The sequence below is a fragment of the Stenotrophomonas sp. YJH_SMC_101-4 genome (genome assembly GCF_059370395.1).
Genome location: NZ_JCAFTP010000003.1, coordinates 228243 through 283845, shown reverse-complemented (window position 1 = coordinate 283845; position 55603 = coordinate 228243). Strand labels below are relative to the sequence as shown.

Sequence of the window (55603 nt, the reverse complement as noted above, 5' to 3'; positions counted from 1 at the left end):
AGGCAAACAAGCGGCGCTATCGCTCACTCCCGCGCTCGCTTCTTGTAGTACAGCTCGCTTATGACTTCATGCTCAAGCACCAGGATATCGAGCTGACGCTGGAGGACATCAATCACCTGGTGGTGACGCTTGAGAATCTTGGCGTCAACTGTGATGACGAGGCCCGCCTGCTTGACTTCATCATCGACCTCATCGACCAGATGGATGTTACTGGCATCGATCTTTACCGACGCAACATCCAAATCGTCACCGAAGACATTGAGATCGAGTCCGCGTTCATCCAGTCCAATGTTTCCGGCACCGGATTCAATGCGCTCTACTATCTGTCCGACCAGCACAGCAGGATCATGGCGCTGATCAGCGACGATGAGCTGTGCAATTCAGATGCCGCGCGTGAGAAAATCATCTCCCGCATCTTTGGTGACGAGTTCGACGGCTTGGCAACGACGTACACGTTGCGTGACCTGGTCGCGGAGATCGTGGGTGGGGGCCTGCTGGCCATCGCCATTTACCGCGACATCAATGGGCTTGACGTCCAGGCCGACGTATTTCCGCCCCCTGATGAGCAGCAAGAGCAGATCTCGCTGGTTTCCCGGCTACCGGACATCAAGCAGCACAGCTTCCTTGATGCAGCCGAGGACGCAGACCAGCGGCGCACCTACATCGAGTTGCTGTCGCTCTGCCTGCCGGATGCTTCGGAGTGCGGACCACTCGGCCGCGACTTCATCAACCACCTGGCCGCCAAGGCTGATACGCCTACGGCAGTGTCGCGCTTCCTCTCGAGGGACACCCGCGGCCACATGCAGGCTGAACAGCTGGAAGAGCTGCGCGTGCTGCTGACCGATGACAATCGCGTGTACTGCTGGCTGCTGGATGCATTCTTCCTGCTCTCCATTGAAGGACGAAAAATTGAGAGTCCGCAGGTAATGCGCATCCTCGGAGTGCTCAGGCCAGCACAGTTCAAGGAGCAGCTTGCAGCCATCCAGTCGGTACTCGCGGATGAGGATCACGAACGTGTGCTGCAGGCAGGCGCGCGCCTGTCGCGGCTGACTGCTGGCTGGTCCAACGTTCTGCGCTATCGTGAATTCAGCCTCGTTGACACCTTCACTGATGCTAGGCGAGAGCTCCACGCAGCAAGCCTGGCGGCCATCAACCTCTCCGGTGACCTGAGCAAGGCCGGCATGAAGGCCATCGATTACAGCTACTTCCTTGGCGCCTCTCCCTTTGATGAGGGGATTTTCAGCAAATTCACCAAGGCGGTGGGATCTACGGCCTTCTCAGTGGGTCGAAAGTCCTGTGCCAGTACGCTGAACCAGATGCGCGGCAAGGTGGTTGATCTGCTCGCCAACCACGCCGGTGCCTTGTCTTCAGCCAATGCGCTGGTAAGTCGGTTCGGACTACCCAGATTCGACTTCGAGAACGATTCCGGATACGCGGACTTTGATCTCGACAACTCTGCAGAAAATGAGCAGTGGAGCGATCAATTCGAGCACTATCAGCGGCGTTTGGAGAAAACACTGGATAGTTTCTCGAGCGCCTGCGACGATGCCGACTGCCAGCTAGGACTGTTCGCAGAAGGAGACTTCTCCACACCTGTACTCGAACGGCGCTTGCGTGAACGGGAGCTTGCACTCCAGAAGCAGCGCGAGAAGAACCTGGCCAGCCGTTCGGCTGCGGTGGAGAAGGACGGTCAGGTGCTGCTTGTCAGCATCGATTGGGAAGATATCACCTCCCCACCCTGCGACCCGGAGCAGATCCGGGATATGAAGACCAACGGTGACCGCTGGCTGGTTGCCACGCAAGAAGGCCGCTACTACCTCAGTTGTGACCGCGTGCAGTGGGAGGAGGTGCACCCCTTTGGCGTGGAAACCACTTCGACCAAGAACATCCTCGTGGTCAGCGGCACTTGGATTCTCACCGGTTACAGCGAAGGCTTTGCATACTCGTCCGACGGCCGTCACTGGAATCGAACGTCGTATCCCGTCAACGAAGGGGATTATTCCTGTTCGCCTACAGATGACATCGTACAGTTCGAAGGCATCTGGATCTGGCGATTCCTCCGCGACTGTAGTTACAAGTACACCAAAAAGGGATTGGTGTTCGATTCAGAGGAGACCGGCAGCTATCGCGAGACGGTGCTGTTTGCCACTCAGTCGTTGGACAGCCCTTGGTCCCACTGGGAAGGCACACCCAACTTGCCGGAGGGTATGGAGGTTGACGCCCTGCGTGCACTTCCAGGCCATCATTCATTGCTGATCTTCTGCACCTACAATTGGATCTACGGCAATGACAAGAAGAAGACTGAACTCGAGCCCGCTGTAAAGTACTTCGTGCCCGGCAAAGGATGGCGCAATTGCACGTGGGAGGGACGGATGAACCAGGGTTCCGGTGTATTGGTCACGCGGATGGCCGATCATCTGCTGTGCTTTGGATCCAACGAGTTGTTCCGTGCTACCAAAGCCTACGAATGGAGCCGGGACAAGGACAGTATTTCCGTACGAGACGCCTTCCACCTGGAGAACATGAGCGTCTTCTGGCACACAAGCCACAGCAAGCTCCTGCTCAGCCAGGATGGCCGGACGTTCGCGGATCTGACCCTTGAAGACGGCTGTTGGAACTACCTGTGCGCCAACGACCAGGGACTTCTGAGCGTGTACTCACCCAATTCGCATGAGACCTGGCTGCGTACTGGACGCTGGCGCGTCCAGCCGCAGCACTGACCGACCATAAGACAAGACGCTGGCCTTCCGGCCAGCGTCAACGTCCGGACCACGTATGGGTTCCGAACGAGCGACAGGATGTGTCGCAGCGCCCCAGCAAGCTTGGTTTGTCGCTGCAATCCCGCAGCTTGGTAAGGAAACTACGTGGAAGTCCTCTCGCCGCTGTTGATCGCCTTCAATCTGCTCATCCTGCTGCCGTTGGAAGTGTATGCCCTTATCCGGGGCATCAATGTCCAGCGCTACAATCTCGGTATAGCAAAGGGCCGCCGCTACGCCGATGGATTCTGGTGGCGTCAGGCCACCGCTCTGGCCAGATCGCGCGCAGCCAAGGGTGGCAACTTCCTTGCCACGGTCATTCTCGCGTCGATGGGCTTGGCGATCTCACTGTTTTCGGGAGCCTGGCTGGACACTGCCATCTGCAGCTACGTGCTCATCAATGCGCTTGTAGCAGCGAACTTCTTTGCGGCTCAACTGCCAATCATCGAGGCTGAACGTAGGGAGGCCGGTGGCTGAAAAGGCTTGGGCCGGATATCCCTTTTCCGCCGACCAAGATTGGCATCTTCCAACGCACGCCATCCGGCCGGTAGGTGTCGACCTTGGTCGACACGCTTTGCGCTTCGCGCCGACCAAGGTCGGCGCCCACCATAGCCGGCGTCAATCCAGCCAGCCATCGCGCTCGCTGTGCAGGATGCGGCCGTCATAACCGCTCAGGCGCACGTCCACCTTCTGGTTGCGTGCATTGCGGGCCTCCAGCGACCAGGTCGCACCATCGCGTTCCAGCGAATGGATCTCGCGCAGGCCATGCGCCTGTGCCCGTGCCAGCACCTGCTCGGTGGTCAGCAGCGCGCGGCCGCTGTGCTCGTCGAAGATCTCGCCGGTCTTCGGGTCCACGTAGACCTCGCTGAAGCGGCCATCGGCGCGGCTCACGTCGGCCTCCCACAGGCCATCATCGCGTTCGATCTCGTGGATCTGGGTGTAGCCGGCCTTGCGCAGGGTCTGTTCAACCTGGGCCATGCCCAGCGGCGCGGCCTGTACGGCCGGCGCGACGGTCAGCAGGGCAACAGTGGCGAGGGTGAGCGACTTCAACATGGGGGTTCTCCTGTTCGTGTTCGTGGCCGGACCATCCCGGCAACGCCACAATGCACCCCGTGGTTAACAGCGCCTTAGCCGGCACTGTTAGCCAGCTGTTAGTCACCCCCGGCACACTCACGCCTGTTCCTACAGCCCTCCCTGCGCCCCGATGCTCTCCACCCTGCCCCTGCTGCTGGCCCTGGCCAACGCTCCTACCGCCGCCGCGCCCGTCCAGGACCCGGCGCAGCAGGTCGCGCGCCGTGCCGTGCAGCAGGGCCGCTACGTGCCATTGGAAAGCGTGGTGCGCGATGCACTCAAGCGCTTTCCGGGGCAGCTGCTGGAAGTGGAGCTGGATGACGGCGTCTACGAAGTGGAGATCCTGCGCGGCGACGGCGTGGTGGTGGAGCTGGACTATGATGCGCGCAGCGGAAAGCTGCTGAAGACGGAGCTCGACGACTGATGCGCATCCTGTTGGCCGAAGATGATGCCGCACTGGCACAGCGCCTGGTGCCCCTGCTGGAACAGGCCGGCTACGTGGTGCACGTGGTCGCCGATGGCCGTCAGGCCGAGGAGATCGGCCAGATCGAGGACCTGCAGGCGGCCATCGTTGACCTCGGCCTGCCCGGCCTGGACGGATTGAGCGTGATCGAGCGCTGGCGCGGCAATGGCCGCAGCTTTCCGGTGCTGGTGCTGACCGCACGCGGGCGCTGGCACGACAAGCTGGCCGGCTTTGATGCCGGTGCCGACGACTACCTGACCAAACCGTTCCAGGCCGACGAACTGGTGCTGCGCATGCGCGCCCTGATCCGCCGCAGCCATGGCCATGCCAGCCCGCGCCTGCACTGCGGGCCGCTGCAGCTGGACGTCAACGCCGGCCGCTTCGAACTGGACGGACAGCCGCTGGCGCTAAGCCCGCAGGAGTTCCGCCTGCTCAGTTACTTCATCCACCACAGCGGCCAGGTGATCGGCCGCGACCGCTTGGGCGAACAGGTGTTCGAGGGCGGGTTGGATCCCGACTCCAACGCGCTGGATGTGCTGCTGGGGCGCGTGCGCCGCAAGCTCGGCATCGATCTGATCCAGACCGTGCGCGGCCAGGGTTGGCGGCTGGCGGCACCGTGACGCGCCAGCCCTCGCTGCGGCGGCGGCTGCTGCTGGCCGGCGGCGTTGGCCTGCTGCTGGTCTCGCTGCTGGCCAGTGCATTGCTGGGCGAACTGTTCAAGCGCAGCGCGCGTGATCGGCTGGACCACGAACTGCAGCAGGACATGCTGACCCTGGTCGCGCAGATGGAAGTCACCCCCGACCACCAGCTGCAGCTGCGCCAGGAACCGAACGATGCGCGCTTCCAGCGCGTGTTCTCCGGTGCGTACTGGCAGATCGCCGGTGCCGATGGCCGCGTGCTGCTGCAGTCGCGTTCGCTGTGGGATGAAACGCTTCCCGCTGCGGTCACCGGTCCGGCCACGCGCAACCTGACCGGTCCGTTGCAGCAATCGCTGCGCGCACGCGTGCAGCAGGTGCGCCTGCCGCGCGCCAGTGAACCGTTCGTGGCGGTGGTTGCCACCGACCGCAGCGCGCTGGATGCCGATGTTGCCGCGTTCCGAAAGCGCACCGCCATCGCCCTGGGCGTGCTGGTCGCAGCGTGGCTGGCGGTGCTGGCCAGCCAGGTTCACTTCGGCCTGCGTCCGCTGCACCGCCTCGGTGCACAGCTGGAACGGGTGCGGCGCGGCGACGCGCAACGCATCGACACGCAGGGACTGGGGGCAGAGGTCGCGCCACTGGGCGAAGAACTCAACGCGCTGCTGGAGCACCAGCAACGCATGGTCGCGCGCGCGCGCACCAGTGCACAGGACCTGGCGCATGCATTGAAAACCCCATTGAGCGTGCTGGCCACCGAGGCTGACGGCGACGGCGCGGACTGGCGGACCACCGTGCGCGAGCAGAGCGCACGCATGCAGGCCAGTGTTGACCGTTACCTGGCGGCAGGGTTGGCCGCAGACCATCGCCAGCGCAGCGACGTTGCGACTGTCGCGCAGGCGCTATGCCGGTTGATGGCACGCGTGCATGGCGAACGCGGCATTGCGTTCACGGCCGCAGGTATCGATCCAGCGTTGCAGTTCGCCGGTGCCAGTGCAGATCTGGAAGAGATGCTGGGCAACCTGCTGGACAACGCCGGGCGGTGGGCGCGACAGCAGGTAGACATCACCGCAGACATCAGCGACGGACAGCTACGCATCGAAGTACGCGACGACGGCCCGGGCTTGGCCGCGGAGTCACTGTCACAGGTCACCCAGCGCGGTGTGCGGCTGGATGAGCGCGAGGGCAGCAGCGGGCTGGGCCTGGCAATCGTGGGCGATATCGCCGCCAGTTATGGCGGGCGCGTGGCGCTGGAGAATGCGCAGCCGGGCCTGCGCGCGACGTTGTGGTTGCCGCTGGGGTGACTCGTTAACGCGGGAACGCCATGCGGGTAGAGTCGACTGTTAGTCGACTTTCGCACGCAGCGCGAGATTTCCCAGCACCGCAGCCAAGAGCAGTCGACTAACAGTCGACTCTACCGCCTTCGCCGGGCATTTCAGTTCCCCATCAATGGTGATGCATCCACCAGCAATCAATCGCGTCCAGCACGATGTGGATGATCAAACCGATGCCGAACAACCTGGTCTTCTTCGGCACGCACAGCCCCGCGTAGACGGCGATGGCCGGGGCCGTATGCAGCGGGTGGAAACCGATGCTGCAGCGGTTGGGTGCGTAGATCGGATCGGCCAGCAGGTGGTCCAGATCGATGATCCAGCCCAGCAGCATCAGCAACCACGCCGAGGCGAAGCGCTTGCGCCAGAACAGCCATGCCAGCAGGGCTGGCACGGCGGCATGCAGGAACAGGTGGAAGATCGCGCGCGCGCTCATCGCAACGGTAGCGCCGGGCAAGCCCGGCGCTGTCCATCAGACCAGAGGTTCGTCGGACAGGTAGGTGTAACCGGTCAGGCCGGCTTCCAGTGCCTCCGACAGCTCCTGCGCGCGTTCCGGCGACAGCTGGGCCTCCGCCACGCGCTGCGCGTAGGTCGCGCGCAGCTCATCCAGGCGGTAGCCCACGTAGTCCAGCATCACGTCGGTGGTGTCGCCGCGGCGCTGCTGGGTGATGGCGTAGCCATCGGCGTCGGCCAGCACTTCCACCGCGTCGGTATCGCCGAACAGGTTGTGGATGTCGCCCAGGATTTCCTGGTAGGCGCCGACCATGAAGAAGCCGATGCGGTAGCTCTCACCCGGCTTCATCTTGTGCAGCGGCAGCGAGCTGTCCAGGCTCTCGTTCTCGACATAGGTTTCCACCATGCCGTCCGAGTCGCAGGTCATGTCAGCGATGATGCCGCGGCGGTCCGGGGTTTCGTCCAGGCGCTCGATCGGCACGATCGGGAACACCTGGTCGATCGCCCACACGTCCGGGATCGATTCGAACACGCTGAAGTTGACGAAGTACTTGTCGACCAGGCGCTCGTTCAGTTCGTCCAGCACCGGGCGATGGCTCTTCTCGTCATAGCTCAGGCGCGCACGCACGCCGTGGGCAATGGCGTAGAACAGATCGTCGATGCGCGCACGCTGCGGCAGGTCGATCTGGCCCAGCGCGTAGCTGGCCAGGCCTTCGGCATGGAAATGCTGCGCTTCCTGGAACAGCTCCACCGCCGGGCGCACGTCCAGTTCGTCGTGGATCTCGCGCAGGTGGCGGATCGCCGCCGGCTCGTCATCGTGCTGGTCCGGCACGCGGCCTTCCTGCGCCTCTTCCACTTCCGACACGTTGGCGATCAGCACAGCGTGGTGCGCGGTCATCGCGCGGCCGCACTCGGTCACGATGCGCGGCGGGGTCAGGCCGAACTCTTCGCAGGCATTGGCCAGCGGCTGCACGATGTTGCTGGCGTAGGAATGCAGGCCGTAGTTGATCGAGCAGAAGCTGCGCGAGCGGGTGCCTTCATAGTCCACGCCCAGGCCACCACCCACGTCGACGTGGGTGATCTTCGCGCCCAGGCGCGACAGCTCCACGAAGTAGCGGGTGGCTTCGCGCATGCCGTTGGCGATGTCGCGCACGTTGGAGATCTGCGAGCCCATATGGAAGTGCAGCAGGTTCAGGCAGTCGGCGTACTCGGTGTCACGCAGCGACTTCCACAGGTCCAGCAGCTGGCGCGGCGACAGGCCGAACTTGGCCTTGTCGCCACCGCTGTTCTGCCACTTGCCGGCGCCCAGCGAGGCCAGGCGCATGCGCACGCCCAGGCCCGGCTTCACGTCCAGCGCCTTGGACTCTTCCAGCACCAGCTTCAGCTCGGACGGCTTCTCGATGACGATGAAGGTCTGCAGGCCCAGCTTGCGGCCGATCAGGGCCAGGCGGATGTACTCGCGGTCCTTGTAGCCGTTGCAGACGATCAGCCCGCCCGGGCGCGACAGCGCCAGCACGGCCATCAGCTCGGGCTTGCTGCCCGCTTCCAGGCCGAAGCCCTCGCCGTGGTGGCTGGCCAGGGTGCCGGCCACGCCGCGGGTCTGGTTGACCTTGATCGGGTACACGGCGGTGTAGCCGCCGCTGTACTCCCAGTCCTGCTGGGCCTGGCCGAAGGCCGCCTGCAGCTTGCCCAGGCGCTGGCCGAGGATGTCCGGGAAGCGCACCAGCAGCGGCAGCTTGGCGCCCGCCGCGCGCGCAGCATCGACCACCTTGGGCAGCGACACCACCGGGCCGTCCGCCCCGGTCGGTCTCACCACCATGTGCCCGGCCTGATCCACGTCGAAGTAACCGTCCGCCCAATGCGGGATCGAGTAGGTCTTGCGGGCTTGGTCGAGGGACCAATCGGTCATTTCAGTCGGCCTTGTTGGCAATAAAAGGGGGGGCATGATAACGCCTATATGCCCACAGGTTCGTTATCATGCGCGCCCGCGCCCGTGACAGGTTTCAACCTGAACGGGCCGATCCGTCCGGATGTGGCATCTGTGCCACGCGGCCCCGCCCGCCAGCCCGGCTCCACCCCTCCGAACAGGACTGTTTTCCAATGACTGACAGCAACAACTGGTACATCGAACACTTCGAGCGCACCGGCTCGGCCATCGGCTACCGCATCACCGGCAAGCTGGACGAGGTGCAGTCGCCGTTCCAGAAGATCGAGATCTTCCAGACCACCGACTGGGGCAACCTGATGACCATCGACGGGGCCATCATGCTGACCAGCAAGGACAACTTCTTCTACCACGAGATGATCAGCCACCCGGTGCTGTTCACCCACGCCGCGCCCAAGCGCGTGGTGATCATCGGTGGCGGCGACTGCGGCACCCTGCGCGAAGTGCTCAAGCACACCGGCGTGGAGAGCGTGACCCAGTGCGATATCGACGAGCAGGTCACCGTGATGGCGCGCAAGCACTTCCCGGAACTGTGCGACTCCAACGACGACGCCCGCGCCGAGCTGCTGTTCGACGACGGCGTGGCCTACATGGCCAACTGCCCGGCCGGCAGCGTGGACGTGGTGATCGTGGACTCGACCGACCCGGTCGGCCCCGGCGAAGGCCTGTTCAACAAGGCCTTCTACGAGAGCTGCTTCAAGGCCCTGAAGGACGACGGCATCCTGGTGCAGCAGTCCGAGTCGCCGCTGATGCAGCTGGAGCTGATCAACGAAATGCGCACCGAGATGGGCAAGGCTGGTTTCGGCTCGTTCAAGACCCTGCCGTTCCCGCAGCCGTGCTACCCCACCGGCTGGTGGAGCGTGACCATGGCGCGCAAGGGCGACAGCAGCTTCGACTTCCGCCAGGCCGACTCGGCCGCCAAGACCTTCAACACCCTGTACTACACCGCCGCGCTGCATACCGGCGTGCTGGTGACCCCGCCGTTCGTGCAGGCGGCACTGAAGGGTTGATCCAAACAAAAACCCGCGCTGGCGACAGCGCGCGTTTTTGCTTTCTGTAGAGCCGAGCCATGCTCGGCTGCATTTCGCGCAGAAGCAGCCGAGCATGGGCTCGGCTCTACAACATCCCGCGCGCGCGACCCGGCCGCGGTTCGCTCACAGCGCCCAGATACCCGCAATCACCGCCACCACCAGGCCCCACTTGATCACCTGGTAGGCCACCACACTGCGCTCGCGCAGTGCCTTGGCCTTCAGGCGCACCTTGTAGACGCTGCCGAACGCCTTGTTGACGCCACCGGTCGGGTCACCCGGCAGGTTCGGCGAGGCACCGCCGGCCAGCAGCGTGGCCGCCACCGCACGATTGAACAGGCTCGGCAGGCCGAAGCGCAGCGGGCGGGCGATATCGCAGAACAGGATCACGCGGTCATCGGGCGTCTCGTTGTGCGCGTGGTGGATGTAGGTCTCGTCGAACATCATCCACTCGCCATCGCGCCAGCTCTTCTTGATGCCGTCCACTTCGATGTAGCAGCCGTCGTTGTTCGGCGTGGCCAGGCCCAGGTGCAGGCGCAGCGAACCGGCGAACGGATCGCGGTGCGGACGCAGTTCGCTGCCCGACGGCAGCTGCGCGAACATCGCCGCGCGCACGTCCGGCAGCGACTCCAGCAACGCCGTGGTCTTCGGGCACATCGCCTTCGCCGACGGGTGCGACGGGCCATACCACTTCAGGTAGAAGCGCTTCCAGCCACGGCGGAAGAACGAATTGAAGCCCGCATCGTTGAACGTGCTGGAGGCCGCGATCTTCTGTGCATCGCGCAGCGCCAGCGCCTCGTCGCGGATCATCTGCCAGTTCTGGCGCAGCGGCTCCAGCTGCGGGAACTCCTTGGCCGGGTCCAGGAACGGCGTGGTCGGCACCTTCGAGAACATGTACATGACCACGTTGATCGGGGCCATGAAACTGGAGTGGTCCAGCAGCTGGCGCGACCAGCGCGCGCGAACCTTGCCACGGAAGTGGATGTACAGCACGCAGGCGACGAACAGCGCTGCAATGACGATTTTGATGATCAAAACACTTTCCTCCAGCCGCAGCCGGAACGGGAAACAGGGCGATGCACGGCCAAGCGGCCAGCACCGGTGGGGACCGCGGCAGGGAACGGGGACGTGCCAGGAAGGGGCGGCCGCCGATGTCGCGAATCAACAGCTTATGGTCGGCAGGCCGTGCGTCGGGGTCAAGCCGGACGTGCGTGACGTTCAGCGGGCCGCGGATGAACGAAGCGACGCGACGCCCAACCTATTGATTCTGAAAGAACCAAAGACGAAGTGAGACGGAATTGTCCGATCGGGTGCGACGAACTGTTCCAGCCACGACCCCGACATTTCTCCGACAAATCGTGGAATAGCGAACTGGCGAGTACTAAAATTAACGAAAACTTAGTAACTCCCTGTAACACCGGTTCGCTTGACGCTTTGCGCCACCCACCGGGTCGACCGAGACCCCGACATGCATCTCCCTGCCCTGCCCCCCTCCTCCTGCGGCGAAGACGCCGCCACCCCGCTGCTGCTCAAGCGCGGCGAACGCTTCCTGGCCCCCGACGTCTATCGCACCTGCCTGGACGGGCGCGAGGCGGTCATCAAGGACTACTCCCGCTACCGCGGCACCCCCGTTTCACTGATCGCGCGGCTGATGGTGCGCCGTGAGGCCCGCATGCTGCAGCGCCTGGGCGGCTGGAAGCATGCCCCCGCGCTGCTTGGCACCCTGGGTGGCCTGGCACTGGGCATGGAGTTCATTCCCGGCCAGACCCTGAGCACCGCGCAGGCCGTGGGCAATGAAGTGTTCGAGCAGCTGCAGCACGCGCTCAGCCGTTTGCATGCCGCCGGCATCACCCACAACGACCTGCATGGCACCAACGTGGTGGTCAGCGGCGGCGTGCCGGTGCTGCTGGACTTCACCTCCGCCTGGCGCGCCCCGCGCTGGCTGCGCCGCAACCCGCTCAGCCGGCAGATGCGCCGCAGCGACATGAAGAACCTGCTGAAGATCCGCCAGCGCATGACCGGCCAGGCCCCGAGTGCCGCGCAGGCCGCACTGGTGGCCGACCCCGGCTGGGTCGCTGCCGTGCGCCAGGGCTGGAAGCGGTTCTACAAGTGGGCCAAGCGCCGGTAGGGGTCGAGCTCGCTCGACCGCTTTACCGCTCTTTGTAGAGCCGAGCCCGCGCTCGGCTGCTGTTCCTGCATCGCGCGAAATGCAGCCGAGCATAGGCTCGGCTCTACAACATCCCGCCGAACGGGTTACAACGCGTCCGCGTCCAACTCACCGGTACGAATACGCACCACACTGCCCAGGTCGTACACGAACACCTTGCCGTCGCCAATCTTGCCGGTGCCCGCCGCCTTCACGATGGCCTCAACCACGGCCTCAACCTGGTCATCGGTCACCGCCACTTCCAGCTTCACCTTCGGCAGGAAATCGACCACATACTCCGCACCACGGTACAGCTCGGTATGGCCCTTCTGGCGACCAAAGCCCTTCACTTCCGTCACCGTGATGCCGGTGACCCCACGCTCGGCCAGCGCTTCGCGCACGTCGTCGAGCTTGAACGGCTTGATCACCGCCATGACCATCTTCATCGTCTATCTCCTGTCTTCCGGCGTGGAGGATAGCGCCTGAACGCGCCCGGTGCGAAACAGCCCACGCCTGTGCGGGCGACCGGCCCAGCAGTATCCTTGTGGCCTGCACGGCCCGCCCGCACCACGGAGTACCCCCATGATCGACCTGAACCAACTGGATGACATTGCCCGTCGCTTGAGCGACCTGGTGCCGCCGGGCCTGCGCGAATCGCGCGAGGAACTGCAGGCTACCTTCAAGAGCGCGTTGCAGGCGGGTCTGGCCAAGCTGGACCTGGTCACCCGCGAGGAGTTCGAAGTGCAGCGCGCCGTGCTGCTGAAGACCCGCGAAAAGCTGGATGCGCTGGAAACGGCCGTGCGTGAGCTGGAAGGGCGCGGCACCGCAGAATGAAAAAAGAGGCGCAGTGCGCCTCCCACTACAGAGTATTTCCCGGATGGGGCCTTGCAGCAAGGCCCACCGGGCGCCCTAGACTCGCCGGCCTGTCGATCCGGCAGGACACGCAGGGGCAGTGCCGATGGCGCAGGACACCGAATGGACACCCGTTTCGCATGACACCTGCGACCAGGTCGCCGGGCCGTTCTATCACGGCACCCGCGCTGATCTGGCGGTGGGCGAGCTGCTGAGTGCGGGCTTCCGCTCCAACTATCGCGACAGCGTGGTGATGAACCACATCTACTTCACCACGATTGCCAAGGGCGCCGGGCTGGCTGCGGAGATGGCCAAGGGTGAGGGGCGGCCGCGTGTGTATGTGGTGGAGCCGACCGGGCCGTTTGAAGACGACCCGAATGTGACCAACAAGAAGTTTCCGGGGAACCCGACGCGGTCGTATCGCAGTGCGCAGCCGTTGCGGGTGGTTGGGGAGATTGTGGAGTGGGAGCTGTATGACGCGGAGTTCGTCCGGCAGTTGAAGGCGTTTGTTGCTTCGGGAAGTGGGGAGATCATCAATTGAGGGAAGGAGAGACACGTGCTTTGGCCGACGGAGGATCAACGCAGCAGATCGTCGAACGATGTCCGCTCCCGGCCAAGAGCGGACTCTCGCAGTGCCTCGAACAGACCCAACCACAAATTTTCCTGGCCTGGAACGAAGTATCGGGCCGGCACTACTTGAACATCTCCAACAGATCCTTGTCTTCATGCCGCTTCTCCCACGTGGAGAGAAAACAGAAGCTCACACCACTTCGCATGGCAGCCTTCTGGAACCCGGCCAGTTCTTCCTTCGTGACCGGGTACTCAACCGGATCAAAGTGCAGAATCCCCCACGGCTTGACGAGAGAGAACCCAGGCAGGAGTTCCGAGAAGATCGCCTTGAGCAGGGGCCGGATACTCGAAAAGTCCTTGATCGGGCCCGCGCGATTGCCAAGGGCATGACACTGACGACGGATGGTCCTGTCTCCACCCACCACGCGCGCAATGAAGTGGTCCTGGTGCACTCGAACGTAGATCAGCTGACGGCGAAAGATCCTCATCCCCTTCTCAGCCCCACACACTCAATGGTCGTCCATGTGCCTGCACGCCCGCCCATCAATACGTCGGCTCCGCCTTCAGCACGCTTGAACCCCTTCGCAGCAGATACAGCGCAACCAGGAATGGCCACAGCGAGTTGATCGACGAGAACAGGCGCTGTGTCAGCCCCCTGAACCCATCCGGATCCGCTCCCACCACGTTCAACCAGAGATAGACGATGCTCGCGATGCTCACCATAGCGGTCACGGCGTACGCCCTTCGGTTGGCAGACCACGCACTCAGTTCAATGTGCGACATCGCCGGTGCAATGATGTTTGCGATGCCAATGGTGTAGAAGCCGTGCATCGGATGGCCCATGGGCCAGAGCCCGTTGGTCAGCATGGAGATGCCAAAGATCATCCAGCAGATCGCGCCTACGGCAATCCGGCGGCCGGACTCCCGCCATACCCCGATGGAGAACGCCACGAAGCCCAGACCGGAGCCGATAGCCGCGATCCTGCCGCAGATGCTTGCAAGCGTTGGTGCCTGCAGCAGCTCGCTGGCGTGCTGTGCAAGCGGGTTGTAGCCCGGCGCGAACAGGGCGGCAACGCTGGTCCAGAACAGGAACCACGGAAGCGGGACCAGACCCGCAGACAGAAGAAGTCGATTGCGGCGTAACACGTACAGTGATCCTTGTATTGGCCTGCGCCAGTGGGTGAAATCCGTTCAAACGCTACAAGACCGTCCTGCTGCGGGCAGAGCAGCCCCGCGTGACTACAGCGGTAGTCAGATTGCGCGCGGCACTCGGTAGGTTCAATAGGCAGGAAGTCATTTAAACCATCCAGCCGGTGTCGCAGCGGTTCGGTTGCATGAGCGATCACACATGCCCGATGGGCGGGTGCTGTCGCATTTGCCGCGCCTTACATCTCTGGCAGAAGGTTCTGACGACTCCGTTCCAGAAGCGCCGCTGCGCCAAGCACGCCAAGGCTCTCGCCGCTTTCCTCGCTATGCGACAATGCCAAAAGCGTCTCGGGTTTTGGCGGCATTGCCCCCTCCCCCTTGGCATTCCCAACTACGTCAGGCAACTCTGGTATCGCCACCGAAAACGGGTGGCCGGGCCTCGAAAACCCGAGCTATTAGGATGTTGTTTGCACTTGCCAGCCGGCATCACCTTGCGTGGTGTCGGCTGGCATTCCGTCTGCCAGCTATGGCGGGCGGGGCGTGGGGGCCTTGTGCCCGCCGGTTTCTTCCTAATAGCCCGGTTTTCGAGCCACGCTCTGCCCGCCACCTTTATCGGTGGCGGCGTCCGCCTGCTTGCACGGAGCCCGCCATGACCACACCGCACTCCCCGCCCCCGCGCCCGATCCAGGAAGCGCCGTCACCCGAGCCCGCGCTGGACCCCAACAGCCTCATCGCCATCCTGCACGCCATCGGTGCGGGCGCTGCGGCCGACGGCCAGCCCTGGCCCGAGCGGCACCACCTGCGCAGCCGGCAGATGGCGTTGTCCGACGCCGACTGCGCGCTCACCGGCCAGCGCATCGTGCAGGAGATCCTGCTGGCGGCCGAGCGCACGCGCCAGAACGGCGAGCCCGAACAGTACGTGGGCGACCGGGTGATGGAGGGGCTGGTGATGGCCGATCTCGCGCTGACCGCCTTCATCCACGAGCGGATGCGACCCAAGGACTGAGCGCGCTTACGGCGCGGAGTTTTCTGCCTGTGTGCGGGGTGACGAATGAAGATGCACGGCCTTGCCGCTGCGGTGATGTGCATCGCGGTGATCGGCGCAGTATGGGCAGCATGGCCCGAGCCCGCGGGCGATCAGGTGTGGGCCTACCAGAAGCTGCAACCGGCCGATTACCGGTTGCTGCACAGTGATGCGCTGGGCTTCGTCACTGCGAAGGCGCATGAGGGCTTTGAACTGCGCACGCGCTATGCCGGGGTGACGTCCTTCGAAATCCGCTGCAAGGGCGTTCTGGTGCTGGACGTGGAGAACGCGCCCTCGCGCGTGCTGATCCGCATGCCTGCCGATGCACGGTGGCGGGCGCCGGACATCGAGCGTCTGCGCATCAGCTTCGAGCGTTGGCTGGATCTGCACCAGAGTGAGGGCCGGTTGCTGGTGGAAAGTGCTGGGCCTTCGTGGGTTGAGACGCGGTTTGGGCGCTTCAATGGGCTGGTGCTGGATGAGCAGCGGTGTCTGTTTGGGGTGCTGGGCCGCCATTGACCCCCCCCCCTAACCGGCCCATTCGCAACAAATGTCTGGAGGAAGCGGCGCCTCCTGGGACTTACCCGCGCCAAAGGCGATGGTCCTGCCATCCAGTCGCAGCCCCGATGCTTCTCGTTCGGACTTCGGTCGTCAGGCCAGCCGAGAGGTGGGTATCGACACGTTCACGCCAATCCCTGAAATCAGCGGTCGTCGCTTCCAGAAGTCTGCGAAGCAGGAGCAACAGAAAGAAGCAACGATTCGGTGCGTATGGCGCCTCGCGCTCAGACCATCCTGCCGACCGTGGACGAACTGCCGAAACACCGAGCTCCTTGTTCCATAACCTACTGTGGTGTGCAACGACGTTTCGCGCCACGCTGGTGACATGCAGCCAGTTTGCGAAGACCGGCGCGGCCAGCAGCATCTCACCCGCAACAGCCTTCTGTTCTCTGGAGTGCAGCGCTTTGTAGAAGCGAGAAAGCGAGCCGAGCGACATGACTTCTGTCGCCATCCAGATCGGTACTCTGGGGAATGCGGGTGAGGCGTACTTGTCCTTGTAGTGCCGAATAAACGCCTCCCTGGAGCGCGTCACTTCGCTTTCGACGCCGCCGAGCCAATCCGCATACTCCTGCCCGGTGAATGCCAGATTGCGCGGCTCCAAGTGGCCGAAGGCGCCATAGGCATGGGCAAAGTGGTACGTGAGCACGGTCCGCGTTGCGACCTCGATATGGCCAACGGCCTCCATTACCAGGTCTCGAAGGGCCCAATCGAATTCATAGAGACTGACCGCTTCTTCGAATGTCGCTTGAGCTCGGAAGCTGTCGCTACCGGGCACACGCTGTGTGTAGAGATAGCCCATGAGGCGGTAGTAGCCAACACGCTGCAGATAGCGTTTGGCATTGGCGGCGTCGCCGATGGCCAGCCCGCGCTGCTGGAGGAGATCCAACTGCTCCTGAATCGACAGGGGTGGTTTGCGGTAGTCAGTCATCCTGACTCCAATCAGCAGGCAAAAAAAAACCCGCCAATTTGAGCATGTCGCGAACTAGCGCGTCAGAGGCTTGGCGGGTGTGTTGGGTGAATTTTAGCGCCCCTTTTGCTCACCTTCAAGTAAATGTGTGTAGTTCCGGTGAAATGTAAATGCCTGTACGAAAAGCACTTCATAGGGAATTTTCTTGGATTTCCGCAGTCTCGCGGGCGCAGATCCAGTGAGGTGAAAGGCCGGCCCGGGCGAGCGGCAACGGCCTATTCCCCGGCGTTGTTCCACGTCATACCGGTTGAGTTCCGACACTCGATCGCGAACACCGGCCGCTACGAAGCGCGCAGGCGCACTCCAACGGTCTGCAGGAATCCCCCTAGCCGCTTCACCAGCAATTCCCGATATCCCATGCGGAACGCCTGCCGCACCATCAAGCATCCCTCTGCAGGAAGCCACACATGAGCCTCGCGCTGGTCCACAGCCGTGCACGCGCCGGGGTCGATGCCCCGCTGGTGCGGGTGGAAGTGCATCTCTCTGGCGGCCTGCCTGTCACCCAGATCGTTGGCCTCGCCGAGACCAGCGTGCGCGAATCCCGCGAGCGCGTCCGTGCCGCCCTGCTCTGCGCACGCTTCGACTTTCCGCAGCGGCGCATCACGTTGAACCTGGCGCCTGCCGACCTGCCCAAGGAAGGCGGCCGTTACGACCTCGCCATCGCGCTGGGCATTCTGGCGGCCAGTGGCCAGGTCGATCCGCAGTCGCTGCTGCAGTACGAGTTCCTGGGCGAGCTGGGCCTGACCGGCGAACTGCGGCCGGTGGCCGGTGCACTACCGGCTGCGATCGCGGCCGCTGAAGCCGGGCGCATCCTGGTGGTGCCGCCAGGGAATGCCGCAGAGGCTGCGTTGGCCGAGCACGCGGATGTGCGTGTGGCGCGCACGCTGCTGGAATGCTGCGCCGGGTTGGGCAACCCGCGCCTGTTGCCGCCCGTGGAGCGCGTGGACACGACGCCGTTGCCGCTGCCGGATCTGGCTGACGTGCGCGGGCAGGCGCATGCACGGCGCGCGTTGGAAGTGGCCGCTGCCGGTGGGCACCATCTGTTGTTGATCGGTAGTCCTGGCTGCGGCAAGACACTGTTGGCCTCGCGCCTGCCCAGCCTGTTGCCGGATACCGAAGAGACTGAGGCGCTGCAGCTTGCCGCGATTGCGTCGGTGAGTGGCGAAGGGCTGGACCCAAGACGTTGGCGGCAGCGGCCCTTTAGAGCGCCCCATCACAGCGCGAGCGCGGCGGCGCTGGTGGGTGGGGGCAACCCGCCCTGCCCCGGTGAAATATCACTGGCCCACCATGGAGTCCTCTTCCTTGATGAGCTCCCAGAATGGAACCGCAGCGCGCTGGAAACCCTGCGCGAGCCACTGGAATCCGGCCACATCCGCATCGCCCGCGCGGCGCGCAGCGTGCAGTACCCCGCGCGGTTCCAACTGGTGGCTGCGATGAATCCCTGCCCGTGCGGCTGGGCCGGTGACCGCAGCAACCGTTGCCTGTGCAGCGACGAGCGCATCAACCGCTATCGTGCGCGAGTGTCCGGCCCGCTGCTGGACCGCATCGATCTGCATATCGGCGTAACGCGAATGGACGCGGTGGAGCTGCGGGAGAGCACGCCGCTGGGTGAGCCCAGTGCTGCGGTACGTGCACGGGTGGAAGCCGCCCATGCCCGGCAGCAGGCACGTGGCGGGCTCAATGCACATCTGCCGCCGGCGGCGCTGCGGGCGTGCACGAAGCTGAGCGAGGCCGATCAGGATCTACTTGAGCAGGCGATTGAACGTCTGCAGCTTTCCGCACGGGCGATGCACCGGATTCTGCGCGTGGCGCGCACGATTGCGGATCTGGCGGGTTGCGAGGTGATCCGGACGGCGCATCTGGCTGAGGCGATTGGCTATCGGCAGCTGGATCGGGGAAAGCCCTAGAAGCACCGTCCCGAGGGGGCGTTGGTAGAGTCGACTGTTAGTCGACTCGCGCGCGACGCGCGGTCTCTTGGAGGGCCGAAGCTAAGAGCAGTCGACTAACAGTCGACTCTACCAAGAGCAGGTCATAGCGGCTCGGCACGTCGAGGACAGCCCTCGCGCCTCAGGCCGCAGTATCCACCCGCCCTCGCTTCGCCAGCAACGCCACCCGACGGCTGACCAGCGCGTGCAGCTCCGCCAGCTCCGACGCCCGGTCAGCCGTCATGTTCCCGCCAAACAGCACCCGCGACAACGCCGCCTCGTCGCTGTCGTCCGGGTGCTGCCACCGGTCCCGGTACACCTTCTGGCACACCAGCCAGGCCTGCCGCAGCCCCCCACCGGGCAACGGACGGACCACGCGCTCGTAGACGTGCCAGAACTGGTACTCGGCCTGCAGGTCGATCACAGGCGTCACGGACGGCGCCTGCCGGGGCCGTCCCGGGCTCCGGATGTCGAACAACGGTGATCGCGGGTTGTACTGAGCCATGCCGACAGCATGACCCAGCAACATTGTGGGAACCTTGCGTCGCCGCCAGAAAATCCCTGTTGATTGCGCAAGGCGTGTTTCTGGCAGGGGTCAGCTATCCACGCATGGCGTGGATCTACTCAGAAGGTCATCGAGGTACTGAACATCAGCTGCCGTGGCGCGCTGCGCTGCAGGGTCTGGTAATCCCCCGAGAACGACGAGCCGGCGATGGTGGCGGTGCCGATGTTGTGGCGGTTGAACAGGTTGCTCACGTCCAGCCGCAGCTCCAGCCCCGGCACCGCGCTATCGGCACCGAAGCGGTAGGCGGCATAGGTGTTGACCTGCCAGAACGTGGGCACGCGGATGTCGTTCTCGTAGGTGAAGGGCTGGCGCAGGTACGAGGTGCTGGTGGCACCAAAACGCCAGTCACCGAAGTGCGCGGACAGGTCGCTGACCAGCGAGATCTGCGGGTAGCCCGGCTGGGCATTGCCCTTGATCGGGTACACCGTGTCGCCCACCACGAAATCGCTGTCGTAGTACGAACGGGCTACGGCCACGCCCTGATAGAACTGCAGGTGGTCGGTCAGGTCGGCGGTGATACCGAGGTCGGCACCGATCACATGCATCTTCGGCATCAGCCGAACCGTGTTGATCTGCGCGAACTGGGTACCGATGGCTGCTGACAGCAGGCGGTTGCGGATGTCGTTGTAGAACACGTCGCCGGTGATCGTCAGCCGGTCGAAGCGATGCGACGCGCCTACGGTGAGGTTCCAGTTCTTCTCCGGGCGCAGCGTGCCGGCCACGCGGTCGAACTCTTCCTGGTCGGTGATGGTCCATGCGGAGGCGGTGTAGCCGATGTTGCCGCGCTGGGCCACGCGGTAGCCGTTCATGGTGTTGGCCAGGTCGATGAAGGCGTCGGTGGATTCGGTCGGGCTCCAGAACAGCGAGACATGTGGCAGGAAGTTGCTCTTCGCGCGCAGCGTACCATTCACCGGCCGGTCCTTGGCATCACCCAGGCCGCCACCGCGGGTGCGGAAGTCCACGGCCTTGAGGCCGACACCCAGCTTCAGCGTGTCGTTCAGCACGATGTCGTCCTGCAGGTAGAACTGGCGCGAGCGGGTCACCCAGCTCGATGCGTTGTCGGTCTTGAACGCGGGGCCGTACACGTCGAACGGGCCGGTGGCCTTCAGCGGCGGGCCCTCGCCCAGCAGTGGCTGCTGGTACCACTCGGTCTTGGCCGCGGCCTTGCTCTTCTCCTGCCAGAAACCGGCAGTGAAGGTGTGCGCGCCGGTCTCGAACTGCAGGTTGACCATGCCGCCCAGGCGGTTGAGGCGCGGCGTCTGTACCTGTTCGGAGAACGGTGCGCCGTTGGGCGACGGTACGGTCGGGTCGGTCAGCGTGGCCTGGGTGTGGCTGTTGGCGTTGTACAGCTGCACGTTGCCACTCAGCGCTGGGGTGATCTGGAAGCGATGGTTGATCGATGACACGCGGTCGCGGGTGGTCTGGCCGGTGTCGTACGGAATCAGTTCGGACAGCTCACCGCAGGTGTAGGCGCCGCAGGATTTGTCCGCGTTTTCCGGCGAGGCCACGTACCACGCCCACGCATAATCGGGATAGAAGATGTCGGCCTTCCAGCCCAGCTTGCGGATCATGTCGAAGGAGATGTTGTTGTAGCCCCAGACCTTGGCCTTGCTGTCGGACAGGAACACGGTGACATCGCCCCAGGCGACGTCCTGCTGCAGCTTCAGGTCGCCGCGCAGGAAGTTCTGCGTGCCCTCGCCCTGGTACTTGTCGGCGGACACGCGCTGCAGGTCGACCAGCACTTTCGGGCCATGCTCACCGAGCTGGCCGCTCTGCCCGGACACGGTGGTGACCAGCGTGCTGTTGCTGCCCACGCCCTGCTTCACGCGCAGGCTGGGCGTGTCCTGCAGGTCGCGCAGGCGGTATTCCAGGCTGCCGCCGTTGACGCTGCTGGAGAACACGCTGACCGGCGCACCACCGGGGCTGACTGTGATCGCGCCGATGCCATCGGGCACGCCCACGTTCACCACGCTGGTGCCGGTAAGCGAGAGGAAGCCGTTGTCGTTCAGCGGCACGCCTTCGAAGGTGATGCCCATTTCGTTCATGCGGAAGCCGCGCACGAACAGGCTGGTGGCGGAGATATCCAGGCCCAGCCCGTCGGTGGCGGTGTAGCTGGCGCCCGGTACCTGCTTCAGCATGGCCAGGCCGTTGTTGCCGGTGACCATCGCGTCGAGGTCTTCGGCCTTGATGATGTAGCGGTTGGGGCCGATCACCTGGGTCGGTGCCACGGCCGCACCGCGCGGTGTGGCGATGACCTGCAGGGCGTTGAGCGTAGTGGGCGTGTCGTGCGCGGCATCGTGCGTTTCCGCGGCGTACGCAGGTGCGGTGGTGGCCGCGATGATGGCCAGGGCGAGGCGCGTCGTGGGTGGGGTGTTCATGGGCAGATCCAGGATGTAGGGAGAGAGCGGCGCACGTGCACGGCCAGCGCGTTGCAGCACCGGTGTCGGCGCCCTGGCTGGCGATGCGATTGCGTTGGGGGTGACGGCGCAGTGCGCGCCGGTCAGTGGCAGAGGAAGACGATCCTCTGCCTCAGAATTCGATGGCGTGATTTCGACGTGCGAAATTCTTGCATCGCGCTGCCGCATTCGCCATTGCGCGGTGGTACAGCGCGAATGGCGATAGGGATGGGTGGGTTATACGTGGGTATAGCCCCGGCGTGGTCGGGGCCGACCTTGGTCGGCGCTTGCCGTCTGCGTGTGCCAACCAAGGTTGGCACCTACCGGGGCGGATGAGGTTGGCAGCTACCTGGACAGCTGACCGCGCGGTTACTGCAGGACGAAGCGCTCGATCGCCCGCGCCACACCTTCATCGGCGTTGCTGGTGGTTTCAAACCGCGCCACCGCCTTCACAGCATCAATGGCATTGCCCATCGCCACGCTGGTACCGGCGTACTGCAGCATGGTCAGGTCGTTTTCCTGGTCACCGATGGCCATCACGTTGGCGCGATCGATGCCCAGGTGCTCGGCCAGCTTCTGCAGGCTCGGGCCCTTGCCGGCGCGGCGGTCGAACACTTCCAGGAAGAACGGTGCGCTCTTCAGCACCGCGAAGCGCTCGGTCAGCTCGCTGGGCAGGCGCGCGATGGCGGCATCCAGCACGTCGGGCGCGTCGATCATCATCAGCTTGATGAAGGACATCGACGGGTCCATGTCTTCCACGCGGCGGTAGGACAGCGGCATCCGCGAAAGATGCGAGTCGGCCACGGTGTAATAGCTGATGTCCTGGTTGGGCGTGTACATGCGCTGGCTGTCCAGCGCCTGGAAGTGCACGCCCACTTCGCGGGCCACCTGCTCGCAGAACAGGAAGTCGTCGAAGCTGAGCGGATACTCGACCACGGTTTCGCGCGTGCCGATGCGTTGCACCAGGCCGCCATTGCAGGCGATGCAGTAGTCGTCGTCGCCGGTGATGCCCAGCTCGTGCAGGAACGGTGCCAGGCCGGGAACCGGGCGGCCACTGGTCAGCACGATGTGCACCCCCAGCGCGCGCGCCTGCGCGATGGCCTGCTTGGCCCGGGCGGTGAGCGTGTGGCTGGGGTCCAGCAGGGTGCCATCCATGTCGATGGCGACCAGTTCGATGGTCGATTGCCTGCGGCCCATGTCCATTGCGTTCAACTCGTGCGGGGCACGCCAGTTTACCCCCTCATGCCCGGTTCACCTCTTTTCCCACGTTGGCCGGGATACTGCGGGAGCCTGTGCGTCCCCCACCGCAGGACGGCCCGCTGACCGCCCTTCCCTGGAGAACCTTGCGACGCATGACCTACCGTGCCCCCGAAACCAACGACAGTGCTCCTCTGGCCCAGCAGATCGAGGAGATGATCGACGAGCTGCCCGGCGAGCAGGTCAGCGTCGGCACCCTGCTCAGTGCGCTGGGCGATGAAGGCCTGCTGCTGATCGTGATCCTGCTCTCGGCCATCTTCATCATTCCGGTGTCGATTCCCGGGCTGAGCACCGTATTCGGTGCCTCGATCCTGCTGATCGGCCTGAGCCGGGTGCGCAACCGCCCGCTGTGGGTGCCGCAGAAGCTGGCGCGCCGCGAGATCGCCACCGACAAGCTGAAGGCCAACCTGGGCCGTGCGCTGAAGTGGGTGCACCGCATGGAGCGGCTGTCGCGGCCGATGCGGCTGGCGGTGATGGTGCGCTCGAAGAAGATGATGCGCCTGAACAACCTGATGCTGGTGTTCGCGACCCTGCTGCTGATGGCGCCCGCCGGACCGATTCCTTTCAGCAACACGCTGCCGGCGCTGGCGCTGATGGCCTTTGCAATCGGCTTCATCCAGCGCGATGGCGCGGCGGTGGCGGCCGGTTACGGCTTCGTGGTGGCCACGGTGGTGTATTTCGGCGTGCTGCTGGGCGGCGTCGGGTTTGCTGCCGAGTCGGTGTTCAGCGGGTTCCGCAGCAGTACTGCGGAACTGTAGAGCCGAGCCCATGCTCGGCTTACGCGCGCACCGCGCGGGTTTCCGTGCACCGAACGAAGAGCAGCCGAGCATGGGCTCGGCTCTACAGAACTACTTGGCCGACACCCGCCACACCACGTCGCCCACGTCGTCGGCGACCAGCAGCGCGCCCTCTGCATCCATGGCCATCCCCACCGGCGCACCCATCAGCGTCTTCTCGTCCTTCGAGGCGAAGCCGCTGACCACGGTCTGTGGCCGCCCGGTCGGCTTGCCGTCCTTGAACGGTACGTAGACCACTTCGTACCCGCTCAGCGGCGAGCGGTCCCAGCTGCCGTGTTCACCGATGAAGGCGCCGCCGTGGTACTGCGCCGGCAGTGCCTGGCCGGTGTAGAACAGCAGGCCCAGCGGCGCCACGTGCGAGCCGATCGCGTAGTCCGGCACGATCGCCTTGGCCACCAGGTCCGGCCGCTGCGGCTGCACGCGCTCGTCCACATGCTGGCCGTAGTAACTGTAGGGCCAACCGTAGAAGCCATCCTCCTTCACCGAGGTGAGGTAGTCCGGCACCAGGTCGGCACCGATCTCATCGCGTTCGTTCGCAACAGCCCACAACTCTCCGGTGCTCGGCTCCCAGTCCAGGCCGGTCGGGTTGCGGATGCCCGAGGCGAAGATGCGGCTGCCACGGGTGGCCACGTCCACTTCCAGCACCACCGCGCGGCGGTATTCGACGGCCAGGCCATTCTCGGTGATGTTGCTGTTGGAACCCACGCCCACGTACAGCTTGCGGCCATCGCGGCTGGCCAGCAGTTCCTTGGTCCAGTGGTGGTTGATGGTGCTGGGCAGGTCGGTGAACTCGCGGCCCTTGTCGGACATGCGGGTTTCGCCGGGCACGTAGTGGTACTGCATGATGTTGCCGGTGTTGGCCACGTACAGCGTGTCACCGATGAGCTGGATGCCGAACGGCGAGTGCAGGCCCTCGATGTAGACGTGCTGGGTCCAGGTGTTCGTTCCCGGCGTGCGGCGCAGCAGGGTAACCCGGTTGCCGCCCTTGCCGGCCTTGCCCGAGCGCGCCTTCACCTTGCCGGCAATCCACTGCTTGGGCGTGGTGACCGGTTCTTCGCCGGGGCCGTTGCCTTCCACCACCAGCACATCGCCGTTGGGCAGGGTCAACAGCCGCCGCGGATGCAGCAGGTTGGCGGCGATGCGCTCGATCTTCAGGCCCTCTGCCACCGTGGGTGACTGGCCGTCGGCCCAGCCGACGCCCTTGGGCACCTGCATCGGCGGCATCAGGAAGTTCTTCGGTGCCGGCAACGGCGGCTGTGCGCCGGACTGGTCAGCGGGGTGGTATTCGGCCTTGCCCGCGCACGCCGACAGGGTGACGGCCAGTGCCAGCGCGGCCACGGTGGGCAGGATGTGCTTAACCATGACGACCTCCCTGCAGCACCGGCGGCTGCAGTGACAGCAGGATCAGGCCCAGTGCGATCAGGGCCACGGTCAGCGCCGACAGGATCGTGCCTGGCACCGCAACGGCATAGGCGTCGCGGCTGTGCACGAAGGCGTTCCAGATGGCCAGCACCACTGCGACCAGGTTGAGGAAGAAGTCGATGCGGTCGATGCGGGTGGCGGTACCGCTGCGGCGCCAGACCGCGAACAGGTTGATCAGGCGCGGAATGATGGCGATCAGCAGGCCGAAGGTGATCAGCCAGGCAGCGGCCTTGCCCCACATCACCTCGGCGCTGTTGAGATAGATCGCGTCGAAGATCAATGCGCCGACGAAGAAGCCGAAGGGTATCGGGTTCAACAGGCTGAACAGCGTGGTGCCGAGGCCGCGATGGGCCTGGGCGAGCGGATTGACCATCATCGTGCTCCGACGCGGAAGGGTGCACGGGCTGTAGTAGCACAGCCGGATGTGAGGGCGCGCGATGACACTGCTTGTGTAGAGCCGAGCCCATGCTCGGCTGCTTTACACACGGGACCGTCCGATCAGCCGAGCATGGGCTCGGCTCTACAGGAACGCGCAGTCGTCATTACCCCGCGGCATAAGCGTTTGTGACGCAATCGGCACATCTGCAGATTGGGTGTGTGAAGAGGTAGGGGGTTGTTCGTTGTGTCGCGTTTGGCTCGTTGCGATGGGGCAGATCCGCCCCGCCGTCCTGCCATGCCGATTCACAACAGAAGGATTCGTGTATGAAGCGACACACGCAACGCTCCGCGCCACCGTGCTCCGCGCGCCTGGCCCTTGCCACTGCCCTGGTGCTGGGCAGCCTGGCCGTCACCGCCCAGGCCCAGCAGGCCGATCCGCTGGCCGGGCGTCAGTGGCATCTGCTCAACACCGGGCAGGCTGTACTGGGCGATACCCTGCCGGTGGCCGGCAACGATCTCAACGTGGATGGCCTGTTCCGCAATGGCATCCGTGGCCAGGGCGTCACCATCGCCATCGTCGATGACGGCCTGCAGATCGCCCACCCGGACCTGGCTGCCAACGTCGCGGCGGTCGCGGGCAAGAATTTCGCCAACCAGAGCAACAACCCTTCACCGTCCAATCCTGACCGCGACAATCACGGCACCATGGTCGGCGGCATCGCCGGTGCGGTGGGCTCCAACAACCTGGGCGTGCGCGGCGTGGCCTCGGCGGCCACACTCAAGGGCTTCAATTTCCTGGCATCCAATGCCCAGGGCAATTCGAATTCCAACATCGAGTACTCGTGGTGGGATGGCGCCGAAGTGGCCGACGTGGGGGTCTTCAACAACAGCTGGGGCTCCAGCCCGGGCAACCCCAACCTGCCGTTGGCCTACAGCCAGAACGACATCACCGCCTATGAGCAGGCCATGTCCGGCACCCGTGGCGGGCGCGGTGGCATCTACGTGAAAGCCGCCGGCAACAACCACAACAACGGCGCACGCTCGGATGGCACCGACATCTGCTCGGCAGACACCAAGAACCGCAACACGGGCTGCATTCCGGCCGGCCGCGATCCGCGCAACAACCTGTTCAACGTGATCACTGTTGCCGCCGTGCGCGCCGATGGCGTGCGCTCCTCGTACTCGTCCACCGGCTCGGCGCTGTGGGTGTCCGGCTTCGGTGGCGAGAACGGCTGGCAGCGGCAGGTCGTGCCGGGGCAGCTGGCGATCCGCTACGATCCGGCCATCCTCACCACCGACGTCACCGGCTGCGCGCAGGGCAGCAACAAGAATACGAGCCTGCGCAACACACTGGACGGCGACCAGTCCGCCATCGACAGCACCTGCAACTACACCGGCAAGATGAACGGTACCTCGGCGGCCACGCCGATGGTGTCGGGCGTGGCGGCATTGCTGCTGGAAACCAATCCAAACCTGTCCTACCGCGATGTGAAGTACATCCTGGCCACCACGGCCACCCGCAATGACCCGAACCGGGCGGCGGTCACGCACTCCGATGGCCGCGTGCTGGTGCCGGGTTGGACGGTGAATGCCGCCGGCCGCGCCTACAGCAACTGGTACGGCTTCGGCGTGGTCAACGCCGCCCGTGCAGTAGAGGTCGCCGAGAACTTCCAGTCGCTGGGTGCATTGGTGGACAGCGGCTGGCGCAACACGACGCGCACCGTAGCCATCGGCAATACCTCGGCCACTGCTGCTCGCCTGACCTTCCAGCTGGCCAATGGCGCGCGCAACATCGAAAGCGTGCAGCTCGGCTTCCGGGTCAATCACAGCAACACCCGCCAGCTGCAGTTCGTGCTGGTCTCGCCCAGTGGCACGCGCAGCGTGGTGCAGCCGGCATTCACCGCGATCGGCTCTGGCCTCAATGGTGTCCAGCGCAACTTCACCAACTGGGACCTGCTGTCCAGCAATGCCTTCCTGGATGAGAACGCCACGGGCACCTGGACGCTGGAAGTCACCGACCTGGGGCAGGCCGCGAACGCTGCATCGCGTGGCAACCTCGAATTCTTCAAGATCCGCGTTCTGGGGCACTGATGATGAAGACGACCATTCTGTTGAGCACCCTCGCCCTCGCGGCGATGACCACCACCGCCTGGGCACAGAGTTCGGGCCAGACACCTCCGGCGAAGACCTTGTCGACCGTAGACACGCAGCAGTTGAAGGCGGAGGCCACCGGCCGTTCGTTCAATGTAGGCGGCGCGCGCTTCCAGCTGGCGCCGTCGGCAACCGTGCAGCCGGCCAGCGGCGGTCAGTTCCGGATCACCACCGGGGCTGATGCCAGCGCGGCGGCCGTCGGCACCCGCAGCAAGCGGTCCACCGATGCGTCTACCGGTGTGGCCGCACGTGCGGATGCCGGTGCCAGCAAGTTTGCGGCCGCTGTCTCCAACGATGGCGCGCCGGTAGTGGCGACCTCGCGGGTCAAGGTGTTCTTCACCGATGCGGCCTCGGCCCAGCGTGCGGCCACCGCCACCGGCGGCACCGTGGTGAAGGTATCCAAGGCCTCGGGCCGCGCGATTGTGGAGTACCCGTCGGTGAACGCGGCGCTGGATGCGACCACCAAGCTGCTGTCGACCGCCGGCATCAAGGCGGCCGAACCGGACGTGGTGCAGTGGGAAGAAACCAAGTAAGGCGTTGAGTGGTGCCCCCGGCCGGTTGGCTCTCCTGGCCGGCCGGGGGATTGGTGTGGGGGATGTGCCGACCAACGGTCGGCACCCACGTGTCGACCAAGGTCGACACCTACCGGGGCAGCGTGCGCGACGAACAGGCGGCATCAGCCGCGCATGGCCCGGGATTACCGGGCGGCGAGTGTGTCGCTGTGCTTGCGGCTGCAGCTGGCCAGTGCGTCGTTGCCGGCGGCTGGATGAGCGGGCTCCAGCAGCAGGCGCTGCACGTCGGAGAACAGCTCGTCCACCGGCATGCCATAGGGCGCGAACAGGCGCAGGCGGCCCTGGCGGTCGAACACGTAACCGCCCGCGATGTGGCTCATGGTGTAGGTCTCCGGCACCTGGCCGGGCTCTTTCTCGTAGAACGCCTTGAAGTCGCTGGCCATCGCGGCCAACTGCGCTTCGTTGCCGACCAGTGCGATCGCCTTGGGGTCGAAGGCTTCCACATAGGTGCGCGCCACCTCCGGCGTATCACGCGCCGGGTCGACGCTGACGAACACCACCTGCAGCTGGTCGGCATCCTTGCCCATCAGGTGCTTGACCTGGCTCAGCTCGACCATGGTGGTCGGGCACACATCCGGGCAGCTGGTGAAACCGAAGAACAGATAGGTCACCTGCCCCTGCAGGTCCTTCGGGCCACGCACGGTGCCGTGGCTGTCGGGCATCGACCACTGCTGGCCAAGTTCTTCGCAGGCGATGTCCTTGGAGTAGAAGTCCATGCGCGACTGCACACTGCAGCCAGCCAGCAGGCCGATGGCCAGGCCTGCCAGCAGCGGCAGGCGGAAACGGGGAGAGAACAACGAACGGACAACAGCAGCAGGACGCTTCACGGGTACCACCAACGCAGATGCGGGCGGGGTCTCGGTCAGGCCTGCCCTTGGGGGAAAAGAGGGCTGAGGTGCCGGGGTGATCGCGCGATCCGTGCCGATCCCCCCGGCCACGGTCAGTTGATCATCATGTGGTAGTGCATGCTCCAGATGATCCACACCGACAGCGCGACGATGATGAACAGGATCACCAGGGTGAACACGAAGCTGGCCAGGTTCCAGCCACCTTCGGACTTGCGGTCCATGTGCAGGAAATAGACCAGCTGTACCAGGATCTGCGCCACCGCGAAGCCGACCAGCAGGAACAGCGTGAGCGGACGCGACAGCACCGGGTTCATCACCAGCGCGAACGGCACCACGGTCAGCAGCGCGCACAGCACGAAGCCGATCAGGTAGGACTTGGTGGAGCCGTGCGCATTGCCGGCGCGCGAGGTTTCGACGTGGGCCATGTCAGAAGGCTCCGATCAGGTAGACGAAGGTGAAGACGCAGATCCACACCAGGTCCAGGAAGTGCCAGAACAGGCTCAGGCACGACACGCGGGTGATGTTGGTCGGGGTCAGGCCACGGCGGTAGACCTGGTGCATGACCACCGCCATCCAGATCAGGCCGCTGGCCACGTGCAGGCCGTGGGTGGCGACCAGCGCGAAGAACGCCGACAGGTAGGCACTGGTGCTGGGGCCTGCGCCTTCGTGGATCAGGTGCGAGAACTCATAGATCTCCATGCCGATGAACGAGGCACCGAGCACGAAGGTCACGCCCAGCCAGCGCAGCACCGCCGAGGTGTCGTGGCGGTGCATCGCCAGTACGGCCTGGCCGTAGGTGATGCTGGAGACCAGCAGCAGGAAGGTCTCGGCCATCACGAACGGCAGCGAGAACAGCTCCTTGCCGGTGGGGCCGCCGGCGTAGGCGGTGCTGAGCACCGCGTACGAGGCGAACAGCGAACCGAACAGCACCAGGTCGGACATGAGGTAGACCCACATGCCGAACACCTTCATGCCGCCCTGCTCGTGGCTGTGGTCGTGTTCGTGGTGGTCCTCGTGTGCCTGCGTGCCGGTGGCCAGCTCGGGGCGGGTCAACAGGTTCATGCGCGTACCTCCTTCAGCTTGGCAAGGTTGGCCGCTTCAGTGCGCGCCACCTCTTCGGAACTGACGTAGTAGTCCACGTCCTCGTCGTAGGACCGCACGATCAGGGTGACGATCATCGCGATGAAGCTGGCCGCGGCCATCCACCAGATGTGCCAGACCAGGGCGAAGCACAGCACCAGGATCCAGATGTTGAGGATCAGCGGCACGCCGGTGTTCTTCGGCATGTGGATCGGTGCGTACTTCTTCGGCGGCGGCGGCAGGCCGCGCTTCTTCGCTTCGTGGAAGGCGTCCAGCTCATCGGCCTTGGGCACCACCGCGAAGTTGTAGAACGGCGGCGGCGACGGCGTGGCCCATTCCAGCGTGCGCGCATTCCACGGGTCGCCGGTCAGGTCCAGGTTGCGCTTGCGGTCGCGAACGCTCACGTAGATCTGCACCAGCATCAGGATGATGCCCGCGAACACGAACAGCGCGCCGATGAAGGCGGCGATCAGGTACGGCGTCCACGCCGGGTTGTCGTACTGGTTCATGCGGCGGGTCATGCCCATGAAGCCGAGCATGTACAGCGGCATGAAGGCCAGGTAGAAGCCGATCACCCAGCAGGCGAACGACCACTTGCCCAGGCGCTCGTTGAGGGTGAAGCCGAACACCTTCGGGAACCAGTAGGCGAAGCCGGCCAGGTAGCCGAACAGCGCGCCGCCGATGATGGTGTTATGGAAGTGCGCGACCAGGAACAGGCTGTTGTGCAGCAGGAAGTCCGCGCCCGGGATGGCCAGCAGCACGCCGGTCATGCCACCGATGGTGAAGGTGACCAGGAAGGCGATGGTCCACAGCATCGGCACGCTGAACTCGACGCGGCCGCCATACATGGTGAACAGCCAGGTGAAGATCTTCACGCCGGTGGGAATGGCGATGATCATCGTCATGATGCCGAAGAAGGCATTGACGCTGGCACCGGAACCCATGGTGAAGAAGTGGTGCAGCCAGACGATGAACGACAGGATGCCGATCGCCAGCGTGGCGCCGACCATCGACTTGTAGCCGAACAGCTTCTTGCGCGCGAACGTGGCCGTAACTTCGGAGAAGATGCCGAACGCCGGCAGCACCAGGATGTACACCTCCGGATGGCCCCAGGCCCACACCAGGTTCACGTACATCATCGGGTTGCCACCCAACGTGTTGGTGTAGAAGTTGAAGTCCAGGTAGCGGTCCAGGGTGAGCGCGCCCAGCGCCACGGTCAGGATCGGGAAGGCGGCGATGATGATCACGCTGGTGACCAGCACGGTCCAGGTGAACACCGGCATCTTCATCAACGTCATGCCCGGCGCACGCATGCGCAGGATGGTGATGAACAGGTTGACGCCGGTCAGCAACGTACCGATGCCGGACGCCTGCAAGGCCCAGATGTAGTAGTCGACACCCACGCCTGGACTGAACTCGATGCCCGACAGCGGCGGATAGGCGACCCAGCCGGTCATGGCGAATTCGCCGACGCCCAGCGAGATCATCATCAGCGCTGCGCCGACCACGAAGATCCAGAAGCTGAAGGCGTTGAGGAACGGGAACGCCATGTCGCGCGCGCCGATCTGCAGCGGCACGATGATGTTCATCAGGCCGACCACGAACGGGGTGGCCACGAAGAAGATCATGATCACGCCGTGTGCGGTGAAGATCTGGTCGTAGTGCTCGGGCGGCAGGAAACCATCACTGCCTGGTCCGGCCGCGGCCAGCTGCGCGCGCATCATCAGCGCATCGGCGAAGCCGCGCACCAGCATGACCAGCGCCACCACCACGTACATGATGCCGATCTTCTTGTGGTCCACGGTGGTGAACCAGTCACGCCACAGCGGGCCCCACAGCTTGAAGTACGTCACCGCGCCGAGCAGCGCGAGGCCACCCAGCACCATGGCCGCCAATGTGACCACGACGATCGGCTCGTGCAGCGGCACGGCCTCCCACGTCAATTTACCCAACATGTTCGTTACTCCTGGGAAACCTGGGCACCGCCGGCAGCGCCCGCCGGGGTAGCAGCTGCGGTGTTCTCACCGACGCCGATGAACTGGTCGATGACCTTCTTGAACAGCAGCGGTTCAACACTGGAGAAGTGCTGCACCGGTGCGTTCTTCGACGGCGCGGCCAGCGCCTTGAACTGCGTGAAGCTGAGCGCGTCGGGCGCGCTGCGCACTTCGGCCACCCAGCGCTCGAAGTCTTCGTTGCTGCTGGCCGTGGCGATGAACTTCATGTTCGAGAAGCCATGCCCGCTGTAGTTGCCGGACATGCCACGGAACTGGCCGGGCTCGTTGGCGATCAGGTGCAGCTGCGTGCGCATGCCGGCCATCGCGTAGATCTGCCCACCCAGCTGCGGGATGAAGAAGGTATTCATCGTCGAGTTGGAGGTGATGTTGAATGCCAGCGGGCGGTTGGCCGGGAAGTTGAGCTGGTTGACCGTGGCGATGCCCAGGTCCGGGTAGACGAACACCCATTTCCAGTCGGTGGCGATCACGTCCACGTGCAGCGGCTCACCGGCCACGTCAAGCGGCTTGTAGGGGTCCAGCTCGTGGGTCGACTTCCACACGATCACCGCCAGCACCGCGATGATGATCAGCGGCACGCCCCAGACCACGATCTCCACCTTGGTGGAGTGCGACCAGTCAGGCATGTATTTCGCTTTGGTGTTGCCGGCGCGGTAGCGCCACGCGAACACGAAGGTCAGCACGATGGCCGGTATCACCACGATCAGCATCAGGCCGATGCAGATCAGGATCAGGTCGCGCTGGGCGAGCCCGACCATGCCCTTCGAATCCAGCAGCACCCAGTCACAGCCCGACAGGCCGACGCAGGCCAGGGCGACCAGCGCCAGGCGGATGCGGTTCCAGCAGATATTCATTGGAGGTCAACCCTGTTGAAGAAGCGCGCTTGACCGGCTCGCCTGCGCGCAGCGCCCGGGCGTGGAGCGGCTACACTGTGGGTACGAGGTCGCCTACAAGCAGGCGAACCACTCCAATCAAGCCCATACAAGATACAGCATTGTATGGACTTGTGCATCTGCACGTATGGAAAAATCTGACCGATGACGCCACCTGCCGCCGGCCGCCGCCTGAAACACCCCAATCGCACCTGGGTCCGCCCCTTCCGCGAGGGCGCCGGCCCGCTGTACCTGCAGATTGCCCAGCAGGTGCGCGAGGCGGTGGATGACGGCGTGCTGCGCCCGGGCGACCGCCTTCCGCCACAACGCGACCTGGCCCAGCAGGTGGGCGTGGACCTGACCACGGTCACCCGTGCCTTCGCCGAGCTGCGCCAGGCCGGCCTGCTCGACGCCCAGGGCGCGGGCGGCACCTTCATCGCACTGTCGGCCGGCAACCGCAGCACCTCGGTCGACCTGAGCATGAACATCCCGCCGCTGCTGGGCAGCGCGCCCTTTGCACAGGGCATGGAGGCCGGTTTCCAGCACGTGGGCCAGCAGCTGGGCCAGGGCGAACTGATGAGCTACCACGTCGGCGCCGGCACCCGCGAGGACCGCGCCGCCGCGGTGCAGTGGCTGGCGCCGATGCTGGGCACGGTGGGTGCCGACCAGGTAGTGATCTGCCCCGGCGCGCAGACCGCGCTGTGCGCATTGATCCTGGCCCGTACCCAGCCAGGCGAGCTGATCGCCGCCGAGCAGCTGACCTACCCGGGCCTGCTGGCGGCCGCGCGCGTGCTGCAGCGGGGCGTGGTGCCGGTGGCGATGGACGCCGAAGGCATGCTGCCCGAGGCTCTGGAAGAAGCCTGCCAGCTGCGCCGCCCGCGCCTGCTGTACCTGGTGCCGACCATCCAGAACCCCACCACGGCAACGATGTCGGCGCAGCGCCGGCAGGCCCTGCTGGATGTCGCCAAGCGCCACGATCTGACCGTGATCGAAGACGATCCCTACTGGTTGCTGGCCGGTGACGCCGCGTCGCCGCTGGCCGCCCATCGCGACGCCGGCTGCCCGGTCTACTACATCTCCACCCTGTCCAAGTGCCTGGCCCCGGGCCTGCGCACCGCTTACCTGGTGGTGCCGGCCGGCGAGCCGATGGAGCCAGTGCTGGACGCCCTGCGCGCGATCGCGCTGATGCCGACCCAGTCGATGGTGGCAGTAGCCTCGCAGTGGATCCGCAGCGGCCAGGCCCAGGACATGGTGCAGCGCTTCCGGCAGGAACTGCGCGAGCGCCAGGCCATTGCCGCGCAGTACCTGCCGTCCCGTGCCCAGGCGCATCCGGCCGGCCTGCATGTGTGGCTGCCGCTGCCGCCACGGCTTGACCAGTACCGGCTGATCCAGGCCGCGCAGGAACAGGGCCTGGGCATCGCCAGTTCCGACGCCTTCAGCGTGGAAGAACCGCCGCCGGGCAACGCCATCCGACTGTCGCTGGGCGGCGCGGTCGACCAGGGCGCGCTGGCCGGGGCGCTGGCCAAGCTGAACGAGATCCTGTCTGAAGCCCCCGAGGCCCGGCACAGCGCCATCGTCTGAGTCGTCCACGTGGCACGACATCCATACAAGATGATATTTTGTATGCAATGTATGGATGAAGGGACGTGCATCGATGCGCGCCGAGAAACTGAAGTTCCACCTGGTGATGGCCGGTTGCGGCGGCTTTGTCGTGCTGATGCTGGCCGCGCTGGCCTGGGTCTGCCTGCAGCCACAGACCGTGGACGTACAGGCCGCCGAACGCCATGCCATCGAGCAGTGCCTGCAGCGCAGCGAGGATCCGTCGCGTAGCGAGATCCAGCGTCGCGCGCAGGCCGATTCCTGCCGCGAGATGCGCAAGCAGTACGTGCACAAGTTCGGCCGGGAAGACTCCTGATGGGCGCAGCCGCGCCGCGCCGCCGCTGGCTGCTGCCGACAATGATCGCCCTCGCCTGCCTGTTCATGGCCGGCGTGGCGGCTGCGCTGTGGCAGTACTTCGGCTACAGCGCGCAGTCCACGTTCACCGAACAGGCCATTGTCTTCGACGACTCGCAGCTGCGCCTGCCGGCCGATCTGGCCGGAGATACCGGCCGCATCCGCGTGGTGCATTTCTGGGACCCGGCCTGCGGGGTGTGCAACCGCGAGACCGGTGCCCACCTGAGCTACCTGATCAGCATGTACCGCCGCGCCGGCATCGACTTCTACGCGATCCGTCGCCCTGGCACGCAGGGCGAACTGCCCGAGCCGCTGCGCAACAAGGTGATCAACCTGCCGTCCATCGACGGCATCGAGCACATCCCGGCCAGCCCTGCCGTGGCGATCTGGGACCGGCACGGCCATCTGGCCTACGCCGGCCCGTACAGCATCGGCATGGTCTGCAACTCGGCCAACAGTTTCGTCGAACCGCTGCTGGACAAGCTGGTACGTGGTGAGACCGTACGCCCGAAAGGACTGCTTGCCGTGGGCTGCTACTGCCCCTGGCAGGCCAAGCGCTGAGGACGCGCAATGACATCACTGACGCTGGCCGACGTGGCCGCCGCAAACAACAACGGCGGTCACCTGTCCGAACCGACCGATGGTTATGGACAGGCTCCCGCCGTTGGAAGCAACGATACGCCCCGACATGCTCCGTACATGCCGCGACCGGATGTCGCAGCGCGCGAGTGGGTGCAGGACGTGCTCGCGCACAGCGGTCCGATCTACCTGCGCATCGTCAATTCGCTGGAACGCACGGTGCGCCGTGGTGGTCTGGCACCGGGACAGCGCCTGCCCTCGCAGCGCGCGTTGGCGCAGCAGCTGGGCATCGACCTGACCACGGTCACCCGCGCCTTCGATGAAGCACGCAAGCGTGGCCTGATCGAAGCGCGCGGACCACAAGGCAGTTTCATCGCACCGCCCAAGGCCGGCTTCGACCAGGTGGTGGACCTGAGCATGAACGTGCCGCCGGTGCCTGATGCCGACGCGCTGGCGGAGACGCTGCGTCGCGGCGCCGCCGCCGTGCTTGCGCGCAGCAACGCACCGAACCTGATGACCTATCACCTGGGGGGCGGCAACCCCACTGATCGCCATGCCGCGGCGCGCTGGCTGCAGCCGATGCTGGGCGTCGTGGCTGACAACTGCCTGCTGCTGACCGAAGGCGCACAGGTGGCGCTGGCCGCGATCCTGGTCAGCCAGGGCCGCGATGGCGATACGATCCTCTGCGATGCGCTGGTCTACCCGGGCCTGCTGCAGGCCGCCGCCGCACTGGGCCGGCGGCTGCTGCCGGTGGACGGCGACGAACACGGCATGTGTCCTGAAGCGCTGCTGCGGCAGGCACGCGAAAGCGGCGCGCGCCTGGTCTATCTCAATCCCACCTGCCAGAACCCGACCGCGCTGACCCTGCCGCTGCAGCGGCGCGAGGCGCTGACGCGTGTACTGGAGAGCGAAGGCCTGCTGGCGATCGAGGATGATCCGTACTGGCACCTTGCCGAAGATGCACCTACACCGCTGGCGGCACTGGCACCGCGTCATGTGTTCTACGTGGCGACGCTGTCCAAGGTGATCAGCCCAGGCCTGCGCACCGCGTTCGTGCGCTGCCCGAGCGCGGCGCATGCCGAGGCGATGACGGCGGCGTTGCGGGCGACGCGACTGATGGGGCATCCGCTGGTCTCGGCGTTGGCCAGCCAACTGCTGCTGGATGGTTCGGCCCAGTCGCTGCTGGCCCAGGTGCGCACCGAGGCACGCGAGCGCACGCGCATGGCGCGCTACCTGCTGGCACCGTCGCTGCTGCAGCGCGCGGAAGGCCTGCATGCGTGGTGCCGGATACCGGCGCCGTGGACCGACGCCACGCTGGTGCGTACCGCACATCTGCAGGGGCTGGCGATTGCGCCGTCATCGGCGTTCTGCCCGCCGGGGGTCTCGCACCAGTGCGGCGTGCGGCTGTCGCTGGGGCTGGCCGCGGACCGACGGCAGCTGGAAAGTGCGCTGCGGCGGATTGACCGGTTGTTGTTGTCGGATGCGTTGCCGGCGATCGAGCGGTAGCGCCGGGCCATGCCCGGCGAATCGTAGATCCACGCCATGCGTGGACAGGATGTGCCGACCCACGGTCGGCACCCACCAGACCGAGTGCCGGCCGCTGGCCGGCGCAAGATTCCCCGGCACGGTTGGAATGTGCCAACCAAGGTTGGCACCCACCAAAGCAGGGTGATGTGCCGACCAACGGTCGGCACCCACCAGGCTGGAGAAGAGCGGTAGCGCCGGGCCCTGCCCGGCGGAAGATTTCCCGCCACGCTCGAAATGTGCCAACCAAGGTTGGCACCTACCAAAGCAGGGTCAGGCCAGGGCGGAGAGCGCCTGCACCAGCGCATCCATCTGCTGCGGCCGGGTGAACACCGACGGCGTCACCCGCACGCAGGCGCCGGAGTCCAACCCGTCGCGATGGGTGGTGAACACGCGATGCTCGTCCAGCAGGCGCTTCTGCAGCGCCATGTTGTCTGCCACGCTGGTGCGCCCACGCAGACGGAAGCTGGCCAAGGCGCTGGCCAGCGCCGGATCCGGCGAAGACAGCACTTCGATATGCGCCATCTGCCGTGCCGGCAGCGTCCAGCGCTCGCGCAGGTAGCGCAGGCGCGCCTGCTTGTTGGCCACGCCGATGCGCTGGTGCAGCGCGATCGCTTCCGGCAGTGCCAGGTAGGCGGCGAAGTTGACCGTGCCGGTGTGTACGCGGCTGCCCACGCGGCCGTCGTCGGTCTCGCCCATGTACGGGTCGAGGTCCGCAACGCGGCCCCTGCGCACGTACATCGCGCCGACGCCGACCGGCGCACCGATCCATTTGTGCAGGTTGATGCCAACGAAATCGGCCTTCAGCTGTGGCACCGCGTAGTCGATCTGGCCAAACCCATGCGCAGCATCTACGATCACATCGATACCGCGTGCGCGCGCACGCTCGGCAATCTCGGCCACCGGCAGCACCAGCCCGTGGCGATGGCTGACCTGGGTCAGCAGCACCAGCTTCAGGCGTGGCAGCCGCGCGAACGCGGCCTCGTAGGCCTGCAGGATCTGCGCGTGGTCGGGCACCGCCGGCAGCCCGATGCGCTCGACTCGCACGCCACGGCGCTGCTGCAGCCAGCGCATCGCGCCGATCATGCTGTCGTAGTCGATGTCGGCATACAGCACCTGGTCGCCGGGCTGCAGGCGGTTGTAGCCGCCAATCAACGCCAGCATCGCCTCGGTGGCGCCCCGAGTCAGTGCGATCTCATCCGCACCCACACCCAGCAGCTCGGCCACCTGCCGCTGTACTGCCAGGTACTGCGCCGGGAATTCACGGCGGCCGTACCAGGCGTTGCCACGGTTCACTTCAGCGGTGTGGCGCTGGCAACTGGCCAGCGTCTCAAGCCCCATCGCGCCCCAGTAGCCGTTCTCCAGATGGTTCACTTCGTCGGTGATGTCGAAGTGGCTGGCCACGGCGGTCCAGTAGTCTTCATCGCGGGCCAGCACGTCCGGCGCCACGGTCGTTGCGGGAATCTGCATGGGTGCAGCGTAACGCGCGGCAGCCGTGGCGGGCAGTGAAGACAGTGCAGCTGCAGCCGGCAGCAAGGTACCTGCACGCAGCAGGGAACGGCGGGCCGGGTCCATCAGAAGCTCAGCCGGTACTGCGCGTACAGATTGGCACCGTCGGTGTCGTACGGCGCGTTGCGCGAGTAGACCAGGCCGCGGCTGGCCTGGAACGTGGCCTCATCCGGGTAGCGGTCGAACACGTTGTCGGCACCCACGCGCAGCCTGTGATGTTCGTTGATGCGATAGCCAACAGCCAGGTCGAGGAAGCTCATCGCGCCGAAGCGCTGGTAGATATCGCCCACTGCATTGCCGCTGGAATCGGTCCAGGCGCCGTAGTAGCGCATGCGTGCCATCAGCGACCAGGCGCCGATGTCCCAGCTGCCGGTCAGGCTGCCCTTGTGCTCGGGCAGGCGGTCTTCGAACAGCACGCGCTGGGTCTCATTGGTTGCCACCGAGGTGCTGCCGTTGTCCACGCGGGTGCGGTTGTAGTTGTAGGCCAGGGTCAGCGTCATGCGGCCCGCGCCGAGGTCGCGCAGGTAGTTGCCGACCACGTCCACGCCGGTGGTGGTGGTATCGAAGTCGTTGGTGAAATAGTTCACCGAGGTATAGCCCAGCGGATTGGGCGTACCGGCCGGAATGGCGAAACTGGCCGACTGGCTGAAGCGGTCGGTGAGCCTGATCTGGTAGACATCCACCGAACCGGACAGGCCCAGGTCGGTGCGCCAGGTCAGGCCGAGCGAGGCGGTGCGCGATTCTTCGGGCTTCAGCGGCCTGGCACCGAGCAGCTGCGCCAGTGGATCGTTCGGCGACAGGCGGCCACTGGTGAAGATCTGCAGGGTGCGCGTGTCCAGGCCCTGGGTGGTACTGGTGGTGTTGAGCTGCGCCGGCGTCGGTGCACGGAAGCCGGTGGACACGGTACCGCGCAGGGCTACGTCCGGCGTGATCGCGAAGCGCGCCGACAGCTTGCCGTCCAGCGTGCTGCCGAAGCTGGAGAAATCCTCGTAGCGGCTGGCCGCACCGATGCTCCAGCGCTCGCCCAGCGGCACTTCCATATCCACGTAGGCCGCCTTGCTGCGCTGGCTCCACTGCCCAGCCTGGCTGGCCGAGAAGCCCGGTGCGCCATTGGAGTTGGCCTCCAGGCCTGCGGCCGCGCCCGGGCCCACCGCGTACGAGGCCGGATCACCAGCGCGCACCTGGTAGGTCTCCTGGCGGAACTCGCCACCGAAGGCGACGTTGATCGGCTTGGACAGCGCGCCCACGTCCCACTCGTAGTTGAAGTCGGCGTTGGCGTTCTTCTCGCTCTGGGTCAGGCGGCCGAGCTCGAACGCGGTCGGGCTGGCCGGACCCAGCGAAGCATTGATCGAGTTCTTCAGGCTGTAGTCGATGGCATTGCGGCCGTACGAGGCGCTGACATCCCAGCGCAGCTTGGGCGTGATCTCACCGCGCAGGCCGCCGACCAGCTGCAGATCGTTCTGGACGTTGCCGTACTGCGGGCTGAAGCCCACCGGGTACAGCGAACGCAGGTTCCAGCCCGGGAAAATGGCGGTGGTGCGGTAAGCGCCGGTGGTGGTGTCCGGGTTGCGCCAGTTGAAATCGCTGACGCCATCGCTGTGGCTGTAAAGGCCGAACGCATACAGCTCCAGCGTCTCGCTGGCGTTGGCCTTGACGTTGAAGCCGACGCGGCGGCTCTCCAGTTCCGGTTGGCCCCAGCGCTGCACCGGGTTGGGTACCTCCAGCTCCGGATGGGCCGCCTGGAAGGCGATGGCATCGGGGCGCTGGCGGGTGCGCGAGGTGGCATCGGAGTTGGACGATTCGGCGAACAGCACCAGGCTGCCATAGTCGCCCAGCGACCAGCCGGTGCGCGCACTGAAATCGCGCGAGGCACCGTCGCCCTGCGCGTACTGCGAATAGCCTGCGCTGATCTCGGTGCCCGGACCATCCTCGAGGATGATGTTGATGACACCGGCGATGGCGTCCGAGCCGTACTGCGCAGACGCACCATCACGCAGTACCTCGATGCGCTTGATTGCACTGGTCGGAATCTGCGCCAGGTCGGCGGCCTGCGCGCCACGGTTGCCGAGCAGCGCGCTGCGGTGGAAGCGACGACCGTTGACCAGCACCAGGGTCTGGTCCGGCGACAGGCCACGCAGCGTGGCCGGGCGCACGAACACCTGGCCATCGGCCATCGGCAGGCGCTGCACCACGAACGACGGCACCAGCTGCGCCAGCACGTCCTTCAGGTCGGTGGAGTCGACCGACTGGATGTCCTGCTTGGTGAACACGTCCACCGGCGCCAGGGTTTCAAACTGGGTGCGGTTGGAGGCTCGGGTACCGGTGACCAGCATCGCATCGAGCTGGGTGGGCACGGCACGGCTACCGCCTGCGGCGTCGATCGCATCGGCCTCCGCTGCGATCGCGCCTCCTGCGCTGGCCATGGAAAGGGCAAGGAGGATGGAGCGCGAGAGCTTCGAACGATGCACAGCAGGACTCCGGGAGGACGCGACAGGGCCAGCACCTGTGCGGACACAACAGGCCTGGACAAGGCGCGCAGTCTCGGCCCGATGTGTGAAGGAGGCATGACGTCAGTACGACAGCTTGATGCCGCACAGGCGCAAGAACTGCTAAGCGCCGCGCCTGCCGATCCGCTACTGTGCCGGCATTGGATTCGGGGAAAGGCAGATGAGCGCGGCGGGCAAGGCGTTGTGGTACATCGAAACCCATGCGGACCGGCCATTGGCACTGGCCGATATCGCCGCTGCGGCGGGACTGTCACCCTTCCATCTTTCACGCCTGTTCCAGGCCCGCACCGGTACCTCGGTGGTGCGCTACCTGCGGGGACGGCGCCTGACCGCCGCCGCGCAACGATTGGCCAACGGTGCGGGCGACATCCTGCAGGTCGCGCTGGGGGCCGGCTATACCACCCATGCCGCGTTCACCCGCGCCTTCAGTGAACAGTTCGGGCAGACGCCGGAGCGCGTACGCGAACAGGGCACCGATGGGCTGGCGCTGGTACAGGCGATCCGCGTGGATGATGCGCCGGCGCCCTGCGGTGAAGCGCCGCGGCTGCTCGACACGCCCGCTTTCCAGGTGGTGGGCATCGGCATGCGGCATACCCGCGACAGTGGCGGCGCGATTCCCGGCCAATGGGCGCAGCTCAACCGCGAATGGCCGACGCCCGCGCCGATCAGCTTCGGTGTGTGCTGCAACAGCGACAACGATGGCGGCTTCGATTACATCGCCGCACTGCCGGCAAGCGTGGTGCCGAGCGTGCCTGCACACTGGCAAAGTGTGCACATTCCGCCGCGTCGCTATCTGGTGGCCTGGCACGGCGCGCACATCTCGACCATCCGCTCGACCTGGTTCTGGCTGCTGGATCATTATCTTCCTGCGTCCAACCTCAGCCTTGCCGATGCACCGGATCTGGAATGCTACGACGCCCGATTCGATGAGCACACCGGCAACGGCGGCGTGGAGATCTGGCTGCCAGTCGACGAACGTCCCAACTGACAAGGAACTGAAGATGCGCATGACGGTTGCTGTGCTGGGAATGATCCTCATGGTCTCCACTGCCGTGGCCGATGCCAGCGAGACGCAGGCAGCCGGCGAGCGCCACGGCGCCACCACGGTGGCCGGCGCGGCTGTACGCGATGCGCAGCACCACGACGCGCTGCGCTACACGGTCTGGTACCCAGCGCTGGCCGGCAGCCGGGAAACCGCCCTGACCATCGGCCCGCCCGACGCGCCGCTGTTCGACGTCGGACGTGCCGCGATGGAGGCTCCCATCGCAGGTGATCGCCTGCCAACGCTGCTGCTCTCGCATGGCAACGGCGGCAGTGCGCGCATGATGGGCTGGCTGGGCACCGCACTGGCGCGGGCCGGGTATCTGGTGATCGCGGTCGATCATCCTGGCAACAACGGCATTGACACGATGACCCTGCCCGGCAGCATCCTGAGCTGGTTGCGTGCGGATGACCTGCGCGCCGCCCTGGCGGCCGTGCGGGCCGATCCAGTGCTGGGCCCGCACGTCGATCCTGAACGCCTGGGGGTTGCCGGGTTCTCGGCCGGTGGCTACACGGCGCTGCTGGCAGCCGGTGCACGACCGGACCTGCAGCGACTGCTGGCCTTCTGCACCGCACATCCGGATGACGGCGTCTGCCGGCCTCAACAGGAGGCCGCAACGCACTCAATGGAAGCGCGCGTTGCCGCTGCGGCCTCTCCAGCACTGGCGCCATGGATCTCCCAGGCCAACGACGCGCGCGCGATTCCCGGCGTGCGGGCGGCATTCCTGCTGGCTCCGGCGATCATCCAGGCCTTCGCGCCCGAGCAGCTGTCCTCGTTGCGGCTGCCCGTGTCGATCGTGCTGGGTGAGGCTGACACGGTTGCGCCGCCACAGACCAATGGCGCGGCCGCCGGGGTCCTGATTCCGGGCGCGGAACTGCAGCGCTTGGCCGATGTGGGCCACTATGATTTCCTGGCCGCGTGCACCGCGACCGGGCAGCAGCGGCTGCAGGACCTGTGCACTACGTCGGTGCCAAAGGCACAGACCCACGCGCAGGCAGTGGATGCAGCGATACGGTTCTTTGACCATTCACTGCGCTAGTGGCCGCCGGGCATGGCCTGGCGCTACAGTGGACGCGTCCACGGAGAACCGATCATGCGCCTGCTGCACCTCACTCTGCCGGTATCTGACGTGGGTGCCGTGGCCAGCTACTTCCACGATGTGCTGCAGCAGCGCGTGGTCGGCAACCATGTGCACATCGGCTGGAGCACGATCGAACTGCAGCCCGCTGAAGGACGCCCGCTCGGTGGTGTGCACCTGGCGTTCAACGTGCCGGACAACCGCTTCGGCGAGGCGATGACCTGGTTGCGCGAACGCACGCCACTGCAGCGCAATCCGGCGGGACTGGACTACTTCGCGCTGGAGAGCAGCTGGCAGTCGCAGTCGGTGTACTTCACCGGCCCCGATGGCTTGATCCTGGAACTGATCGGTCGCCGTCGCTTGTCGGCCAGTACGCATCAGGGTGCCTTCCACGGCAGCGAACTGACCTGCCTGAGCGAAGTCGGCCTGCCCAGTCACGATGTCGACGCGGTACGCGAGCAGTCCAGCCTGCGGTTCGGCCTGCAACCGATCAGCCCGCCTTCGCCGCAGTTCGCGCCGATGGGCGACGACGAGGGCCTGCTGATCGTGGTCGCTGCGGACCGGCGCTGGTTCCCCGAGCAGAAGGACCTGCCCAATGCACAGGGCCTGTTGCTGCAGGTTGGCGACGTGGCCGGCCCGGGCGTTGTGGAGGACGCTGCACTCGGCTGGCGGGTACAGGCGATCTGAGCTACCAGCTGCCGGACGCGCCGCCTCCGCCGCTGCGGCCACCGCCTCCGGACCAGCTGCTGGAGCTGCTCGACGACGAACTGCTGGATGACGAACTGGACGCGCTGCGTTCGCGGCGTGACGAAACCCGGCCACGTGCGCGCTCGCCCGGCAACATGGTGAACAACCCTACGAAGTACAGCAGCACGCCACACACACCTGACACGATCATCGCCAGCAGCCGTAGATCGTCACCTTCGGCACGATGGATCGCCAGCAACGCTCCCCCGACATAACCGAGGGTCAACAGCAACAGCACGGTCATGCGCACGACGAAGCTGCTGCGGTTCTTCTTCCAGCGTGCGCGACAGGCCTGCACCAGCAGGAACACCATCAGGGTGACAACACCCGCGGCGGCCTGCAGCAGCAGGTGCCGGGCCAGGCTCGGTGGCAGCTGGCCACGAAGCAGCGCCTGTACCAGCAAGACCATGCTGAGTACCAGCATGCCGCACAGGACGATGCGCACCCCGCGGCTGCGACGCCAGCACCAGCCGAGCAGGGCCGCCACCGGCACGCCCAGCGCCATCACGAAGCACAGGCCCGCCAGCAGGTGGCGTGGCAGCAGCAACGCCACGGACAGCGCGCCTGCGGCAACCACCGCTGTCAGCAGCATCGGACGCCCCCAGGCCGGCAAGGTCGGCCAGCTCGGCCTCGGTGCCGACGCATTGGCGGCCAGTGCCTTGCGCCGCCGCTCCCGACGGCTGCCGCTGAAATCGTCCTCGGTCTTCGCTGGCGGGAGGGGCGGCGGCGAGCGCCACAGCCCGGCCAGGAAGCCGGCCAGCAGGGTCAATGCCACCACCGAGTCTGCGCGGCGCCAGTCCGCAGGCAGCACATTGTTGGCCGACGGCGCTTCCCATGCAGGCAGGTCCTCGCCTTCGATCAGCGCCACCATGATCGTCGTGCCATCAAGCACGCCCTGGTCGAAATCACCCTCACGGAAGCGCGGCACGATCGCGTTGTCGATGATGCGAGCGGCGTACGCGTCCGGTAGCGCACCTTCCAGGCCATAGCCGGTCTGGATGCGCACGCGGCGATCCTGCACCGCCACCAGCAACAGCACACCGTCGTCGATACCGGCGCGGCCCAGCTGCCATTGATCAAACACCCGCTGGGCGTAGGCCTCGATGCCCTCGTTGCCCACGCTGGGTACCACCAGCACCTGCAGCTGCGCACCTTTCTGCACCTGCAGCTGCATCGCCTGCCTGCGCAGGGTGGCGCGGGTTTCGGCGGACAGCGCGTTGGCAGTGTCCACCACGGGATCGTCCAGCGCCGGGACCGGGATTGCCGCCAGCGCCGCCATCGGCAGCAGGCACAGCAGCAACAACAGCCACCTCATGGCTGCAGTCCGCTGTCCTGCGCGCAGCATGCTCACGTACCCTGCCCTGCCTCGATCCGCGCATGCAGCGCCTGCAACTGCGCGACCGTCTGATTGAACACCTGCAGATCGGCATCAACCAGCGCCGGCCAATCGGGAGCGTGCCCCAGCAGCTGCGCCACCTGCTCGTCCGGCGCGCGGTCGAAGCCTTCGCCAAGCACGGCAAGATAACGCTCACGGAACCCGTCGGGGTCGCGCTGGTCCTGCACATACAGCTGCACGGCCAGCAGCCCCGCATACAGGTAGTTCACCAGATAGTTCGGGTCTTCATACATCAGGCGCTTGCCGATCCAGGTGTTGCGCAGCTGCGGGTAGCGCTCCGGTTGCTGGCCGAAGCGCGCCAGCACCTGCCCGGTCAGCGCGTCCAGATCATCGGCGGTGCCCAGCGTACCGGCGGCAACGCCCTGGTAGATCGACTGCTCCAGCTGCGCTTCCTCGGAAGAGGTGAACAGCTGCAGCACCATGTCGTCCAGCAGCGACTTCAGGTAATAGGACTTTGCACGCGGGTCCTGTGCCTGCTGGTACAGCTGGTCGCGGAAGCGCAGCTCGTTGTAGATCGCGAACGCCTCGGTCAGCCACTGGCTGCCATTGCGCTGCAGCGGCGACGCATGGCCGCGCTGCATCCACTCGCCATGCACGGCATGACCCGCTTCATGCGCGATTTCGACATCGCTTTCCAGATCGCCACGGCGCAGGCCAACGAACAGCATTGCCGGCACACCGGGAGCGCTCACCGGGAACGCGTCCTGGCTGCGGTCACCGCGTTCGGTGGCCAGATCCATACGCTGGTTGGCTGGATCGAGCAGCGCGCGCAGTTCGGCGACGTACGCTGGCCCCAGATGCTGCATGGCATCGGCGGCGTTGTCGCGCAGCTGCGCCAGCGTCAGCACTGGTGGCGTGTAGCCGGCATCGGGCACGGTGGTATCCCAGATCTGCGGCGCGTCGATGCCCGATCGCGCAGCGTGGCGTAGCAGCATCTCCTGGTAGGCGCGGCGGTCCCCCGCGTGCTGCTCGATCGCCACCAGCGTTGCATTCACTACGGCGGTATCCAGACCCATGCGCTGGTAGCCGTGTGCCGGCGCCGAGCCATCGCCCTGCAGGCGTGCGGCCGCGTCATTCACCTGCACCAGCCCCAGCAGCACCGAAGCCATCGGCTCACGGCGCGAGTGCAGCCCCTGCCAGTAACCCTTCCAGCCTGCCTCGCGCAGGGCACGGTCGGGCTGCTGGGCCAGCGCCTGCTTGTCGCGCCCCGTGTCCCAGTGCCGGCCGCCGTGCTCGATCTGCGGGTACTCGGCGCTGCGCAGGATCTGCCCGCGCAGGCGCGCGAAGCTGTCCAGCGCCGGATCGGCCAGTGCCTCCACGGCCTCATCCAGCGCGGCGTTGGCCGGGGTGGCAGCTTCCTTCAGCGCGCGTGCGCGCAGGAAGCCATACGGTGCTGCCCACGCTGCATCTGCGGGTGCCTCGCGCAGTGCGGCGCGACCACTGCGGGCGATGCGGCTGCACAGCCCCGCTGCCTGCTCCATCGCCTGTGCCGGGCGAAGATCGCGTGCGTTGCGGGCGGACTGGAGGTGCAGGTAGGCGAGATGACGCAAGCACTGCGCTTCCAGGGCCTCGGCCTGCCGGAAGCGTTCCGCCGGTGCAAGGGTGGAAACCTGCTGCAGGGCCTCGACGCGCTTGCCCAGCGCGTCACGCGCGGCCTGCTCGGCGGTGGCATTGGCGAAGTAGGCGCGGTCATCGGCATGCACCGACTGTGCCTGGGCGCCGCTGAAGGGGGCTATCGCCAATATGGCGGCGACGGCGGCGGTGGTGGTTCGCTTCCTGAAAGCCTGCATCGGCGTCTCCCTGCCTGGACCAGGGATCGAGCCTAGCAGCCACTGGCCCGCCGCGCCTGTGCCGGATCAGGCTTCAGATCGACTCGTCCTCACGCTTGACCAGCGTCCAGCACGGCGTCTGCGCAAAGGTATAGGTCTGCTGGTCGCTGCTGTCCGGTATGCGGATCTGCACCTGCCGCTGTCCATCTGCCAGGGGGCTGACCTGCATTTCGCGGCCCTGCCCGGCCAACGCGGCTGGATCGGGCATCACCGGCCACTCGACATCGGCCAGCGCCAACCGGCTTTCCACCTTGCGCGGTTCCGGCTCGGCCTCCGCATCGATGTAGCTGTCCAGCAGCGGATCGGCAGTGGTCTTTTCCTGCAGCGTGATCTCGTTGCCGAAATGCTTCAGGAACGTATCGAATTCCGGGTAGGGGCATTCACTGGCTGCAGCCACAGGTGTGGGCTCGGTGGCGCTGGTCGCCGGCGCCGCTGCGGCAGTCACGGCTTCGGCCGCTGTCTGTGGTGGCTGCGGCGCCGGCGTGCAGGCAACCAGCACCGCGCCGCAGGCAAGCACCAGCAGTGCAGGAGAAGGGTATCGACGCATGGGCTCATCCTGAATCCGGTCCGGTCGCTCCATGCTACCGCGCACCCTACAATTCCGGCATTCCGCCTGTCCGAGAGTCCTCATGCATCGCCTCCTGCTCCTGATCGGCCTGCTGCTGCCCGCCCTGTGGCCGGCCGTGGCGTTGGCCGTCGATGTCCACGAAGGCGACCTGCTGTTCGTCACCGCCGGCCGCAGCGGCCTGAGCGCGGCCATCGACGATGCCACCGGCACGCAGGGCGCACCCAGCTTCGATCACGTCGCCCTGGTCGCCTCGGCGCCGAAGGGCTGGGAGGTGCTGCACGCCGACGAGAAGGGATCACGCCGGCAATCGCTGACCGAGTTCCAGCAGGACGCCCACGCCAAGCAGCGGCAGATCGTGGTCTATCGCCTGCGCGCGCCGCAGCAGGCGGCCATCAAGGATGCGGTCGCCACCGCGCGCACGATGCTGGGCAAGCCCTACAACACGTCGTATGTGTTGAACGAGGACAGCTATTACTGTTCGGACTTCATCGAGCGTGCGTTCCGTGCGCACCGCGTGTTCGCATTGCAGCCGATGAACTTCCGCAACCCGCAGACCGGGCAGATCGCCCAGCACTGGGTCGATCTTTACCGCAGCATGGGCATGGACGTGCCGCAGGATCAGCCGGGCACCAATCCGAACGACATGTCGGCGGCGCCGGTGCTGCAGCGTATCGGCGTGCTGGAATAAGCAAAGCCCCGCACGGGACGGGGCTTCGCCGATCACGTTGCACGCGCAACGCGATCATTCTTCTTCGTCGTGGCCGCCCTGCTGCTGGTTCTGGTTGCGCTTCTGCTGTTCCTGCTGCTGTTGCTGCTGCTGGTCGCGGCCACGGCCCTGCTGCTGATCCTGCTGGCTCTGCTGGCCCTGCTGCTTCTGGTTCGGGTTCTGGTTCTGCTGTGCCATGTCCGATCTCCAAAGCCACTCGCGGAATGCGGTGGACGTGGCCATCGTCTGCAGCGAATGGTTAATCACGCGTGGGTGGGCGGCTACATCTGTGTGTACGCCTGTGAATGAACGCGCAGAAGCCCTTGTGGCACAAGCGGCTGAAGGATTCATGCGGGTTCGGCATGTGCTCATGCCGTCATCGGCGTTGCACGCATTCATGGCGCTCGCAGCCGGAAACACGCGCTGAACGAGGCTGGCTTCCCGGCTCACGCAGGGAAGCCAACGCTGCATTCAGGGCATCACCGGCGGCACGTACGCCAGGGTCATCCCCAGCAGCCACAACAGGCCCAGCACCAGCGGAATGTGCACCAGCAGCTGGATGAAGGTGAAGCCGACGATGTCGCGAGCCTTCAGCCCCAGCACTCCCAGCAGCGGCAGCATCCAGAACGGATTGATCAGGTTCGGCAGCGCTTCGGCGGCGTTGTAGACCTGCACCGCCCAGCCAAGGTGCGCCTTCAGTTCGTTGGCGGCCTGCATCACGTACGGCGCCTCGATGATCCACTTGCCACCACCGGAGGGCACGAAGAAGCCCAGCACGGCCGAATAGACACCCATCACCAGCGCGAAGGTATCGGTGCTGGCCACGTGCACGAACAGGCTCGACAGCCGGTGCGCCAACGTCTGCCCATCGCCGCCAGCGGCGTGGGTGAGGATCATCGCGATGCCGCCGTACAGCGGGAACTGGATCAGCACGCCGGTGGTGCTGGGCACCGCCTTGGCCACCGCGTTGAGGAAGCTGCGCGGGCGCCAGTGCAACAGCAGGCCCAGCGAAATGAACAGGAAGTTGTAGGTGTTGAGGTTGGCGATGGCGGTGACCACCGGCTTGTTGGCGAACTCGTTGAACAGCCAACCGAACGCCAGCAGCGAGAGCAGCACGGTCAGCAGCGGGCTGTATTCCAGCCACTCGCCCGGGCGCGTGCGCTGCTGCAGTGGCTCCGGTTCGGCCTGCGCGGCACCGGGGAAGTCTTCGGCGGTGCGAGCGCTGCCTGCGGCCGGTGCGGTCAGCCAGGCGATCAGCAGCGAGACCAGGATCAGCACCGAGGTCAGCGCGATCGACTGCCACAGGAAGATGGTTTCGGTGAACGGCAGTACGCCGGTGATCTCGACCAGCCCCGGCGGCATGCTGGCCGGGTTGGCCTGCAGCTGTGCAGCCGACGAACTCAGCCCCATCGCCCACACCGCGCCCAGCCCCAGGTAGGCCGAAGCACCGGCCGCGCGGTAGTCCATGCGCAGCTCGGTACGGCGTGCCAGCGCACGCACCAGCAGGCCGCCGAACACCAGCGAGAAGCCCCAGCTGAGCAGCGAGGCGAGCATGCTGACCAGGCCCACGTACACCACCGCGCCACGACCGGTGCGCGGCACCCGGGCCAGGAAGTCGATGAAGCGCGCGACCACCGGCGCCGTCGCCACGGCGTAGCCGCCGATGACCACGAAGGCCATCTGCATGGTGAAGGGAATCAGGCTCCAGAAGCCGTCGCCGAAGGCGCTGGCGGTGGCCTGCGGGGTCGAGCCGAAGCCCATCGCCGCCAGCGCGACGATGACCACGCCCAGCACCGCGAACACGTACGCATCGGGGAACCACTTTTCCGCCCAGGCGGCCGAGCGCAGTGCTGCGCGCGCCATCCAGCCGTCCTGTACTGCTGCCGTCGAGGCCATCGCCTACCCTCCCAGGTTCGATGGCCCGATTCTGGGCGGTGGGGTGCGGGCTGTCTGCCACCTATTGGTCGTAGGTGGCGGAAGGCCCGGCGCCGTGCGCCGCCGCCCGAGCATGGGCTCGGGCGCTACGGATATCCGGTTTCGGGGGGGCCACCTGTAGAGCCGAGCCCACGCTCGGCTGCGCGTCTCAACGCAGCGCCAGGTCCACGGCGATGCCGGCAAACAGCGCGGCACCCACCCAGTTGTTGTGCAGGAATGCCTTGAAGCAGGGGCCGCGCTCGCGGTTGCGGCAGATCCAGAACTCGTACACCACCAGCACCGTGGCCACGGCCACGCCGGCCAGGTAGTACCCGCCCAGCCCGCCGCGTACGCCGACCAGCGCCATCGTGGCCAGGAACAGTGCGTACAGCACGCCCTGGATGACCAGGTCGAGATCGCCGAACAGGATCGCGGTGGAATGCGAACCCATCTTCAGGTCGTCCTCGCGGTCCACCATGGCGTACCAGGTGTCGTAGGCGGTGGACCACAGGATGTTGCCGGCATACAGCAGCCAGCCCAGCATCGGCACCTCGCCCTGCACGGCGGCGAACGCCATCGGGATGCCCCAGCCGAACGACATGCCCAGATAGACCTGCGGCAGATGGGTGTAGCGCTTCAGGTAGGGGTAGCTGGCGGCCAGGAACACGCCGATGAAGCTCAGGCCGATGGTCAGCCCGTTCATCGTCAGCACCAGGCCGAACGCAACCAGCATCAGCACCGCAAACAGCGCCAGCGCGGCACGGCCACTGATCGCACCGGTGGCCAGCGGACGCGCCTTGGTACGCTCCACATGCGGGTCGAGCCAGCGGTCGGCGTAGTCGTTGATGACGCAACCGGCCGAACGGGTCAGCCACACGCCGGCGGTGAACACGAACAACGTCCACAGCGGCGGCAGGCCGCCCGCAGCCAGCCACAACGCCCACCAGGTGGGCCACAGCAGCAGCAGCGTACCGATCGGGCGATCAGCGCGCATCAGACTCCAGTAATGCCGCCAACGCGGCGTCGCCGGCGGATGCGGCGCGGAAAGAGGGGTGTCAGCCATGGGGATAGGATACTCCTGCGCCGCAGGGTCGGCGGCGCGGGTCTGGAAAAGACAGGGCCCGATGCGCCTGCGCGCATCGGGCCCCGGTGTCCTGCCCTGCGAAAAGATCAGGCCTTTTCGTCGGACTTGTACTCGTAATAGCCGTAGCTGTAATAGCCCGTGGCACGCTTCTCGACCGCGTTGAAGATCGCACCCTTGATCTGCACGCCGTTCTGTTCGAAGCGCTGCAGCGTCAGCTCGATTTCCTTGGCCTGGTTCACGCCGAAACGGGTGACCAGCAGGCTCGAGCCGGCATGAGTGGCGACCAGCGCCGGGTCGGTCACGGCCAGGATCGGCGGCGTATCGACGATCACCAGGTCGTACTTGCCGGACATTTCCTGCAGCAGCTGCGCAAAACGCGGGTGCATCAGCAGTTCGGCGGGATTCGGCGGAATGTCACCACGCACCATGTAGTGCATGTTGTCCAGGCCGGACACCGGATGGATCACGTCTTCGACGCTGAGCTTGCCACCCAGCACATCTGACAAGCCCTTCTGGTGCGACACACCCAGGATCTTGTGCAGCGTGCCCTTGCGCATGTCGGCGTCGATGACCAGCACGCGCTGGCCTGCCTGCGCGATGACCGCGGCCAGGTTGGTGGACACGAAGGTCTTACCCACGCCCGGGCGCGGGCCCGAGATGGTCAGGATGTTGTTCTTCGCTTCCAGCATGGCGAAGTGCAGGCTGGTACGCAGGCTGCGCAGTGCCTCCACAGTCGGGTCGGCTGGTGCGGATACCGCCAGCAGGTGCTGGCGACCGTCGGCCACCACGCGCGTACCGTGCTTGCCCTTGCGCAGCTTGGGCAGGGTGTTGGACACGCTGAGCGGGATCGCGGCGTAGACCGGCAGGCCCAGGGCCTCGATGTCCGCCGGGTCTTCGATGCCCGGGTTGAGCATGCGCTGGAGGAAGACGAAGGCGACCGAGAGGAAACCGCCGAGTAGCGTGGCGATGGCGACGATCAGGGCCTTGCGGGGTGCAACCGGGTTGGCGATGTCAACGATGGCCGGATCGACGATACGCACATTGCCGACTGCGCCGGCGCGGGCCACATCGAGCTGCTGCGCCTGGTTCAACAGCGCGGTGTACAGCTCGTTGCTGACCTGCAGGTCACGGGTCAGTCGCAGCAGTTCCTGCTGGGTTTCCGGCAGGTCACCGACCTGCTTCTGGAAACCGCCCTTGCGGCTTTCCAGATCGCCGATCTGGCGCAGAAGTGCACGGTAGGCAGGATGCTCGCGCGTGAAGCTACGATCCATCTCGGCCTGCTTCAGGCGCAGCTGCTGGATGCTGGCTTCGACGGCCACTTCCTGTTCCAGCAGACCCTTGGTCTGCATGGTGATGTCAACGGCCTTCGAGCGCGACTGGTAATCGCTCATGGCGGCCTGAGCCTGTTCGACCTGGCGGCGAATGGTCGGCAGCTGATCCTTCACGAACTGCAACTGGGACGCGGCTTCGGCCGAGCTGCGATCCACGTTCTGCCGAACGTAGGCATCGGCCACGTGCTGGACGAGGGCTTCGGCACGCAGCGGATCGGCATTCTCGTAGGACAGCTGCAGGATGCCAGATTCCTTGCCCTGCTCCGTTGCCTTGATGTCTTCCTGCAGCTCTGCAACAACGTCCAAGCGGCGGAGACGGGTCACCTCGAATTGCATCCCCGGGTTGGCACGGAGCTTGTCCACCTCCAGAGTGACTCCGCGGCCCTTGGCGGGCACGCCAACCTGACCCTGCAGCAACTGGTGGCCATCCTCATCAAACAGCACGAAGTCCTTACCGCTATCGTCCACTCTCAACACCATGGTGGTGTCAACGAGCGGGAGCGGCACTTCAAGGCGATGTATGCCAAGTACGTCGCCACCCCAGCCATAGCGCGCCAGGCCAAACTTCGGCGGCGCCACCTGATCTTCGGTCTCGGGCTTGAAGCGGCGGACGAAGAAGTTGCCGAACACCGGAAGGCGCTTGGGTTCAATTGCAACTTCCAGATTCAGCTTGTCCACGGCCTCACCGATGACAGTACGCGACGTAAGCAGCGCAACTTCGGTAGTGGCTGCCGTGCTGCCGCTTCCACCCAGCGAGGCCAGATCAGCCAGCCCGGGGATGCTCGGCATCTTCGACTCCACCTGCACCATCGCCTGGGCCTGGTAAACCGGGCGTGCGAGCAGCGCATAGGCAACGCCAGCAATGAAGAACGCGGCAGTCGTTCCAACGATCCACCATTTGCGATCAATAAGCGCCCCAAGCAGCTCACGCAGATCGATTTCATCATCCTTGACCGCTCGAGAGTCCATTTGCTTCGTCATCGCTTCCACTTCAATTCGGGAACAACTGCCCAGGTAGAGGCAGGTCTTGGGAGGTTGCACAGCACCAGCAACGCAGCGTGGTGAAACGACGCGTGCTGGCGCGAAGTCGAGGCCGTCACGCCACTCGACCAGCAGTCCACAGCAGGACAAGCCTTACAGTTTAGCTCATGTACAGGCCGTGGCGGCGCTCAGCTGGAAAATGAACAGCCCTGACTTCCCAGCGCTCTGTTACGATCGCGCTCGGAAGCATTGCAAAAGTGACGCATGTCACATTTTATAATACTCCCCTCGAGCGCATGGACAATTCGATACCCAGACTTTCAACCGGCAGGATGCCACTCATGATCGATTTTTCCCCGTCTCGAACAGTGCGCGATTTCGCACGCGGACGCGGCTGCGACGTTCTCCTACCTGAATGTCGGGCCGCCAGCCTGCCATCTTCGGAGTACCCGAAGCCGCCTGTAGTAGCATCGCCCCCCCGACCAGGCGTGGGCTCGCTGCTCCCCCACCTGTACGGCAGGCGCCCTGCGTCACCCGCATTGCCAGCGGTGCCGCCGCTGATGCCCCCAGCCTCCCCAGATTGCCGCAAAAGGAATTGAGATGAAGATCGCTGTTGTTGGTACCGGTTACGTTGGCCTTTCCAACGCCGTCCTGCTCGCCCAGAACCACCAGGTCGTCGCATTGGATATCAACGCAGAGCGTGTGGCCCTTATCAATGCGCGCAAGGCCCCCATCGAAGACCGCGAAATCGAAGACTACCTGTCGAACCGACCACTGCAGCTGTCGGCGACGCTGAGTCCCGAGGAAGCCTACGCGGGCGCGAGCTTCGTGATCATTGCGACCCCTACGGACTACGACCCCCTGACCAACTACTTCAACATAAGCTCCGTGGAGTCGGTGATCCGCGACGTTTCGTCGATCAATCCCGATGCGGTGATGGTGATCAAGTCCACGCTTCCGGTGGGGTGCACCAAAGAGCTGGGCGAACGCTTCAACTCGTCAAACATCATTTTTTCGCCTGAGTTCCTGCGCGAAGGCAAGGCGCTTTACGACAACCTTCACCCCAGCCGCATCATCGTCGGCGAACGTTCCGAGCGTGCCGCGACCTTTGCCAAGCTCCTGCAGGAAGGTGCGCTGCGCGACGACGTTCCGGTCCTTTTCACCGATTCGACCGAAGCTGAAGCAATCAAGCTCTTCGCCAATACCTACCTGGCGATGCGTGTAGCCTACTTCAACGAACTGGACACTTATGCGGCCTCCCATGGGCTGGACACGCGCCAGATCATCGAAGGCGTCAGCCTGGATCCGCGCATTGGCACGCACTACAACAATCCATCCTTTGGCTACGGTGGCTATTGCCTGCCGAAGGACACAAAGCAGCTGTTGGCCAACTACAGCGATGTGCCGCAGAACCTCGTCCATGCAATTGTGGAAGCCAACCGCACGCGCAAGGATTTCATCGCCGATGAAATCATTCGCCGGGCCCCGAAGGTCGTGGGCATCTATCGCCTTGTGATGAAAGCCGGGTCCGACAACTTCCGCGCCTCGGCCATTCAGGGCGTGATGAAGCGGATCAAGGCCAAGGGAATCGAGGTCATCGTGTATGAGCCTGTGCTCAAGGAAGACCAGTTCTTCCATTCC

Annotated in this window: 51 protein-coding genes (2 of these 51 only partly in view); 24 read left to right on the top strand and 27 right to left on the bottom strand. The window is 65.4% G+C overall.

Annotated elements, in window-relative coordinates; translation table 11 throughout:
- Positions 1-2720, top strand: the 3' portion of a protein-coding gene (locus tag AC5P8D_RS12130; protein WP_197597562.1) for a hypothetical protein. The gene continues 484 nt to the left of window position 1, outside the view; 2720 of the gene's 3204 nt are visible here — the last part of the coding sequence; its start codon lies beyond the left edge, outside the window; the stop codon is at positions 2718-2720.
- Positions 2721-2864: 144 nt separating this feature from the next.
- A complete protein-coding gene (locus AC5P8D_RS12125; protein WP_197576667.1) occupies positions 2865-3233 on the top strand; it encodes a hypothetical protein in 369 nt (122 codons plus the stop codon).
- Between the two features lie 141 nt (positions 3234-3374).
- Here AC5P8D_RS12125 and AC5P8D_RS12120 read toward each other — a convergent pair whose 3' ends face one another.
- The gene (locus AC5P8D_RS12120; protein ID WP_043401290.1) at positions 3375-3809 is read right to left on the bottom strand and encodes a PepSY domain-containing protein; all 435 of its coding nucleotides are present in this window, start codon (positions 3807-3809) and stop codon (positions 3375-3377) included.
- Positions 3810-3960: 151 nt separating this feature from the next.
- On the opposite strand from AC5P8D_RS12120, the gene AC5P8D_RS12115 reads away from it, so the two are divergent.
- Genes AC5P8D_RS12115 through AC5P8D_RS12105 form a run of 3 tightly spaced genes read left to right on the top strand, consistent with a single transcriptional unit; the run spans position 3961 to position 6226 of the window.
- On the top strand, positions 3961-4251 hold the full coding sequence (locus AC5P8D_RS12115; RefSeq protein WP_010482069.1) for a PepSY domain-containing protein: 291 nt from the start codon (positions 3961-3963) through the stop codon (positions 4249-4251).
- Positions 4251-4910 (top strand): response regulator transcription factor, encoded by a 660-nt coding sequence (locus AC5P8D_RS12110; protein ID WP_010482071.1) that lies wholly within the window; start codon positions 4251-4253, stop codon positions 4908-4910. The genes AC5P8D_RS12115 and AC5P8D_RS12110 overlap by 1 nt, the downstream gene beginning before the upstream one ends.
- The gene (locus AC5P8D_RS12105) at positions 4907-6226 is read left to right on the top strand and encodes a sensor histidine kinase (protein ID WP_495203359.1); all 1320 of its coding nucleotides are present in this window, start codon (positions 4907-4909) and stop codon (positions 6224-6226) included. Before AC5P8D_RS12110 ends, AC5P8D_RS12105 begins: the two co-directional genes overlap by 4 nt.
- 142 nt (positions 6227-6368) lie before the next feature.
- Here the strand turns inward: AC5P8D_RS12105 and AC5P8D_RS12100 are convergent, their stop codons facing one another.
- Together AC5P8D_RS12100 and speA are read right to left on the bottom strand one after the other, a co-directional pair.
- On the bottom strand, positions 6369-6689 hold the full coding sequence (locus tag AC5P8D_RS12100; RefSeq protein WP_191863465.1) for a DUF6122 family protein: 321 nt from the start codon (positions 6687-6689) through the stop codon (positions 6369-6371).
- A 36-nt stretch (positions 6690-6725) separates the two neighbouring features.
- Positions 6726-8615 carry an arginine decarboxylase gene (gene speA / locus AC5P8D_RS12095; RefSeq protein WP_012512349.1) on the bottom strand — a complete coding sequence of 630 codons (1890 nt, stop codon included), beginning with the start codon at positions 8613-8615 and terminating at the stop codon, positions 6726-6728.
- 191 nt (positions 8616-8806) lie between these two features.
- Between speA and speE the strand changes: the two genes are divergently transcribed.
- Positions 8807-9661, top strand: a complete 855-nt coding sequence (speE, locus tag AC5P8D_RS12090; RefSeq protein WP_010482074.1) for a polyamine aminopropyltransferase — start codon at positions 8807-8809, stop codon at positions 9659-9661.
- A 144-nt stretch (positions 9662-9805) separates the two neighbouring features.
- Here the strand turns inward: speE and AC5P8D_RS12085 are convergent, their stop codons facing one another.
- Positions 9806-10711, bottom strand: a complete 906-nt coding sequence (locus tag AC5P8D_RS12085; protein ID WP_049435834.1) for an aspartyl/asparaginyl beta-hydroxylase domain-containing protein — start codon at positions 10709-10711, stop codon at positions 9806-9808.
- A gap of 436 nt (positions 10712-11147) precedes the next feature.
- Between AC5P8D_RS12085 and AC5P8D_RS12080 the strand changes: the two genes are divergently transcribed.
- Positions 11148-11807, top strand: coding sequence for an RIO1 family regulatory kinase/ATPase domain-containing protein (locus tag AC5P8D_RS12080; RefSeq protein WP_043401280.1), 660 nt, complete (start codon positions 11148-11150; stop codon positions 11805-11807).
- 125 nt (positions 11808-11932) lie between these two features.
- Here the strand turns inward: AC5P8D_RS12080 and AC5P8D_RS12075 are convergent, their stop codons facing one another.
- Positions 11933-12271, bottom strand: coding sequence for a P-II family nitrogen regulator (locus AC5P8D_RS12075; protein ID WP_005411374.1), 339 nt, complete (start codon positions 12269-12271; stop codon positions 11933-11935).
- 136 nt (positions 12272-12407) lie between these two features.
- Here AC5P8D_RS12075 and ubiK point away from each other — a divergent pair, with 136 nt between their 5' ends.
- Positions 12408-12659 (top strand): ubiquinone biosynthesis accessory factor UbiK, encoded by a 252-nt coding sequence (ubiK, locus tag AC5P8D_RS12070; protein WP_495203358.1) that lies wholly within the window; start codon positions 12408-12410, stop codon positions 12657-12659.
- A gap of 124 nt (positions 12660-12783) precedes the next feature.
- Positions 12784-13218, top strand: a complete 435-nt coding sequence (arr, locus tag AC5P8D_RS12065; RefSeq protein ID WP_049421111.1) for an NAD(+)--rifampin ADP-ribosyltransferase — start codon at positions 12784-12786, stop codon at positions 13216-13218.
- A 151-nt stretch (positions 13219-13369) separates the two neighbouring features.
- On the opposite strand, the gene AC5P8D_RS12060 is transcribed toward arr, so the two are convergent.
- Positions 13370-13735, bottom strand: a complete 366-nt coding sequence (locus AC5P8D_RS12060; protein WP_143994322.1) for a hypothetical protein — start codon at positions 13733-13735, stop codon at positions 13370-13372.
- A gap of 55 nt (positions 13736-13790) precedes the next feature.
- A complete protein-coding gene (locus AC5P8D_RS12055) occupies positions 13791-14393 on the bottom strand; it encodes a DUF998 domain-containing protein (RefSeq protein ID WP_143994321.1) in 603 nt (200 codons plus the stop codon).
- Positions 14394-15042: 649 nt separating this feature from the next.
- On the opposite strand from AC5P8D_RS12055, the gene AC5P8D_RS12050 reads away from it, so the two are divergent.
- Together AC5P8D_RS12050 and AC5P8D_RS12045 are read left to right on the top strand one after the other, a co-directional pair.
- A complete protein-coding gene (locus AC5P8D_RS12050) occupies positions 15043-15399 on the top strand; it encodes a hypothetical protein (protein ID WP_312718750.1) in 357 nt (118 codons plus the stop codon).
- Positions 15400-15444: 45 nt separating this feature from the next.
- A complete protein-coding gene (locus tag AC5P8D_RS12045) occupies positions 15445-15933 on the top strand; it encodes a cold-shock protein (RefSeq protein WP_495203357.1) in 489 nt (162 codons plus the stop codon).
- A gap of 61 nt (positions 15934-15994) precedes the next feature.
- Here the strand turns inward: AC5P8D_RS12045 and AC5P8D_RS12040 are convergent, their stop codons facing one another.
- Positions 15995-16900, bottom strand: coding sequence for an Abi family protein (locus tag AC5P8D_RS12040; protein ID WP_495203356.1), 906 nt, complete (start codon positions 16898-16900; stop codon positions 15995-15997).
- Between the two features lie 446 nt (positions 16901-17346).
- Here AC5P8D_RS12040 and AC5P8D_RS12035 point away from each other — a divergent pair, with 446 nt between their 5' ends.
- The gene (locus tag AC5P8D_RS12035) at positions 17347-18846 is read left to right on the top strand and encodes a YifB family Mg chelatase-like AAA ATPase (RefSeq protein ID WP_125427338.1); all 1500 of its coding nucleotides are present in this window, start codon (positions 17347-17349) and stop codon (positions 18844-18846) included.
- Positions 18847-19006: 160 nt separating this feature from the next.
- Here AC5P8D_RS12035 and AC5P8D_RS12030 read toward each other — a convergent pair whose 3' ends face one another.
- From AC5P8D_RS12030 to yidA, 3 genes are all read right to left on the bottom strand, one after another.
- The gene (locus AC5P8D_RS12030; protein WP_191863451.1) at positions 19007-19393 is read right to left on the bottom strand and encodes a hypothetical protein; all 387 of its coding nucleotides are present in this window, start codon (positions 19391-19393) and stop codon (positions 19007-19009) included.
- Between the two features lie 95 nt (positions 19394-19488).
- Positions 19489-21807: a TonB-dependent receptor gene (locus tag AC5P8D_RS12025; protein ID WP_049453996.1), complete on the bottom strand. Its 2319-nt coding sequence runs from the start codon at positions 21805-21807 to the stop codon at positions 19489-19491.
- Between the two features lie 387 nt (positions 21808-22194).
- The gene (gene yidA, locus AC5P8D_RS12020; protein WP_049453999.1) at positions 22195-23028 is read right to left on the bottom strand and encodes a sugar-phosphatase; all 834 of its coding nucleotides are present in this window, start codon (positions 23026-23028) and stop codon (positions 22195-22197) included.
- Positions 23029-23177: 149 nt separating this feature from the next.
- Between yidA and AC5P8D_RS12015 the strand changes: the two genes are divergently transcribed.
- Positions 23178-23840 carry an exopolysaccharide biosynthesis protein gene (locus tag AC5P8D_RS12015; RefSeq protein WP_490849236.1) on the top strand — a complete coding sequence of 221 codons (663 nt, stop codon included), beginning with the start codon at positions 23178-23180 and terminating at the stop codon, positions 23838-23840.
- Between the two features lie 90 nt (positions 23841-23930).
- Here the strand turns inward: AC5P8D_RS12015 and AC5P8D_RS12010 are convergent, their stop codons facing one another.
- Together AC5P8D_RS12010 and AC5P8D_RS12005 are read right to left on the bottom strand one after the other, a co-directional pair.
- Positions 23931-25241, bottom strand: coding sequence for a PQQ-dependent sugar dehydrogenase (locus tag AC5P8D_RS12010; RefSeq protein WP_495203355.1), 1311 nt, complete (start codon positions 25239-25241; stop codon positions 23931-23933).
- Positions 25234-25674, bottom strand: coding sequence for a DUF2231 domain-containing protein (locus tag AC5P8D_RS12005; RefSeq protein WP_049431961.1), 441 nt, complete (start codon positions 25672-25674; stop codon positions 25234-25236). Before AC5P8D_RS12005 ends, AC5P8D_RS12010 begins: the two co-directional genes overlap by 8 nt.
- 329 nt (positions 25675-26003) lie before the next feature.
- Between AC5P8D_RS12005 and AC5P8D_RS12000 the strand changes: the two genes are divergently transcribed.
- Positions 26004-27770 (top strand): S8 family serine peptidase, encoded by a 1767-nt coding sequence (locus AC5P8D_RS12000; RefSeq protein ID WP_159360678.1) that lies wholly within the window; start codon positions 26004-26006, stop codon positions 27768-27770.
- Positions 27770-28363, top strand: coding sequence for a S8 family serine peptidase (locus AC5P8D_RS11995; RefSeq protein ID WP_043401240.1), 594 nt, complete (start codon positions 27770-27772; stop codon positions 28361-28363). Before AC5P8D_RS12000 ends, AC5P8D_RS11995 begins: the two co-directional genes overlap by 1 nt.
- Before the next feature lie 164 nt (positions 28364-28527).
- Here the strand turns inward: AC5P8D_RS11995 and AC5P8D_RS11990 are convergent, their stop codons facing one another.
- The 5 genes from AC5P8D_RS11990 to cyoA form a co-directional block, all read right to left on the bottom strand.
- Positions 28528-29199 carry an SCO family protein gene (locus tag AC5P8D_RS11990; RefSeq protein WP_495203424.1) on the bottom strand — a complete coding sequence of 224 codons (672 nt, stop codon included), beginning with the start codon at positions 29197-29199 and terminating at the stop codon, positions 28528-28530.
- Between the two features lie 143 nt (positions 29200-29342).
- The gene (gene cyoD / locus AC5P8D_RS11985) at positions 29343-29675 is read right to left on the bottom strand and encodes a cytochrome o ubiquinol oxidase subunit IV (RefSeq protein ID WP_005411473.1); all 333 of its coding nucleotides are present in this window, start codon (positions 29673-29675) and stop codon (positions 29343-29345) included.
- Position 29676: 1 nt separating this feature from the next.
- A complete protein-coding gene (gene cyoC / locus AC5P8D_RS11980; RefSeq protein WP_010482111.1) occupies positions 29677-30312 on the bottom strand; it encodes a cytochrome o ubiquinol oxidase subunit III in 636 nt (211 codons plus the stop codon).
- Complete coding sequence (cyoB, locus tag AC5P8D_RS11975; protein ID WP_006474876.1) at positions 30309-32285, bottom strand: cytochrome o ubiquinol oxidase subunit I; 1977 nt, start codon at positions 32283-32285, stop codon at positions 30309-30311. The genes cyoC and cyoB overlap by 4 nt, the downstream gene beginning before the upstream one ends.
- A gap of 5 nt (positions 32286-32290) precedes the next feature.
- Complete coding sequence (cyoA, locus tag AC5P8D_RS11970) at positions 32291-33196, bottom strand: ubiquinol oxidase subunit II (protein WP_049435746.1); 906 nt, start codon at positions 33194-33196, stop codon at positions 32291-32293.
- Between the two features lie 183 nt (positions 33197-33379).
- Here cyoA and AC5P8D_RS11965 point away from each other — a divergent pair, with 183 nt between their 5' ends.
- The 4 genes from AC5P8D_RS11965 to AC5P8D_RS11950 are packed head-to-tail and all read left to right on the top strand — an operon-like array spanning position 33380 to position 37252.
- Positions 33380-34795, top strand: a complete 1416-nt coding sequence (locus AC5P8D_RS11965; RefSeq protein WP_495203354.1) for an aminotransferase-like domain-containing protein — start codon at positions 33380-33382, stop codon at positions 34793-34795.
- Positions 34796-34850: 55 nt separating this feature from the next.
- Positions 34851-35129, top strand: a complete 279-nt coding sequence (locus AC5P8D_RS11960) for a hypothetical protein (protein ID WP_019336318.1) — start codon at positions 34851-34853, stop codon at positions 35127-35129.
- Positions 35129-35728 carry a DUF6436 domain-containing protein gene (locus tag AC5P8D_RS11955; protein ID WP_049454011.1) on the top strand — a complete coding sequence of 200 codons (600 nt, stop codon included), beginning with the start codon at positions 35129-35131 and terminating at the stop codon, positions 35726-35728. The genes AC5P8D_RS11960 and AC5P8D_RS11955 overlap by 1 nt, the downstream gene beginning before the upstream one ends.
- 9 nt (positions 35729-35737) lie before the next feature.
- Positions 35738-37252, top strand: coding sequence for an aminotransferase-like domain-containing protein (locus tag AC5P8D_RS11950; RefSeq protein ID WP_495203353.1), 1515 nt, complete (start codon positions 35738-35740; stop codon positions 37250-37252).
- A gap of 291 nt (positions 37253-37543) precedes the next feature.
- Here the strand turns inward: AC5P8D_RS11950 and AC5P8D_RS11945 are convergent, their stop codons facing one another.
- A complete protein-coding gene (locus tag AC5P8D_RS11945; RefSeq protein ID WP_126560874.1) occupies positions 37544-38845 on the bottom strand; it encodes an aminotransferase class V-fold PLP-dependent enzyme in 1302 nt (433 codons plus the stop codon).
- Entirely contained in the window at positions 38845-41247 is a 2403-nt protein-coding gene (locus AC5P8D_RS11940) for a TonB-dependent receptor plug domain-containing protein (protein ID WP_495203352.1), read from the bottom strand. Before AC5P8D_RS11940 ends, AC5P8D_RS11945 begins: the two co-directional genes overlap by 1 nt.
- A 199-nt stretch (positions 41248-41446) precedes the next feature.
- Here AC5P8D_RS11940 and AC5P8D_RS11935 point away from each other — a divergent pair, with 199 nt between their 5' ends.
- The 3 genes from AC5P8D_RS11935 to AC5P8D_RS11925 are packed head-to-tail and all read left to right on the top strand — an operon-like array spanning position 41447 to position 44093.
- Entirely contained in the window at positions 41447-42274 is an 828-nt protein-coding gene (locus tag AC5P8D_RS11935; RefSeq protein ID WP_010482125.1) for an AraC family transcriptional regulator, read from the top strand.
- Between the two features lie 13 nt (positions 42275-42287).
- Positions 42288-43367 (top strand): alpha/beta hydrolase family protein, encoded by a 1080-nt coding sequence (locus AC5P8D_RS11930; protein ID WP_197576648.1) that lies wholly within the window; start codon positions 42288-42290, stop codon positions 43365-43367.
- Between the two features lie 54 nt (positions 43368-43421).
- Complete coding sequence (locus AC5P8D_RS11925; RefSeq protein ID WP_197597570.1) at positions 43422-44093, top strand: VOC family protein; 672 nt, start codon at positions 43422-43424, stop codon at positions 44091-44093.
- 1 nt (position 44094) lies between these two features.
- Here the strand turns inward: AC5P8D_RS11925 and AC5P8D_RS11920 are convergent, their stop codons facing one another.
- The 3 genes from AC5P8D_RS11920 to AC5P8D_RS11910 all read right to left on the bottom strand — a co-directional run bounded on the left by AC5P8D_RS11920 (position 44095) and on the right by AC5P8D_RS11910 (position 47925).
- Complete coding sequence (locus AC5P8D_RS11920; RefSeq protein WP_423158958.1) at positions 44095-45498, bottom strand: TPM domain-containing protein; 1404 nt, start codon at positions 45496-45498, stop codon at positions 44095-44097.
- 2 nt (positions 45499-45500) lie between these two features.
- Positions 45501-47339, bottom strand: coding sequence for a M3 family metallopeptidase (locus tag AC5P8D_RS11915; RefSeq protein WP_423158960.1), 1839 nt, complete (start codon positions 47337-47339; stop codon positions 45501-45503).
- A 73-nt stretch (positions 47340-47412) separates the two neighbouring features.
- Positions 47413-47925, bottom strand: coding sequence for a hypothetical protein (locus AC5P8D_RS11910; protein ID WP_100446977.1), 513 nt, complete (start codon positions 47923-47925; stop codon positions 47413-47415).
- Positions 47926-48007: 82 nt separating this feature from the next.
- Here AC5P8D_RS11910 and AC5P8D_RS11905 point away from each other — a divergent pair, with 82 nt between their 5' ends.
- Entirely contained in the window at positions 48008-48634 is a 627-nt protein-coding gene (locus AC5P8D_RS11905) for a YiiX/YebB-like N1pC/P60 family cysteine hydrolase (protein WP_197576647.1), read from the top strand.
- A 54-nt stretch (positions 48635-48688) separates the two neighbouring features.
- On the opposite strand, the gene AC5P8D_RS11900 is transcribed toward AC5P8D_RS11905, so the two are convergent.
- The 4 genes from AC5P8D_RS11900 to AC5P8D_RS11885 form a co-directional block, all read right to left on the bottom strand.
- Complete coding sequence (locus AC5P8D_RS11900; RefSeq protein WP_238379178.1) at positions 48689-48850, bottom strand: hypothetical protein; 162 nt, start codon at positions 48848-48850, stop codon at positions 48689-48691.
- A 273-nt stretch (positions 48851-49123) separates the two neighbouring features.
- The gene (locus tag AC5P8D_RS11895; RefSeq protein ID WP_171954912.1) at positions 49124-50548 is read right to left on the bottom strand and encodes a short-chain fatty acid transporter; all 1425 of its coding nucleotides are present in this window, start codon (positions 50546-50548) and stop codon (positions 49124-49126) included.
- Between the two features lie 187 nt (positions 50549-50735).
- Positions 50736-51629 carry a 4-hydroxybenzoate octaprenyltransferase gene (gene ubiA, locus AC5P8D_RS11890; protein ID WP_495203351.1) on the bottom strand — a complete coding sequence of 298 codons (894 nt, stop codon included), beginning with the start codon at positions 51627-51629 and terminating at the stop codon, positions 50736-50738.
- Positions 51630-51736: 107 nt separating this feature from the next.
- On the bottom strand, positions 51737-53962 hold the full coding sequence (locus tag AC5P8D_RS11885) for a polysaccharide biosynthesis tyrosine autokinase (protein WP_495203350.1): 2226 nt from the start codon (positions 53960-53962) through the stop codon (positions 51737-51739).
- A gap of 600 nt (positions 53963-54562) precedes the next feature.
- Between AC5P8D_RS11885 and AC5P8D_RS11880 the strand changes: the two genes are divergently transcribed.
- A protein-coding gene (locus AC5P8D_RS11880; RefSeq protein ID WP_241874090.1) for a nucleotide sugar dehydrogenase crosses the window boundary here: on the top strand, positions 54563-55603 show its 5' portion. 126 nt of this gene lie beyond the right edge of the window; only the first 1041 of its 1167 coding nucleotides appear in the window; the start codon lies at positions 54563-54565; its stop codon lies off the right edge, out of view.

What these genes read in the sequence shown, in the direction of transcription:
- AC5P8D_RS12120 (WP_043401290.1), bottom strand. Translation starts at nt 3,809, where the DNA reads ATGTTGAAGTCGCTCACCCTCGCCACTGTTGCCCTGCTGACCGTCGCG.
- AC5P8D_RS12115 (WP_010482069.1), top strand. Translation starts at nt 3,961, where the DNA reads ATGCTCTCCACCCTGCCCCTGCTGCTGGCCCTGGCCAACGCTCCTACC.
- AC5P8D_RS12110 (WP_010482071.1), top strand. Translation starts at nt 4,251, where the DNA reads ATGCGCATCCTGTTGGCCGAAGATGATGCCGCACTGGCACAGCGCCTG.
- AC5P8D_RS12100 (WP_191863465.1), bottom strand. Translation starts at nt 6,689, where the DNA reads ATGAGCGCGCGCGCGATCTTCCACCTGTTCCTGCATGCCGCCGTGCCA.
- speA (WP_012512349.1), bottom strand. Translation starts at nt 8,615, where the DNA reads ATGACCGATTGGTCCCTCGACCAAGCCCGCAAGACCTACTCGATCCCG.
- speE (WP_010482074.1), top strand. Translation starts at nt 8,807, where the DNA reads ATGACTGACAGCAACAACTGGTACATCGAACACTTCGAGCGCACCGGC.
- AC5P8D_RS12080 (WP_043401280.1), top strand. Translation starts at nt 11,148, where the DNA reads ATGCATCTCCCTGCCCTGCCCCCCTCCTCCTGCGGCGAAGACGCCGCC.
- AC5P8D_RS12075 (WP_005411374.1), bottom strand. Translation starts at nt 12,271, where the DNA reads ATGAAGATGGTCATGGCGGTGATCAAGCCGTTCAAGCTCGACGACGTG.
- ubiK (WP_495203358.1), top strand. Translation starts at nt 12,408, where the DNA reads ATGATCGACCTGAACCAACTGGATGACATTGCCCGTCGCTTGAGCGAC.
- arr (WP_049421111.1), top strand. Translation starts at nt 12,784, where the DNA reads ATGGCGCAGGACACCGAATGGACACCCGTTTCGCATGACACCTGCGAC.
- AC5P8D_RS12060 (WP_143994322.1), bottom strand. Translation starts at nt 13,735, where the DNA reads ATGAGGATCTTTCGCCGTCAGCTGATCTACGTTCGAGTGCACCAGGAC.
- AC5P8D_RS12050 (WP_312718750.1), top strand. Translation starts at nt 15,043, where the DNA reads ATGACCACACCGCACTCCCCGCCCCCGCGCCCGATCCAGGAAGCGCCG.
- AC5P8D_RS12045 (WP_495203357.1), top strand. Translation starts at nt 15,445, where the DNA reads ATGAAGATGCACGGCCTTGCCGCTGCGGTGATGTGCATCGCGGTGATC.
- AC5P8D_RS12040 (WP_495203356.1), bottom strand. Translation starts at nt 16,900, where the DNA reads ATGACTGACTACCGCAAACCACCCCTGTCGATTCAGGAGCAGTTGGAT.
- AC5P8D_RS12035 (WP_125427338.1), top strand. Translation starts at nt 17,347, where the DNA reads ATGAGCCTCGCGCTGGTCCACAGCCGTGCACGCGCCGGGGTCGATGCC.
- AC5P8D_RS12030 (WP_191863451.1), bottom strand. Translation starts at nt 19,393, where the DNA reads ATGTTGCTGGGTCATGCTGTCGGCATGGCTCAGTACAACCCGCGATCA.
- AC5P8D_RS12025 (WP_049453996.1), bottom strand. Translation starts at nt 21,807, where the DNA reads ATGAACACCCCACCCACGACGCGCCTCGCCCTGGCCATCATCGCGGCC.
- yidA (WP_049453999.1), bottom strand. Translation starts at nt 23,028, where the DNA reads ATGGACATGGGCCGCAGGCAATCGACCATCGAACTGGTCGCCATCGAC.
- AC5P8D_RS12015 (WP_490849236.1), top strand. Translation starts at nt 23,178, where the DNA reads ATGACCTACCGTGCCCCCGAAACCAACGACAGTGCTCCTCTGGCCCAG.
- AC5P8D_RS12010 (WP_495203355.1), bottom strand. Translation starts at nt 25,241, where the DNA reads ATGGTTAAGCACATCCTGCCCACCGTGGCCGCGCTGGCACTGGCCGTC.
- AC5P8D_RS12005 (WP_049431961.1), bottom strand. Translation starts at nt 25,674, where the DNA reads ATGGTCAATCCGCTCGCCCAGGCCCATCGCGGCCTCGGCACCACGCTG.
- AC5P8D_RS12000 (WP_159360678.1), top strand. Translation starts at nt 26,004, where the DNA reads ATGAAGCGACACACGCAACGCTCCGCGCCACCGTGCTCCGCGCGCCTG.
- AC5P8D_RS11995 (WP_043401240.1), top strand. Translation starts at nt 27,770, where the DNA reads ATGATGAAGACGACCATTCTGTTGAGCACCCTCGCCCTCGCGGCGATG.
- cyoD (WP_005411473.1), bottom strand. Translation starts at nt 29,675, where the DNA reads ATGGCCCACGTCGAAACCTCGCGCGCCGGCAATGCGCACGGCTCCACC.
- cyoC (WP_010482111.1), bottom strand. Translation starts at nt 30,312, where the DNA reads ATGAACCTGTTGACCCGCCCCGAGCTGGCCACCGGCACGCAGGCACAC.
- cyoB (WP_006474876.1), bottom strand. Translation starts at nt 32,285, where the DNA reads ATGTTGGGTAAATTGACGTGGGAGGCCGTGCCGCTGCACGAGCCGATC.
- cyoA (WP_049435746.1), bottom strand. Translation starts at nt 33,196, where the DNA reads ATGAATATCTGCTGGAACCGCATCCGCCTGGCGCTGGTCGCCCTGGCC.
- AC5P8D_RS11965 (WP_495203354.1), top strand. Translation starts at nt 33,380, where the DNA reads ATGACGCCACCTGCCGCCGGCCGCCGCCTGAAACACCCCAATCGCACC.
- AC5P8D_RS11960 (WP_019336318.1), top strand. Translation starts at nt 34,851, where the DNA reads ATGAAGGGACGTGCATCGATGCGCGCCGAGAAACTGAAGTTCCACCTG.
- AC5P8D_RS11955 (WP_049454011.1), top strand. Translation starts at nt 35,129, where the DNA reads ATGGGCGCAGCCGCGCCGCGCCGCCGCTGGCTGCTGCCGACAATGATC.
- AC5P8D_RS11950 (WP_495203353.1), top strand. Translation starts at nt 35,738, where the DNA reads ATGACATCACTGACGCTGGCCGACGTGGCCGCCGCAAACAACAACGGC.
- AC5P8D_RS11945 (WP_126560874.1), bottom strand. Translation starts at nt 38,845, where the DNA reads ATGGACCCGGCCCGCCGTTCCCTGCTGCGTGCAGGTACCTTGCTGCCG.
- AC5P8D_RS11935 (WP_010482125.1), top strand. Translation starts at nt 41,447, where the DNA reads ATGAGCGCGGCGGGCAAGGCGTTGTGGTACATCGAAACCCATGCGGAC.
- AC5P8D_RS11930 (WP_197576648.1), top strand. Translation starts at nt 42,288, where the DNA reads ATGCGCATGACGGTTGCTGTGCTGGGAATGATCCTCATGGTCTCCACT.
- AC5P8D_RS11925 (WP_197597570.1), top strand. Translation starts at nt 43,422, where the DNA reads ATGCGCCTGCTGCACCTCACTCTGCCGGTATCTGACGTGGGTGCCGTG.
- AC5P8D_RS11920 (WP_423158958.1), bottom strand. Translation starts at nt 45,498, where the DNA reads ATGCTGCGCGCAGGACAGCGGACTGCAGCCATGAGGTGGCTGTTGTTG.
- AC5P8D_RS11915 (WP_423158960.1), bottom strand. Translation starts at nt 47,339, where the DNA reads ATGCAGGCTTTCAGGAAGCGAACCACCACCGCCGCCGTCGCCGCCATA.
- AC5P8D_RS11910 (WP_100446977.1), bottom strand. Translation starts at nt 47,925, where the DNA reads ATGCGTCGATACCCTTCTCCTGCACTGCTGGTGCTTGCCTGCGGCGCG.
- AC5P8D_RS11905 (WP_197576647.1), top strand. Translation starts at nt 48,008, where the DNA reads ATGCATCGCCTCCTGCTCCTGATCGGCCTGCTGCTGCCCGCCCTGTGG.
- AC5P8D_RS11900 (WP_238379178.1), bottom strand. Translation starts at nt 48,850, where the DNA reads ATGGCACAGCAGAACCAGAACCCGAACCAGAAGCAGCAGGGCCAGCAG.
- AC5P8D_RS11895 (WP_171954912.1), bottom strand. Translation starts at nt 50,548, where the DNA reads ATGGCCTCGACGGCAGCAGTACAGGACGGCTGGATGGCGCGCGCAGCA.
- ubiA (WP_495203351.1), bottom strand. Translation starts at nt 51,629, where the DNA reads ATGGCTGACACCCCTCTTTCCGCGCCGCATCCGCCGGCGACGCCGCGT.
- AC5P8D_RS11885 (WP_495203350.1), bottom strand. Translation starts at nt 53,962, where the DNA reads ATGACGAAGCAAATGGACTCTCGAGCGGTCAAGGATGATGAAATCGAT.